Source organism: Clostridium puniceum (genome assembly GCF_002006345.1).
Taxonomy (GTDB): Bacteria; Bacillota; Clostridia; order Clostridiales; family Clostridiaceae; genus Clostridium; species Clostridium puniceum.
On the sequence record NZ_LZZM01000180.1, the window covers coordinates 1 to 50,489 of the forward strand.

Annotated in this window: 45 protein-coding genes and 2 pseudogenes; 46 read left to right on the forward strand and 1 reads right to left on the reverse strand. The window is 27.4% G+C overall.

Features of this window, described 5'->3' with window-relative positions:
• The 37 genes and pseudogenes from CLPUN_RS15180 to CLPUN_RS15360 all read left to right on the forward strand — a co-directional run.
• Positions 1–338, forward strand: a pseudogene (locus CLPUN_RS15180) (transposase); the annotation flags it as partial.
• A 434-nt stretch (positions 339–772) separates the two neighbouring features.
• Positions 773–2,161 carry a DEAD/DEAH box helicase gene (locus CLPUN_RS15185; RefSeq protein WP_077848097.1) on the forward strand — a complete coding sequence of 463 codons (1,389 nt, stop codon included), beginning with the start codon at positions 773–775 and terminating at the stop codon, positions 2,159–2,161.
• A 187-nt stretch (positions 2,162–2,348) separates the two neighbouring features.
• Positions 2,349–2,882, forward strand: a complete 534-nt coding sequence (locus CLPUN_RS15190; protein WP_077848098.1) for an RNA polymerase sigma factor — start codon at positions 2,349–2,351, stop codon at positions 2,880–2,882.
• Positions 2,879–4,243, forward strand: coding sequence for a DUF4179 domain-containing protein (locus tag CLPUN_RS15195; RefSeq protein ID WP_077848099.1), 1,365 nt, complete (start codon positions 2,879–2,881; stop codon positions 4,241–4,243). The genes CLPUN_RS15190 and CLPUN_RS15195 overlap by 4 nt, the downstream gene beginning before the upstream one ends.
• A gap of 164 nt (positions 4,244–4,407) precedes the next feature.
• Positions 4,408–5,214, forward strand: coding sequence for a RelA/SpoT domain-containing protein (locus CLPUN_RS15200; protein WP_077848100.1), 807 nt, complete (start codon positions 4,408–4,410; stop codon positions 5,212–5,214).
• A gap of 214 nt (positions 5,215–5,428) precedes the next feature.
• Positions 5,429–5,707: a preprotein translocase subunit YajC gene (gene yajC, locus CLPUN_RS15205; protein WP_077848101.1), complete on the forward strand. Its 279-nt coding sequence runs from the start codon at positions 5,429–5,431 to the stop codon at positions 5,705–5,707.
• 51 nt (positions 5,708–5,758) lie between these two features.
• Positions 5,759–6,127, forward strand: a complete 369-nt coding sequence (locus tag CLPUN_RS15210; protein ID WP_077848102.1) for a TIGR04086 family membrane protein — start codon at positions 5,759–5,761, stop codon at positions 6,125–6,127.
• Positions 6,128–6,482: 355 nt separating this feature from the next.
• Complete coding sequence (secD, locus tag CLPUN_RS15215) at positions 6,483–7,748, forward strand: protein translocase subunit SecD (protein WP_077848103.1); 1,266 nt, start codon at positions 6,483–6,485, stop codon at positions 7,746–7,748.
• Complete coding sequence (gene secF, locus CLPUN_RS15220) at positions 7,741–8,616, forward strand: protein translocase subunit SecF (protein WP_077848104.1); 876 nt, start codon at positions 7,741–7,743, stop codon at positions 8,614–8,616. Before secD ends, secF begins: the two co-directional genes overlap by 8 nt.
• A 128-nt stretch (positions 8,617–8,744) precedes the next feature.
• A complete protein-coding gene (locus CLPUN_RS15225; RefSeq protein WP_077848105.1) occupies positions 8,745–9,614 on the forward strand; it encodes a DHH family phosphoesterase in 870 nt (289 codons plus the stop codon).
• Between the two features lie 99 nt (positions 9,615–9,713).
• Positions 9,714–10,232, forward strand: a complete 519-nt coding sequence (locus tag CLPUN_RS15230) for an adenine phosphoribosyltransferase (protein ID WP_077848106.1) — start codon at positions 9,714–9,716, stop codon at positions 10,230–10,232.
• A gap of 313 nt (positions 10,233–10,545) precedes the next feature.
• Positions 10,546–12,756, forward strand: a complete 2,211-nt coding sequence (locus tag CLPUN_RS15235; RefSeq protein ID WP_077848107.1) for a RelA/SpoT family protein — start codon at positions 10,546–10,548, stop codon at positions 12,754–12,756.
• A gap of 19 nt (positions 12,757–12,775) precedes the next feature.
• Complete coding sequence (gene dtd / locus CLPUN_RS15240) at positions 12,776–13,225, forward strand: D-aminoacyl-tRNA deacylase (protein WP_077848108.1); 450 nt, start codon at positions 12,776–12,778, stop codon at positions 13,223–13,225.
• A gap of 139 nt (positions 13,226–13,364) precedes the next feature.
• On the forward strand, positions 13,365–13,961 hold the full coding sequence (locus CLPUN_RS15245; protein ID WP_077848109.1) for an MBL fold metallo-hydrolase: 597 nt from the start codon (positions 13,365–13,367) through the stop codon (positions 13,959–13,961).
• 150 nt (positions 13,962–14,111) lie between these two features.
• Positions 14,112–15,536, forward strand: coding sequence for a coproporphyrinogen III oxidase (locus CLPUN_RS15250; RefSeq protein ID WP_077848110.1), 1,425 nt, complete (start codon positions 14,112–14,114; stop codon positions 15,534–15,536).
• A 257-nt stretch (positions 15,537–15,793) separates the two neighbouring features.
• Entirely contained in the window at positions 15,794–17,047 is a 1,254-nt protein-coding gene (gene hisS, locus CLPUN_RS15255) for a histidine--tRNA ligase (protein ID WP_077848111.1), read from the forward strand.
• A 173-nt stretch (positions 17,048–17,220) separates the two neighbouring features.
• A complete protein-coding gene (gene aspS / locus CLPUN_RS15260; protein WP_077848112.1) occupies positions 17,221–19,020 on the forward strand; it encodes an aspartate--tRNA ligase in 1,800 nt (599 codons plus the stop codon).
• 296 nt (positions 19,021–19,316) lie between these two features.
• Complete coding sequence (locus tag CLPUN_RS15265; protein ID WP_077848113.1) at positions 19,317–20,009, forward strand: DUF554 domain-containing protein; 693 nt, start codon at positions 19,317–19,319, stop codon at positions 20,007–20,009.
• A 136-nt stretch (positions 20,010–20,145) separates the two neighbouring features.
• Positions 20,146–20,328 carry an alpha/beta fold hydrolase gene (locus tag CLPUN_RS15270; protein WP_077848114.1) on the forward strand — a complete coding sequence of 61 codons (183 nt, stop codon included), beginning with the start codon at positions 20,146–20,148 and terminating at the stop codon, positions 20,326–20,328.
• A complete protein-coding gene (locus CLPUN_RS15275) occupies positions 20,325–20,663 on the forward strand; it encodes a hypothetical protein (RefSeq protein WP_077848115.1) in 339 nt (112 codons plus the stop codon). The genes CLPUN_RS15270 and CLPUN_RS15275 overlap by 4 nt, the downstream gene beginning before the upstream one ends.
• A gap of 371 nt (positions 20,664–21,034) precedes the next feature.
• Positions 21,035–21,826 carry a tyrosine-protein phosphatase gene (locus CLPUN_RS15280; protein WP_077848116.1) on the forward strand — a complete coding sequence of 264 codons (792 nt, stop codon included), beginning with the start codon at positions 21,035–21,037 and terminating at the stop codon, positions 21,824–21,826.
• Between the two features lie 61 nt (positions 21,827–21,887).
• Entirely contained in the window at positions 21,888–22,529 is a 642-nt protein-coding gene (locus tag CLPUN_RS15285; protein WP_423237304.1) for a sugar transferase, read from the forward strand.
• 545 nt (positions 22,530–23,074) lie between these two features.
• Positions 23,075–23,599 (forward strand): antiterminator LoaP, encoded by a 525-nt coding sequence (gene loaP, locus CLPUN_RS15290; protein WP_077848118.1) that lies wholly within the window; start codon positions 23,075–23,077, stop codon positions 23,597–23,599.
• Between the two features lie 257 nt (positions 23,600–23,856).
• Positions 23,857–24,795: pseudogene (locus CLPUN_RS15295) on the forward strand (lipopolysaccharide biosynthesis protein); the annotation flags it as partial.
• Between the two features lie 507 nt (positions 24,796–25,302).
• Entirely contained in the window at positions 25,303–26,514 is a 1,212-nt protein-coding gene (cps2T, locus tag CLPUN_RS15300; RefSeq protein WP_077848138.1) for a beta 1-4 rhamnosyltransferase Cps2T, read from the forward strand.
• 270 nt (positions 26,515–26,784) lie between these two features.
• Entirely contained in the window at positions 26,785–27,786 is a 1,002-nt protein-coding gene (locus tag CLPUN_RS15305) for a glycosyltransferase family 2 protein (RefSeq protein WP_077848119.1), read from the forward strand.
• Between the two features lie 51 nt (positions 27,787–27,837).
• Entirely contained in the window at positions 27,838–28,974 is a 1,137-nt protein-coding gene (locus CLPUN_RS15310) for a glycosyltransferase WbsX family protein (protein WP_077848120.1), read from the forward strand.
• Between the two features lie 30 nt (positions 28,975–29,004).
• Positions 29,005–30,333, forward strand: a complete 1,329-nt coding sequence (locus CLPUN_RS15315) for an O-antigen ligase family protein (protein WP_077848121.1) — start codon at positions 29,005–29,007, stop codon at positions 30,331–30,333.
• Between the two features lie 75 nt (positions 30,334–30,408).
• A complete protein-coding gene (locus CLPUN_RS15320; RefSeq protein ID WP_077848122.1) occupies positions 30,409–31,614 on the forward strand; it encodes a polysaccharide pyruvyl transferase family protein in 1,206 nt (401 codons plus the stop codon).
• A gap of 60 nt (positions 31,615–31,674) precedes the next feature.
• On the forward strand, positions 31,675–32,877 hold the full coding sequence (locus tag CLPUN_RS15325) for a Coenzyme F420 hydrogenase/dehydrogenase, beta subunit C-terminal domain (RefSeq protein ID WP_077848123.1): 1,203 nt from the start codon (positions 31,675–31,677) through the stop codon (positions 32,875–32,877).
• A 129-nt stretch (positions 32,878–33,006) separates the two neighbouring features.
• Entirely contained in the window at positions 33,007–33,918 is a 912-nt protein-coding gene (rfbA, locus tag CLPUN_RS15330; RefSeq protein WP_077848124.1) for a glucose-1-phosphate thymidylyltransferase RfbA, read from the forward strand.
• 11 nt (positions 33,919–33,929) lie between these two features.
• A complete protein-coding gene (rfbC, locus tag CLPUN_RS15335) occupies positions 33,930–34,508 on the forward strand; it encodes a dTDP-4-dehydrorhamnose 3,5-epimerase (RefSeq protein ID WP_077848125.1) in 579 nt (192 codons plus the stop codon).
• Positions 34,509–34,578: 70 nt separating this feature from the next.
• Complete coding sequence (gene rfbD, locus CLPUN_RS15340; protein ID WP_077848126.1) at positions 34,579–35,475, forward strand: dTDP-4-dehydrorhamnose reductase; 897 nt, start codon at positions 34,579–34,581, stop codon at positions 35,473–35,475.
• Positions 35,476–35,622: 147 nt separating this feature from the next.
• Positions 35,623–36,675, forward strand: a complete 1,053-nt coding sequence (rfbB, locus tag CLPUN_RS15345; RefSeq protein ID WP_077848127.1) for a dTDP-glucose 4,6-dehydratase — start codon at positions 35,623–35,625, stop codon at positions 36,673–36,675.
• A gap of 107 nt (positions 36,676–36,782) precedes the next feature.
• Positions 36,783–37,040: a hypothetical protein gene (locus CLPUN_RS15350; protein ID WP_077848128.1), complete on the forward strand. Its 258-nt coding sequence runs from the start codon at positions 36,783–36,785 to the stop codon at positions 37,038–37,040.
• 374 nt (positions 37,041–37,414) lie between these two features.
• Complete coding sequence (locus tag CLPUN_RS15355; protein WP_077848129.1) at positions 37,415–38,092, forward strand: YveK family protein; 678 nt, start codon at positions 37,415–37,417, stop codon at positions 38,090–38,092.
• 15 nt (positions 38,093–38,107) lie between these two features.
• Positions 38,108–38,782: a CpsD/CapB family tyrosine-protein kinase gene (locus tag CLPUN_RS15360; protein WP_077848130.1), complete on the forward strand. Its 675-nt coding sequence runs from the start codon at positions 38,108–38,110 to the stop codon at positions 38,780–38,782.
• Between the two features lie 86 nt (positions 38,783–38,868).
• Here CLPUN_RS15360 and CLPUN_RS15365 read toward each other — a convergent pair whose 3' ends face one another.
• Positions 38,869–39,624 carry an SGNH/GDSL hydrolase family protein gene (locus tag CLPUN_RS15365; RefSeq protein WP_077848131.1) on the reverse strand — a complete coding sequence of 252 codons (756 nt, stop codon included), beginning with the start codon at positions 39,622–39,624 and terminating at the stop codon, positions 38,869–38,871.
• 163 nt (positions 39,625–39,787) lie between these two features.
• Here CLPUN_RS15365 and CLPUN_RS15370 point away from each other — a divergent pair, with 163 nt between their 5' ends.
• From CLPUN_RS15370 to CLPUN_RS15405, 9 genes are all read left to right on the forward strand, one after another.
• Entirely contained in the window at positions 39,788–41,086 is a 1,299-nt protein-coding gene (locus tag CLPUN_RS15370) for a tyrosine-protein kinase domain-containing protein (RefSeq protein WP_242954149.1), read from the forward strand.
• A gap of 231 nt (positions 41,087–41,317) precedes the next feature.
• Positions 41,318–42,778 carry an oligosaccharide flippase family protein gene (locus tag CLPUN_RS15375; protein WP_077848132.1) on the forward strand — a complete coding sequence of 487 codons (1,461 nt, stop codon included), beginning with the start codon at positions 41,318–41,320 and terminating at the stop codon, positions 42,776–42,778.
• Between the two features lie 986 nt (positions 42,779–43,764).
• A complete protein-coding gene (locus CLPUN_RS28790; protein ID WP_242954150.1) occupies positions 43,765–44,181 on the forward strand; it encodes a hypothetical protein in 417 nt (138 codons plus the stop codon).
• Between the two features lie 4 nt (positions 44,182–44,185).
• Positions 44,186–45,286 (forward strand): glycosyltransferase, encoded by a 1,101-nt coding sequence (locus CLPUN_RS15385; protein ID WP_077848134.1) that lies wholly within the window; start codon positions 44,186–44,188, stop codon positions 45,284–45,286.
• A gap of 17 nt (positions 45,287–45,303) precedes the next feature.
• Positions 45,304–46,209: a glycosyltransferase family 2 protein gene (locus CLPUN_RS15390; protein ID WP_077848135.1), complete on the forward strand. Its 906-nt coding sequence runs from the start codon at positions 45,304–45,306 to the stop codon at positions 46,207–46,209.
• A gap of 56 nt (positions 46,210–46,265) precedes the next feature.
• A complete protein-coding gene (locus tag CLPUN_RS15395; RefSeq protein ID WP_077848136.1) occupies positions 46,266–47,348 on the forward strand; it encodes an acyltransferase family protein in 1,083 nt (360 codons plus the stop codon).
• 20 nt (positions 47,349–47,368) lie between these two features.
• A complete protein-coding gene (locus tag CLPUN_RS29660; protein ID WP_423237305.1) occupies positions 47,369–47,422 on the forward strand; it encodes a hypothetical protein in 54 nt (17 codons plus the stop codon).
• 110 nt (positions 47,423–47,532) lie between these two features.
• Complete coding sequence (locus CLPUN_RS15400) at positions 47,533–48,606, forward strand: glycoside hydrolase family 99-like domain-containing protein (RefSeq protein ID WP_198944349.1); 1,074 nt, start codon at positions 47,533–47,535, stop codon at positions 48,604–48,606.
• Between the two features lie 454 nt (positions 48,607–49,060).
• Positions 49,061–50,356 (forward strand): homoserine dehydrogenase, encoded by a 1,296-nt coding sequence (locus CLPUN_RS15405; RefSeq protein WP_077848137.1) that lies wholly within the window; start codon positions 49,061–49,063, stop codon positions 50,354–50,356.
• Positions 50,357–50,489: the final 133 nt, after the last annotated feature.

The window sequence follows — 50,489 nt, forward strand, 5'->3', positions numbered from 1 at the left end:
AAACCATAGAGGCTTTCTTTAAAATGGCTAAAAATATATACCAAATAAAAAATTTAAGAACCAGAAAGTTTCTTGGAATATACGGATTCTTATGGCTTGTATTCATAACACATAATCTTATAAGTTGGTTTAAATCTACAATTCTTTATGGTGCTGAATTTGAAAATATGGGAGTTAGAGCACTAGTAAAAACTGTTGGAAACATAAAAGGTTTTGTTAAAAGAACTTCTCTTGGAATTAAAGTAAATATTCCGCCACTAACAAAGTTAGCGAAGTTAATTGCAGATGTACTTTGCAATCCTAGATATATCCAACTAACTTTCGATATTTCGAGTTAAAACAATTTTTACTAATGCAATATAATCCAAAATTGGAAGATTTGCTTTTTGCTCTTTTCAGTTCGGCCATTTTTAAAATTCACATATTATTCCATAGCATATTTATCTTAAATTGCATAGATAATAAAATATTATGGATAATAGTAACAGGTAATTATATGCAAGTATAATTTTTATATTTGTACGAAATCTAGGTAATTAGAATTCATATAAAAATGAGCAGTGAGAATTTGGAAAAGAATTTTAATAATAGGTGGGAATAAAGAGAGTGGTTTAGAAGTTACATGTTTATTTCTTAAAAATAATTATAAAGCTATCTATATTATATAAATCGTGTTATACTTATAAAAATAGATTTAGGTATTATTAAAAATGGCTATTAATCATAGCCATTTTTGTTTCGCTAAAAATAAAGAAGGAAGAAAATAAAATATATGAAATTTGAAGAATTAAACATAATAGAACCAATATTGAAAGCATTAAAAGATGAAAATTATAAAGAAGCTAGTAAAATACAAGAAGAAGCAATTCCATCAATTTTACTTGGTAAAGATCTACTGGGGTGTGCGCAGACAGGAACAGGCAAAACAGCTGCTTTTGCAATACCTACATTGCAGTTATTATATAATTCAAATAAAGTTGCAAAGAAGAATAGAATACAGTCACTAATTTTAACGCCTACTAGAGAATTAGCGATACAAATATATGAGAGTATTCAATCATATGGGAAAAACTTAAATTTAAAGCCAGCTGTAATATTTGGTGGTGTATCACAAAAACCCCAAGAGGAAGTGTTAAGAAAAGGTGTAGATATATTAATAGCAACACCAGGAAGATTAAATGATTTAGTTAATCAAAAACTTATAGATTTAAGTGAAATAGAAATATTCATATTAGATGAAGCTGATAGAATGTTAGATATGGGATTTATAAATGATGTAAAAAAGGTCATAAAATATATTCCCCAAAAAAGACAGACATTATTTTTCTCAGCAACTATGCCAAATGAAATTAAAAATTTAGTGAGTACACTTTTAGTAGAGCCTGTTGTAGTGGAAGTAACACCTGTATCATCAACAGTTGATAAGATAAAGCAATTGCTTTACTATGTAGATAAACCGAATAAGAAAAAATTACTGATAAGTCTATTAAAAACAGAGAAAATCCCATCAGTTTTAGTTTTCACAAGAACAAAAAGTGATGCTAATAGATTAGTAAAGTATTTAGAAGCAGTAGAAATAGGAGCAAAAGCAATTCATGGAAATAAATCTCAAAATGCGAGACAAGAAGCATTGCAAAGCTTTAAAGAAAAAAAAATACGAGTATTAATAGCTACAGATATAGCAGCAAGAGGAATTGACATTGATGAATTATCACATGTAATTAATTATGGCTTACCTAATATACCAGAAACTTATGTACATAGAATTGGAAGAACAGGAAGAGCAGGTCAATGTGGAATAGCCATATCGTTTAGTGATGTAGATGAAATACCTTATGTTAGAGATATAGAAAAATTAATTAAAAAGAAAATAGATATAGTTGAAGGACATAAATATCCAATGGTAAATCTAACACCAAGTCCTAAAATTAAAGCTATAGGAAACAGACCTAGATCAGGAGATGCTCCTAAAGCTAAGGGAACAGGAAGTAACAATGCATCTAAAACTAAAACAACAGCAGTAGGAAATAAAAGTACATCTAAAGCAGCAGCTATAGCAAACTCTACCACACGTAAAGCTATGGGAACAGCAAATCAAAATGTAGGTAAAACTATAATTGGAGCAAAGAAAAATGCAACTATAACAACAAGTTTTAAATAAATTTTTAAGCACTAATAGTATTAGAGATAATAGTATTGGTGCTTTTTTATTAAAGTTTATTGTCAGTTAGATTTTTGGTGAATATATCAAAGTACTAATTTTAATAAATTTATATGAGCATTTTATAGTACTGATACATCTAATATATGTAATACTTAGCTAGGTAGTATAAATTAAGGAGGAAAAGATGGAGTTGATATCATTTTTAGATTATAGAAAAAAGTCAATAGTATCTAAAGCAAAGAAAGGTGATAAAGAAGCTTTTTTAGGACTTATAGATGAAAATAGATTAAATCTATATAGGGTGGCTAGAGGGATTTTAAAAGATAAAGAAGATATTGAAGATGCACTTCAAAATACTGTTATACACTCATTACAAAAAATAAACTCTTTGAAAAAGGACCAATATTTCAGAACCTGGATAATAAGAATTTTAATTAATGAATGCAATGAAATATTAAGGAAAAGTAAGAGGATTACGCATTTAGATGATAAAAGTAATAATGAAATTTATAGTGATAGCTATGAAAATATGGATTTAACAAGAGCAATAAATTCATTAAGTAAAGAACTGAGAATAACTACAGTATTATTTTATTTTGAAGATATGAGTCTTAAGGATATTGCAAAAGTATTGAAAATTCCAGAGGGAACTGTTAGGTCAAGGCTTACAAGAGCAGGAGGGAAACTTAGAGAAGTAATGAGTGAGGTGGAAGTATGATGCAAGTAAATGATGATTTATTCGATGATGAAATAAGAAAAAAATTAAAAAGTGAAATAAGCTATGTACCCAAAGATATTAATCAAAAAATTGATGATGCAGTTAGCAGCGTAGAAAAAAGAAAATTTAATGTAAAAAAGGTCTCAAGCATATGTGCAATATGTATAATTGGTATACTATTACTAGGAATGGCTATGCCAACTTATGCAAGCAATATTCCTTTTATAGGAAGTATACTTGAAAAGTTGAACTATAAAAATTATAAGAAGTATGGTTCAGATTTAAATATAACTAAAGAAAGTAATGGCTTAAAGGTTACTATTAATAAAGTTGTTTATGATGGTCTTGAGATAGCTGTATTTTATAGTATTAAAAGTGAAGAGCCAATGGAGAATAAGCCTAATTTTATAGGAGCAAAGCTGAAGATAAATGGAAAGGAAGCAATTCTTGGAGGAGAGGAATCAGGAGAAATTTTAGATGATAAAAATATTTATGCTGGAGTTATAAAATATAGAGTTGGAATAGACCAAATGATATGGAAGAACACTAAAGAACAAGATAAAAATAATGAAGATATAGAAATGCCTAATGAGTTTGTATTAAATTTAAATATAGATAAAATTGGTGTAGGAAAGTGGACTTTTGATATTCCTGTAAGTATTGAGACGATTAATGATAAAATTAAAGAAAAGGAGTGTAATATAGAGTTAAGAAATGGATATAATATAAATAAAATTATTACAACACCGATAAATACAGAATTAGAAGGAATTATAGCAAGTGATAAAAGTGATAATAAGTACTTACAATTTTCTGTGTTTGATGATAAAGGAAGACACTTTTTAGACGAAGCAGGGGAAACTTATGTACATTCAGATAAAGATGGGAAATCTCATGAGCATCTTAGTTATATGTATAAACCAATCTACGATGATACGGAATCACTAACATTTATACCATATACAGATACTACTACTGTATCAGATGATACAAATAATAGTATTGCTGCAAAATTAAATTTAAAAGGAGAAACAAAGTTATATTCTGACAATGGAAAAGAATATGCTACTATTACTAGAATTGAAACATCAAATGAAAAAACAAAAATTTATTATAAATCACAATATGGAATTCATGTATCTCCGATTTATATAACAAATAATAAAACTGATGAGGAGATAATAGCATTTGAAGATTGGCAGAAAAATGCTGAAGAGATTGTTTATGTAAATAATAGTGATGAATATGTAGTTACTTGTGATAAAGTAATTACAGAAGGAGACTATTCAGTTAAAATGACAGATGAATCAAAATCTATTGAAGTTTATAATAATGATAAATTCACAATAAATATTAAATAGTAAATCTTCTATTATTGATTTGTACTTCAAGACTTTTAATATTCAATTTTAAACATTAGCATAAAGAATAACTTTAAGATAAAGATAAATAGTTGAAGTTATTCTTATTTTTAGATATAGTCATATTATAGGTGTAAAAATTATAAATAAAGGAGAATATCCTGATGAAAAAAAGCTTCAACATAGATGATTTTCTAATAAAATATCCATATTCTAAAGAAATAATTCACAAAAATAATATTAAAATTAATAATATTAAAGAAATTTATGAAGATTATGTTGAATATGAAAGTTCTTATGAAAATCAAGCACAGTTTATAGCAAACATATTGCGTTCTCAACCAATGGTACATTCAGTTAAGTCTCGAATTAAGGATCCAGATAGATTAGTGGAAAAGGTCATTAGAAAAACTGAAAATAGAAAAAGTAAATACGGAGATGAATTTGAATTTACAGTATATAACTATAAAAATGAAATAAATGACTTAATAGGAATAAGGGTTATACATATATTTAAGGACCAATGGCAAGAGATACATGAGTTTATTGTGAATACGTGGAAGGTTATAGAGATAACAGCAAATGTTAGGGACGGAGATAATATAAAAGTTTTTGATGATCCTAATATTGAAGTAAGGTCAAAAGCATCTGGATATCGTTCAGTACATTATTTAGTAGAATTCTATCCAACAAGTCAAAGAGTTATTGCTGAAATACAAGTTAGAACAATTTTTGAAGAAGGTTATGGTGAAATAGACCATAGACTTCGATATTCACATAGGAAAATTCCTGAAATTCTTCAATCTAATTTATTATTATTTAATAGAATAGTAGGTAGTGCAGATGAAATGGCATCTTTAATCAATAATTTAAGTAAGGAAGGGGGAGAAAAAGAATTTGACTATAAAAAGATAATAGAAAAACAAAAAGCAGAAATAAATATGTTAAAAAGCAAAATTAAAGATATTTAGGATTGGATTATATTACAGTTTTTGTAATAATTAATGGTAATGGCTCATATTATATTGACATTAAACATAAAGAAATGTAAACTACTTATCATGGAATAAGGATATATAAAGTTCTAATTAATTTACTACATTAAAGCAAGGTACAGTTATTAAATATATGTAGTTTATTTATTGGATAGTATATACACTTAAAATAATAATTTTGGAGGGAAACATGGATAGCATGACAGGAATATTAATTAATGTAGTGCCTTTTTTACTTGTATTTGTAGTATTTTATTTTCTACTTATATTACCAGAAAAGAAAAGAAAAAAGAAATACCAAGGTATGCTTGAAGAATTAAAAGTAAATGATGAGGTTGTAACAAGAGGTGGAATAATAGGAAAAATTTCACATATGGATGAGAAAACTATTACTCTTGAAACAAGTCCAGCTAAAACTAGAATTAAGTTTGAAAAGAGTGGGATAGCTTATAAAGTAAAAGAAGATTAATCATAATGCCCTTTAATACATCATAAAATGAGTATTGGGGGTGTTATTTTAATGGAAAATAGTAAATACTTTAAATCAGTATTAAAAGGAACTATAGGAACTATAATTTTTAGCTTTATAGGAATAACAGTTTTATCTATGCTTATGACTAAATTAGTATTTAGTAAAGGTGTCTTTAACATGGCATATGTAATAATATCGTTATGCAGCTTAAGCTTAGGTGCAATAATAGGTGCAAAGAAAAATGAAGCAAAAGGATGGCTTGTTGGTTTTGGAGTAGCTTTAGGTTACTATGTAGTATTATTTATATTATCAAGTAGTTTTAGTGGTGAAATAACCTTTAAATTATTTGATTTAACTAAACTGATTATAGCCTTAGTCGTAGGAACTTTAGCAGGAATGCTTGGGATAAATCTATAAGACAATTTTATTTTTAATTATATTCATATATGATTACAAAGAAGTTATCAATATAGAAAGAAAATTTTGATAAATTTACAAAGAATTTTTTAAGCACAATAATACATGAATAAAATTCTTTATTAAGAAATTATAGTATGCTATAATGAACAATGTGCCAACATAAGAGTATAATAACGTTTAAAATTAAGAAAAATAAGTTTTTCTGTATAAGAATTTATTTTCTTAATTTTAAATCTTTTAGTATTTTACATAACAATACAAAAAGTAGACTAAATTGTCATTGGAAGTTTTCTGATTGAGGAAGAGAGGAAATACTAATTAAGAAAAGACAGAAATGCAGAGGGGGATTAAGATGAAAAAGAAAGGCAAAAGTACGGTATTGTTTATATTAATTGTTGCCGTAATTGGATTGTTAGCTTTTTCAGGATTTAAAGGATTTATCATAGGAGGATATGAATTTAAATCATTTGATAAAGTAATAACTAGAGGATTGGATTTACAAGGTGGAGTTTCTGTACTTATGGAAATTCAAAAGGACAAAGTTACAAAGGAAGAATTAGACAGTGCTAAAGAACATATAGCACTTAGAGTAAATAAGCTTGGAGTTGCTGAAACTATTGTAACAACTGAAGGCGAAAAAAAAATAAGAGTAGATATTCCTGGAAAAAGTAATTCTAAAGACATTGTGGACAGCTTAAAACAATCAGGTAATTTAAGCTTTAAAGCACCAAATGGAGATGTAATTTTAACTGGTGATGATGTAAAAAAAGCAACAGCACAAATGGATCAACAAAATGGTGGATATGAAGTAGGTTTAGAGTTAAATGATGAAGGAGCACAAAAATTTGCAGAAGCAACAGGTAAATATATAGGTCAAAAGATTTCTATTTACCTTGATGATGAAATGGTATCAGATCCAACTGTAAATTCACAAATTACAGGTGGAAAAGCAAGCATTCAAACTCATGGTACATTAGAAGATAATAAAAAATTGGCTGGAATGATTAATTCTGGAGCACTTCCACTTCCTGTAAAAGCGGTTTCAGTTAGTAATGTTGGAGCAGAATTAGGAGCTACAGCATTCCCCAATTCCATTAAAGCAGGAATTATAGGTGTTGGATTAGTATTTTTATTTTTGCTATTCCATTATAGAGTTCAAGGGTTAATGGGATGTGTTGCTTTAACATTATATATTACACTTACACTTTTTGCTTTTGTAGAAGTAGGAGTTACATTAACGCTTCCAGGTATTGCAGCATTCCTGCTTACGATTGGTGTTGCAGTTGATGCCAATATATTAACCTTCGAAAGAACCAAAGAAGAATTAAGAAAAGGGTATTCTGTTAAAGCAGCTGCTAAGAAGGGTTCTGAAAATGCTATGTCTTCAATATTAGATTCAAATGTAACAACATTACTTGCAGCGTTGATTTTATATTTCATAGGTTCAGGTGCAGTTAAGGGATTTGCAATTACACTTATGATGGGTATCATAATAACTTTATTTACAGGCTTAGTAGTAACTAAAGTGCTTGTTAATTTAGCAATTGAATGTGGAATTATAAATAAACCATCGCATTTCGGAGTTAAGATTAAAAAGGAGGATGAAAAACATGATTAAGATAATGGAAAGAACAAAAATATGGTTTTCAATTTCCTTAATAATTATTGTAATTGGAATAGGATTCTTATGTTTTAGAGGATTAAACTTTGGAATAGATTTCAGAGGCGGTTCGGACATAATATTACAGCTAGATGAAAATATAAATAGAGAAGAAGTAGATATAATTGTTAAAGGTTATGCACCAGATGCAAATACAAATACTTTAGATAATAATCAATATGAAATAAAATCGGCAGATCTAGATAGTGCTAAATTAGATTCAATTATGACTGATTTAAAAAATAAGTATAAATTAGATGATACATTATTAGTTTCACAAGATGAAATTGGTTCATCAGTAGGAAAAGAATTAACTAAAAATTCAATTACAGCTTTATTAGCTGCCTTTGCGGCAATGCTTGTATATATAGCAATAAGATTTGAATTTAAATTTGGTGTAGCAGCTATAGCAGCTACAATACATGATATACTTATAACTATTTCTGTTTATTCAATATTCAATATACCAGTAAATACGCCTTTTATAGCAGCGGTTCTAACTATAGTAGGATATTCTATGTGCGATACAATAGTTATTTTTGATAGAATAAGAGAAAATACAAAAATCTTGAGAAGATCAAAGCCAATTGAAGTAGCTGATATTAGTATAACTGAAACAATAGCAAGATCGTTATATACATCACTTGCAACAGTAGTTACTATAATTGCAATGAATTTCTTAGTACCATCTGTTCAAGGGTTTACAATTCCGTTAATAGTTGGAATAATAAGTGGAGCATATTCTTCAATATGTATAGCATCACCAATATGGGTGTATTTAAAAGATAAAATTGGAAACAAAAAAGGAAAACTACAAAGAGCTTAATTACTGGAAAACATTTGAAAGCCTCCAGCACTAGATGGAGGTTTTTTCATTTCTAATTAAAGTAATTGTAAAAATAACTATAATCATATATAATATAGGTGTTTTCTAATTTTATGGAGGAAAAAGCCATGCGTAAATTCTGGGAAAGTATATATTGTCCAAATTATATTAGTGGATATAACCCATTTATACTTAAAGGTATGAACAAAGCAATAGAGAGATTAGCTTTAGCTGTCAATAACAGACAAAAAATTGTCGTTTATGGCACCTATAATGTTGATGGAATTTGTGCAGTTTCATCATTGATTCTTGTTTTAAGATACTTAAATGCTGATGTTGAATATTTAATATATGATAGACAAGAAAATGATGCAAGAATAAATTCAGTGGATATTAAAGATAATGTAGATTTCTTAGGTGCTGAGCTTTTAATAACTTTAGGGGTAGGATTAAAATCACAAGAAGAAGTAGATTTATGCAAAAAATTAGGCATTGATTTAATTGTTCTTGAAAATGAAAAAAGTAAGCTTGTGACTGATTACATTTACATTAATCCAAATCAAGAGGGTTGCCAATATAGATATAAAAATTTATCAACAAGTGGGTTAGCTTTTAAACTTATGCAAGCAGTTGCTATTTATTATAATATGAAAAGTATAAATAAGTATTTAGATTTAATACTTATTGGCATTAAGTGGGCAAAAGTTTCAGCTAAAGGAGAAAATGGAGTATTAATTAAAGAGGGAAATAAATTTTTAATGAATACTAATAATAATGGGTTAAGGTCGGTAATAGAATTTAATAATATAGAAGAATTTAGTGATGATGGTATAAATAAAATAATAGAATTTATAATTCCGCCTATAGGGGCAGTAGGAATTACAGATAATGCTCGAATAGTTTTAGAATTATTAACAACTAATGATAAAGATAGAGCAGATCAAATTATTAAATATTTATATAGTTTAAAGAGAAATAATCCTTTAGAACATATTTAATGAGTTCTATTTAATCATTACTAAGTATGTATTTTACAGCTAAAAATATCTAATTACAAATTATGGCCATATTAAAATAAATGCTGTGGAGGAATAAAAATGAATTTAAAAGAAAAAATTAGAGTGATTGAAAATTTTCCTAAAGAGGGGATTAGCTTTAAGGATATAACAACATTAATATCTGATGGGGAAGCTTTAAAAGAGGCTATTGATCAATTTGTAACGTATTTAAAAGATAAGAAAATTGATGCAATAGTTGGACCAGAAGCAAGAGGCTTTATTTTTGGTGTTCCTGTAGCATATGCTTTAGGAGTTGGATTTATTCCAGTAAGAAAGCCAGGAAAGTTACCAGGAGAAATTATTTCAGTTAATTATGGATTGGAGTATGGAGAAGACGTACTTCAAATTCATAAAGATGCTATTAAACCGGGTCAAAGAGTTGCTATTGTTGACGATTTATTAGCTACTGGAGGAACTGTAGAAGGAGTTACTAAATTAATAGAACAAGTTGGTGGAGAAGTTGCTTCATTAGGTTTTGTGATAGAATTAACAGACCTTAATGGGAAAGATAAGCTAAAAGGATATGACGTATTATCATTAGTTAAATATGATGCTTAAGATTTAGAGATGATTATACATTTTTTTATGGTTATTTTATTTCATGTGTCTTATTGAAAATAATTCTAAAATAATATATAATTATTAAAAAGTAAGGCTGGTTAGAAAACCAGCCTTTGAATTTAGGCAGATTCAAAAAATAACAGATTAGTATGCGTGTCTATTTAGTGTATACTGTGTCGATAAGTACTGCTAATAGACTGATATAAGCAAACTTTTCTACTTGTTCAACACTAAATATATGCAACATTTTTGGTTTGTTATTTCGCATGCTTTATATTTAACGAATTAATATAGAAGGAGAGCAATCCTTATGGTTGATAAATTATTGGAAAAAATCCGTAACAATTGTAATAATGTTGATGTTGATATGATCAAAAAAGCATATCATTTTGCTGAAAATGCTCATAAGGAACAAAAAAGAGAATCAGGTGAACCTTACATAATCCATCCAATAGCGGTAGCTGAAATTTTAGCAGAATTAGGAATGGATACAAATACTATTGTAGCTGGATTATTGCATGATGTAATAGAAGATACAGATATTTCTTATGATGAAACAGTTGAACTTTTTAATGCAGAAATAGCGAATCTTGTTGAAGGTGTAACTAAGCTTACTAAGCTTGGAGAAATGGAATATAAAACTAAAGAGGAACAACAAGCAGATAATGTTAGAAAAATGCTGCTTGCTATGGCAAAAGATATTAGGGTAATAATAATTAAATTAGCAGATAGATTACATAATATGAGAACACTAAAATATGTGCCAGCTAAAAAGCAAAAAAATAAAGCAAAAGAAACTTTAGATATTTATGCACCTTTAGCTCATAGGTTAGGTATGTCTAAAATTAAGTGGGAATTAGAAGACTTATGCTTTAGATATTTGCATGAACAGGAGTACTATGATTTAGTCCATAGTATTGCAGAAAAAAGAGTTGAAAGAGAAGAATATATCAAAGATATAGTTAATGATTTAAATAAAAATCTTTTAGCATCTGGGATAGAATCAGATATTGATGGAAGACCAAAGCATTTTTATAGCATTTATAAGAAAATGGTAAATAAAAACAAAAGTATAGAGGAAATTTTTGATTTAACCGCTATAAGAGTTTTAGTTAATTCTGTTAAGGACTGTTACGGAGTGCTTGGAATAGTACATACAATATACAGACCAATTCCAGGCAGATTTAAGGATTATATTGCGATGCCTAAGCCAAATATGTATCAATCATTACATACTACTGTAATTGGACCACAAGGTAAAACCTTCGAAATACAAATAAGAACTTTTGAAATGCATAAAACAGCTGAGTACGGAATTGCAGCACACTGGAAATATAAAGAAGGTGACACGGCGCATCCAGAACAAGATAAACAAAAGGATTTCGAAAAGAAGCTTGTATGGCTTAGAGATATGCTAGAATGGCAAAAGGAAACATCAGATGCTGAAGAATTTATAGAAGGTTTTAAAATAGATTTATTTTCTGATGAAGTTTTTGTATTTACACCTAAAGGAGTTGTAATAAATTTATGCAGCAAGGCTACTCCAATAGATTTTGCTTATAGAATACATACCGATGTAGGAAATAAATGTGTAGGAGCAAAGGTGAATGGTAAAATAGTACCACTTGATTATACCCTTAAAACTGGGGAAATTGTTGAAATATTAACTTCTCCTAATGCAAAAGGACCTAATATGGATTGGTTGAATATTGCTAAAAGTAATCAATCTAAAAGTAAAATAAAACTTTGGTTTAAAAAAGCAAAAAAAGAAGAAAACATAATAAAAGGTAAGGAGCTTCTTGAAAAGGAATTAAAAAAGCAAGGCGTAAATTATGCAGATATTGCTAAAGGTGAAATTTATGATAAATTAATGAAGAGGTATAATATTCATTCAATGGATGATTTATATGCATTAATTGGAGTCGGTGGTTTTTCTGTATCAACACTTATTTTAAGGCTTAAGGAAGATAATGGTCTTATAATTAGAGATAGAGAAAAAGAAAACAAGGAAATTTTAAGTAAAGCAATTGAAGACCAAATAGCAAAATCATCAAGACAGCCTGAGCCAAATAGTAATGGAATAACCGTTAAAGGTGAAAGTAATCTTATGGTTAGATTTGCAAAATGTTGTAGTCCAGTTCCAGGAGATGACATTTTAGGGTACATTACTAAAGGCAGAGGAGTATCAGTACATAGAAGAGATTGCAGTAATTTGCAGAATCTTATAGATACGGATGCAGAAAGAGTTGTTGAAGTTAATTGGGGTTTAGCAAAAGGTACTGCATATTTTGCTGAAATTCAAGTTCAAGCAGACGATAGAGAGGGATTGCTTGCTGATATAATGAGTGTTATAACAGAGCTTAAATTGCAATTAAGTGCAGTAAATGCAAATTTATCAAAACAAGAATCTGCATTAATTACTGTAAAACTTAAGATTACATCTATAGAAAGTTTAAAAGATTTAATGAAAAGACTTAAGAGATTAAAAGGTGTAGTAGATGTATATAGAGTTAATAGTTAAATAGGAGAGGCGAAGCAACATGAGAGCAGTGGTACAAAGAGTGACTTCATCTAGTGTTTTAGTTAATGAAAAGATAATTGGGGAAATTGGAATAGGATTTAATGTATTAATAGGAATATCTAAAGAAGACACTTTAGAGGATTTAAAATATATAAAAGATAAGATTATTAATTTAAGAGTATTTCATGATGAAAATGATAAGATGAACCTATCACTACTGGATATTCAAGGTGAAATATTGGTTATATCGCAATTTACTTTATATGGAGATTGTAGAAAAGGAAGACGACCAAACTTTATGGAAGCACAAGGTGGAATTGAGGCAGTAAAGCTTTATGAAGAATTTTTAGAACTTCTTAAAACATCTGATTTAAAAGTTGAAAGTGGAGAATTTGGTGCTGATATGAAGGTTGAAATTAATAATGATGGTCCTGTTACAATACTATTAGATAGTAAAAGAAACTTTTAGATATATAAGTTGTAATTTTAATCATCTAATTTTTTAGCAAAATTGAGATATAGTAAATAATTTTAATGAATTATTTTGGTAATTATACATATATATGAAAGATAATATTTTGAGATATATCTTTAAGGAGGAAATAAATTTGATTATAAAAACTATTATGGCGGGAACGTATGAAGAAAATTGTTATTTAGTGATGAATGAGGATACTAGAGAACTTGCAATTGTAGATCCAGGCGGAAAATCAGCCTTGATTGAAGAAGAAATTAAAAAATTAAATGGAGAACCTAAGTTTATTCTTCTAACGCATGGGCATATGGATCATGTTGATGGAGTAGTTGAATTAGTTAATAAATTAAATATTCCATTTTATATAAATGAAATAGAAGAAAAATATATGGAAAATGACGAGTATGTATTTGGAACATTACCTAAATCATCTGGATATTTAAAAGAAGGTGATACTTTAACTTTAGGTGAAGATATAATTAAGGTTATAGAAACACCAGGCCATACTGCAGGTGGAATTTGTTTCTTAATTTCAGATAAATTATTTACAGGAGATACACTTTTCCAAGGATCAATTGGAAGAAGCGACTTCCCGGGTGGAAATGGAAGACAGCTTATTCAAAATATAAAGGATAAATTACTTCCACTCGGCGATGATATAGAAGTTTATCCAGGTCATGGGAATCCATCTACTATAGGTTATGAGAAAAGGATGAATCCATACTTATAATTGACAATTTAAGATTGACAATTGACAGTTATATTGCAATGTCTGTGATATTTGTTTTAATTGTATTTTTAGGAAATCTTTTTAGAGGGTTTCATCATTAATTAAAAAAATTGTACATTGTCAATTGTCCATTGAAATTAAGGAGAAACAATGGAAATTAAGATTAATTTAAATAATTTAAAATTTAGATACGAAGTATATCAATTATTTAATGTGTATTTTCCAATGAAAGAAATCAAATTTATAGGAACAGAAGAAGCGGAGTATATTTTTTATATTGATGAGAAAATTTTAAGATTTGAATATAAAAATTATTACAAAGAAGAATCTTTAGGAGAAGATATTAAAAACTCTCTTAGAAGATTTCTTTTTCTGTGTTTAAAGGATATAACTAATGATATATATCCTTGGGGAATTCTAATTGGAATTAGGCCTTCTAAAATAGCATTGAAATTGATTAAAGATGGGAATACTGAAGAAGAAGTTATAGAAATATTTAAAGAAAAATATTTAGCACACGAAGATAAAGCAAGGCTATGCATAGACGTAGCAAAAGCTGAAGAAAGAATAGTTAATAAAGATAAAAATAATATTGCTATTTATATTGGAATGGCATTTTGTCCAACTAAATGTCTTTATTGTTCATTTACATCTAATCCTATAAGTGTTCATAAAAAAATGGTAATGCCATATTTAGAAGCCTTAGTAAAAGAAATACGTGGAATGAATGAATATATTAAAGAAAAAAATCTTAATATTGAATCTGTATATTTTGGAGGAGGTACTCCAACTTCAGTTAGTGATAAAGAATTTATGATGGTGATGAATGAAATTTACAATAATTTTATTATGAATAATAGTATTAAAGAATTTACTGTGGAGTGTGGAAGACCAGATACCTTAAGCTATAATAAATTAAAAGCTATGAAAGATTGTAAGGTAGATAGAATAAGTATTAATCCTCAAACAATGAATGATAAGACTTTAAAGCTCATAGGTAGAACTCATTCTTCACAGGATATAAAAGAAAAGTTTTATATGGCAAGAGAGTTTGGCTTTGATGATATTAATATGGATATAATAATAGGACTTCCAGGGGAAGGTCATGAAGATATGATGAATACAAAAAATGAATTAATAAAATTAAAACCAGATAGTATAACAGTTCATGGTTTAGCACTAAAAAGAGGATCTAGGATGTATGAAGAATTTATTCTTAAAAAAGGAATTCAAATTACATCTCAAGATGAAATTATAAAGATGTATGATGAAAGTAGAAAATTAGCAGAAAATTTAGGACTTTCTCCATATTATATGTATAGACAAAAAAATATGGTTGGAAATTTAGAGAATTTAGGTTATGCTAAAGAAGGTAAAGAATGTATTTATAACATTCAAATGATTGAAGAAAGACAAACAACAATTGCACTAGGTGCAGCTGCTGTGAGTAAAGTAATATTTTTAGAAGAAGATAGACTTGAGAGATTTCCTAATTTAAAGGATCTTCATGAGTATATAACAAGAATTGATGAAATGATTGAGAAAAAGAAAAAGCTGCTAGATACTTTATATTAGTAAATAGTGACTTTATATGTTTAGTTGTTATTAATAAACAATTGAAAATGTACATTTAATAATTTTTGTGATACTTATGGAAAAGCAATGAGCGAATTTTTTTGAAGTTACAAAATTATACTTGAAGAAATTTATTAAAAAGTGATGCTTTAAATCTTGTATTCGGTTATGAGAAATTTCTCTTTGAGCTTCATTATTAATTGTGCATTGTTAATTGTAAATTGTTTTAAATATGACTTTACATATAAAAAGGAGGAATTAAAATGGAAATGCAAGCACCAAAAGGAACAAAGGATATGTTACCAGAAGATGCTTATAAGTGGCAATATATAGAAAGTATATTTAGGAAGATTGCTAAAACATATGGAATTAGAGAAATTAGAACTCCAATGTTTGAACATACAGAATTATTTTTAAGAAGTGTTGGAGATACAACAGATATAGTTCAAAAGGAAATGTATACTTTTAATGACAAAGGTGGTAGAAGTATAACATTAAAACCAGAAGGAACTGCATCAACAGTAAGAGCTTTTGTAGAAAATAGATTATTTAATGAAGCTCAACCTACAAAATTATATTACATAACACCAGCTTTCAGATATGAAAATGTTCAAAAAGGAAGACTTAGACAATTCCATCAATGTGGATTAGAAGTATTTGGTTCAAATGCAGCTTCAATGGATGCAGAAGTTATAGCTGTGGCTATGGATACTTTAAGGGAACTTGGTTTAAAGAGTTTAAGTTTAAATATAAATAATTTAGGATGCCCAAGCTGCAGACCTAAATATAATGAAGCATTAAAGAAGTTTTTAGCTGAAAATTATGATGGGCTTTGTGATACCTGTAAAACCAGATTTGAAAAAAATCCTATGAGAATCTTAGATTGTAAAGAAAAGAAATGTCATGAAATCACAAAAAATGCACCAACAATTTTAGAGTATGTATGTGAAGAATGTGAAACACATTTTAATAAGGTTAAGGAATATTTAGATATTTTAGGACTTCCATATACGATAGATCCAGGTATAGTAAGAGGATTAGATTATTATACAAAAACTATATTTGAAATCTTAACTTCAGACTTTACAGTATGTGGGGGAGGAAGATATGATAAGCTTATTGAAGAACTTGGTGGTCCAGATATGCCAGCGGTAGGTTTTGGTATGGGAATTGAAAGATTAATCATGACTTTAGAAAAAGAAAATATAGAAATTCCTAAAGAAAACTTATTTGATTTATATATAGGAGCTAGAGGCGAAGCAGAAAGTAAATATGCATTTAAGTTAGCTAATAATTTAAGATCTTTAGGCACTAAATGTGAAATAAATCATATGGGAAGAAGCGTAAAAGCAGAAATGAAATATGCAAATAAAATAGGTGTAGCCTTTACTACAATATTAGGTGAAGATGAATTAGCAAATAGGAAGATTAATTTAAAAAGAATGAGTGATGGAGAAATCTTCGAAGTTTCATTAGAAGACTTAGAAGGAATTGCAAAAGTACTTAAATAACAATATTTATTTAAGATAAATTTATTTATAATATTTATATGTAAGTAACAATTAATAATTGATAGTTATAAAGAAAACTTATAGACAAAGTTTTTATTTTCAGAAAGGCCGTAGGCATTTCATCCTTAACTATTAACTATTAACTGTTAACTGAATTAACGGAGGGTTTAGTAATGGGTGAGTCTTTAAATGGATTAAAGCGTACAATGATGTGTGGAGAACCTAGAGAAGAACATGTAGGTAAAAAGATTACTTTAATGGGATGGGTTCAAAGAAATAGAAAGCTTGGAGGTCTTGATTTTATTGATTTAAGAGATAAAACAGGAATAATGCAGGTAGTTTTTGGTGAAGAAATAAATGCAGAAGCTTTTGAAAAAGCAAAAGCAGTTAGACCTGAATATTGTATAGCAGTAACAGGAGAAGTTGTAAAAAGAGAAAGTATAAATGAAAACATGCCAACTGGTTTCGTTGAATTAAAATGTGAAAATATAAATATTTTTTCAGAATCAGAAACTCCACCAATCTATATTAAAGAAGATTTAGATGCAGCAGAAAATATTAGATTAAAATATAGATATTTAGACTTAAGAAGACCTGATATGCAAAAAATATTTATAACTAGAAGCAAGACAACAAAAGCTATTCGTGATTATTTAGAAGCTAATGATTTCTTAGATGTAGAAACTCCAATATTAAATAAGAGTACACCAGAAGGAGCTAGAGATTATTTAGTACCTTCAAGAAATTATCCAGGAATGTTTTATGCTCTTCCACAATCACCACAAATATTTAAGCAATTATTAATGGTGTCTGGATTTGATAAATACTATCAAATAGCTAAATGTTTTAGAGATGAAGATTTAAGAGCAAACAGACAACCAGAATTTACTCAAGTTGATATGGAATTAAGCTTTGTAGAACAAGATGACATAATGGCAATAAATGAAGGATTAATTGCTCATGTATTTAAAGAAGTAGCAGGAGTAGATGTTAAGCTTCCAATTAAGAGAATGACATTTAAAGATGCTATGGAAAAATACGGTTCAGATAAACCAGATTTAAGATTTGGAATGGAAATAACTGATATAACAGAAAACGTAAAGGATTTAGATTTTATTGTATTTAAGTCTGCAATAGAAGCTGGTGGGTCAGTTAGAGCTTTATGTTTAAAAGGTGGAGCAGAACTAGGAAGAAAGCCTTTAGATAAATTAGGCGAATTTATTAAGACTTATAAGGCAAAAGGTCTTGCTTGGATGCAATTGAAAGAAGATGGAGTTAAATCATCAATAGCTAAATTCTTAACAGATGATGTTACAGATTCTATTGTAAAAACTATGAATGCGGAAAATGGCGATGCAATACTTATAGTAGCAGATAAAAATTCAGTAGTATTTCAAAGTTTAGGTGCTCTAAGATTAGAATTAGCTAAACAATTTGAATTAATAAAAGATAAAAATGAATTTAATTTCACATGGATTACTGAATTTCCATTATTCGAATACAGTGAAGAAGAAGATAGATATACAGCTTGCCATCACCCATTTACAGCACCAATGGATGAAGATTTAGACTTTATTGAATCTAACCCAGGAGCAGTTAGATCTAAGGCATATGATTTAGTATTAAATGGTGAAGAATTAGGCGGAGGTTCTATAAGAATCCATGATAGAGAACTTCAAGAAAGAATGTTTAAGGCTTTAGGTCTTACAGAAGAAGTGGCTTTGGAGAAATTTGGATACTTATTACAAGCATTTAAATTTGGACCACCACCACATGGCGGTTTAGCATTTGGATTAGATAGAATGATAATGTTCTTAGCTAGAACAGATAATATAAAAGATGTTATTGCATTCCCTAAAAATCAAAATGCATATTGCTATTTAAGTGAAGCTCCAAATATAGTTGATGAAAAACAATTAACTGAGCTTGGAATTGAAATACTTCCAAAAGCAGAGAAAAAAGACGAAGAATAATATAGATTGAGATTGAAAAAGACTTGCTTACAAATAATTAATAATTATGAGCAAGTCTTTTTTATATGATTAAATTATAAAAAAATGTGAACGTATTTTGGATTTATCTAGATTTCTAATTTCAAAAAAATATATATGAATTAAATACAGGCTTTAGAATGGGAATGAATCCCAATAAATGCAAATTCAGAATTAAACTTAAACTCGAGTTGAAGAAATTATTGCGTATCAGCTTTTAACGCTTTTTTCTATATGATATAATTAACAAGATTTATAACAGATGGGGGAAATGAATAATGTTAGGAACAATAGTTAATGCATTAGCAATAATAGGCGGATGTTTAATAGGATTAATAGTAAAAGGCAGATTAACTGAAAAAATTAGTTCAACTATAATGAATGGCTTGGCTCTATGCGTACTATACATAGGAATATCAGGAGCTCTTAAAGGTCAATATACGCTACAAATAATAATTTGCATAGCAGTAGGAGCATTAATTGGTGAGATAATTAATATTGATAAAAAATTAAATGATTTAGGACATATGATAGAGAAAAAAATTAATAGCAAAAGAAATAGCTGTGCACATGAAAAAATTTCTATAGCAGAAGGTTTTGTAACAGCAAGTTTATTATTTTGTGTTGGGGCAATGGCAGTAGTTGGATCTCTTGAAAGCGGGCTTAAAGGAAACCATTCAACTCTTTTTGCCAAGTCAATATTAGATGGGGTGTCATCAATAATATTTACATCTTCTCTTGGAATAGGTGTAATGTTATCTTCAATTGCTGTATTACTTTATCAAGGATTTATAACACTTCTTGCAGGTGGGCTATCAACAATACTTACAGAAACAATTATTGGTAATATGTCTGCTGTTGGAAGCCTTTTAATTGTAGGACTTGGATTTAATATGCTTGGAGTAAGCAAAATTAAGGTGGCTAATTTATTGCCAGCTATATTTATCCCTATTATATTTGGATTATTTTAGCTAAGAAGCAGAGATTATTAGAAGGCAAATTGATTAAGTAAATGATTTCTAGGATAAATATTAAAAGATTGGGGTATATGATGTTAGGAAAAAAGATTACATAATTTCAGAGGATAAAGCTAAAATTGTATATAATGTGGTTGGTACAGGATCAGCAATTATATTAGCTCATTCATTAAGTGAAACAAAGGAAATATGGATACAAAATGGATGGATAGAAATTTTAAAAGAACATTTTACTGTTATTGCAATAGATTTAAGAGGAAATGGAGAAAGTGATGTATCAATGATGCAGACTTTTATTCATAAGATAAAGTGATTTTAGATATAGAAACAATTGTTAAAAAATGTGGATTTAATACATATGGCTATTTTGGTCATTCATATGGAGCAACTATAGGATTGAAACTTTCTAAAGATAATAAAAATGTTAAAAAAATTGTCTGTGCAGGAACTAATTTGGGAGATAAATTTTTTAAAATAATAGTTCCAGATATAATTGCAGAATTTGAAAAATTTAAACGTATAAAAGAACGAAATATATTTGATGAAGATGGATTAACAGACGAAAATATTAATTGGCTTAAAAATACTAACTTAAATGCCAGAATAGCAAAACTAAAAGCAATGAAAAATGGACAGAAATTGAAATAAGTGAAATTAAATCAAAATTAGCCATTTATTCAGGTGAGAAAGATATTTCTTTAGTAAAAGAAGACATAATAAATAATCAAGAACAATTAATTAAAAATAAAATGTCATCAAAAGTATTTGAAAAGTTAAATCATGGTGAATTAGTTATCAAATCAGAGATAGTATCTCCATGGATTCTAGACTTTTTGTTAAAGTAAATTTAGTTCAATATAGCTAGGGACTATTTAAATAAGTAATAAAAATAAGGTAATCATTATTGAAAAATTTTAGTAAGGATTACCTTATTTTTATTTATTCCATGATATTTATCATAAGATTATTAAAAATTTAATAGAAATATTAAAAATAGAATAAGGAGAATGATTAAATATATGATAGATATTCACTCTCATATATTGCCCCAAATAGATGATGGGGCAGAAAATACAGATATGACATTGGAAATGTTAAGAAATGCAGTTAAAAATGGAACCGAAAAGATAGTGGCGACGCCCCATTATAGTTTCAGATATGGATCTACTCCTATTATAGAAGTAAAAGATTATGTTAACAAATTAAATTGTCTTATGAAAGAAAAGAATATAAGGATAGAAATTTATAGTGGCCAAGAAGTATATTTAAGTGAATCTACACTAGAATATTATTTAGAAGGTAATATTGGTACTATAAACGATTCAAAGTATATGCTCACTGAATGTTCTATAAATAAATTTAATGAGCATATATTTGATGTAATATATGAACTAAAAATTAGAGGAGTTATACCTATAATTGCACATCCAGAAAGATACAATCCTGTTATAGAAAATATTTTGTATATTAATAAATTTATTGAAAATGGATGTTTATTTCAAATGAATAGTGGAAGTGTGCTAGGTTTATTTGGGCAAAGAGTAAAATTAGTAGCGGAAATATTCTTAAAGAATGGAATATATAATTTTATCGGTTCAGATGCGCATAATAATATAAATAGAACTACAGGATTAGCAAAAGCAATTAATTTATCAAATAACATAAATGCTGAAAGTGAAAAAAATTTTATGAATAATGCAAGTAAATTAATTGAAAATAAAGATATAAAATTTAGTGGACAAAAAATTAAAGAAAAGAAATCTATATTTCATTTTTTGAATAAAACTAAAAAAAAAGCATATTATAATTAAGATGGATGTTGAATTCGAAATATCAAGTAAATTTTGAGTAATGTTAATAAGGGGGATTAGTGTGCAAAACTCAATCTTAAAAGGACAAATAAAATATAAAAAATTATATGAATTTCTAAAAAGAATTATAGATATAATTTGTTCTTCAATAGGATTAATAGTTTTGATGCCTATACTATTAGTCGTAGCAATTATTATAAAAATTGAATCCAAAGGTCCTATAATTTTTGAACAAGATAGAGTAGGTAAATACGGTAAAGTATTTAAGATGTACAAATTCAGATCAATGGTAAGTAACGCAGAAGAGCTTAAAGAAAAATTAGCTGATGAAAATGAGAGAACTGGTCCCATGTTTAAAATGAAAAATGACCCTAGGGTAACACATATAGGAAAATTTATTAGAAAAACAAGCATAGATGAGCTGCCACAGTTAGTTAATATTTTAAAAGGTGAAATGAGTATAGTTGGACCAAGACCATCTCTTTTAAAAGAAGTTAAACAATTTGAAGATTGGATGCTGAAAAGATTAAATGTTAAGCCAGGGCTAACATGTTATTGGCAAGTAGCAGGAAGAAACGATATTGAATTTGAAGAATGGATGAAATTAGATGTCAAATACGTAAATGAGAGAAACATTTTAATTGATTCTATATTAATATTAAAAACTTTCTTTGTATTATTTGGAGACAAGCATGCAAGCTAAATTAAAGTGATAAATTAATATTAGAAACTTAACTAGCTTGTAAATTGATTATGAGCGGTTAAGTTTTTTTGTATAAATATTTGTTGTATTCAAAAAACGAATTTAGATTTGGTTAAAGATTAATGCCTTCAACAGGATTAAGTTAGAAAGATCAATTAATTGTGAAACATGGTTAATGGAATAATGTGTTTTATAAATGCATAGTCTATATTATAAGCACTTAATTAAAGTCTATATAATTATGGTAGAGAATAATCTCATTAAAGAAATTTCATAATTAGGATTTAGTTGAGCACTTAGACTTTAATAATGAAGAAGTTCTATTAAAAGTATAAAAAATAGAAAGCTACCATATTAAAAATGTACTAATTTGGATTTATAGTGTTTAATTCAGAAGAATTAAAGAACAAGTTATGCGATAAAAATGAAATGGGTGGTTAATGTTCAAAATAAGGAATATTTAAGTAAAATTAGGATTGGAAAATTAAGAAAACAAGCATGAATATTAAGATACATTTAAACTAAATAAGCAAGGGGGAATGTATTTGTATTTGCAACAAGATGAAGCTTGGTATGTATTATTTGTAAATACAAATCAAGAAGGAAAAGTAAAAAAGATACTTGAAAAAGAAATGGGAGATAAATATCAATTTATTGTTCCAACAAGAGAGCTTATAGAAAGAAAAAATGGGAAATGGAGTAAGATAAAAAGAACATTATTTCCAGGATATGTTTTTATAAAGGCTATTATGAATATAGAAGTTTATTACAAATTAAAAAGAGTTCCTAGAATAATAAAATTACTTAGAAATGAAGATGAAGTTTTAGTGGTAGCAGAAAAAGAAGTGAAAGTGTTAAAAATACTTTTGGATAATAATGATAATAATATAGGAATTTCTACATTATATAAAAAAAATGATAATATAAGAATAATTTCAGGACCCTTATTAGGATTAGAGGGTCAAATAATAAAGATAGATACTAGAAAGGGTAGAGCAAAGGTAAATCTTAGCTTTATGAATGAAGAAATAATAGTAGAACTAGGTATTGAATTAGTGGACAAAATCTGAAGTTGACTTTGGGTGTTTCGGCCCCATAGAAAGATTAAGAGGTCATAGTGAGCTGCTTGGTAGCATAATTGTATTATGTGAATGGGCGAAGCTATGTCGTTTGAAGATTTGAATTATTGATTGGCGAAAGGATATCAATATGTAAGGATGAACATAAGAAGCAATATCACTGATTAATTCAAGAGAGTTCTCTGAAATAAAAAGAAATATGGTGATAGTGTCAAATTCGATTTTACTAAAAGAAGAAGGGGGTTTTGATGGAAGTTATTAATTACAAAAAGGCGAGTACCTATTATCTAGTTGGGAATTTATTTAATAAAGGCATATCTTTTCTGACAGTACCGATTTTTACAAGAATTCTATCAACTTATGATTATGGTATAGTAACGACGTATACATCTTGGATAGGCATTTTATCAATGATATTAGGCTTTGCATTACATATGGGAATTAGAGCATCGTTCATAGATAACAAAGAAAAAGTTGATGATTTTATTTCCGTGACTAGCTTTTTCACAATTGTTAGTTCTGCAAGTATAGGTCTTATTGTTGTTCTTGGAATAATTTTACTTAGAGTTAATATAAGTTTGACACTAATTATTTTGTGCTTATTTGAAAGCTTTTCGTCTGCTATTATTCAGGATTACTCCTATTATTTGATGATGAAATACTGCTATAAATTTAGAACTTTTTTAATGATTTTACCTAATTTAATTGGTACTATTGCTTCGATTTTAGCAATTTTATTTGTTGTAAAAACAAATCTATACATGGGTAAAATTATACCTAATTCTATTATTAACATTATTTTTTGTATTTCACTTTTAATCCTTATTTTTAGGAAAAGTCACATGTTGACTAATTGGAATTATCTTAAATATGGCTTGACTATTTCGGTACCATTAATTATTCATGGAATCTCACTTAACATTTTATCCCAATCAGATAGAATAATGATTACTTGGCTTGCAGATGCTTCTCAAACAGGTATTTATAGTATTGTGTACAATTTTGGAATGATAGCAACAGTTATCACTACATCATTGGAAGGAGGATGGATACCTTGGTTTACGGAAAAATTAAAAGTTAGGGATATAAAATCAATAAATAATTTGGTTATAGACTATGTAAATTTAATGACATATGCAATGGTTTTTCTGCTCCTAGTTGGACCTGAAATTTTGAAAATACTTGCTTCAAAAACATATTGGGAGGGTATTAGTATTATACCTCCTGTAATTTTAGCAAACTATTTAATTTTTATGTATACGCTGTATGTTAATGTTGAACATTTTTATAAAAGGACGATTTATATAACAGTCAATACGTTAATATCAGCTGCTACAAATTTAATGTTCAATTACATTTTTATACCCCAATATGGATATGTAGCAGCAGCATATACAACGTTAGCTTCTTACTTGCTTTCTTTTATACTGCATGCAAAATATGCTAAAAAACTTGAAGCAGATTTATATCCTTTGAAAACTTTTATTCGACCAGTAGCTCATATTTTAGTAGTTACCATATTGTTCTATGCATTAATTAATATGCCAGTTATCAGATGGATTCTAATGATCATTTATTTGATAGCTATGCTAATTAGAGAACATACTAGAATATTAGAGCTGTTTCCTGAATTAGGAAATAAGTTGCATATAAAACATAAGTTCTTAAGTTCAAGTAATTGGAGGATTCATGAAATGGATAGTGAAGTAAAGAAAAAAGATAAACAGAATGTTTTTATTATTGGTTCTAAGGGTATTCCGGCTAAATATGGTGGTTTTGAATCATTTGTTGAGAAATTAACTTTTTATAAAAAATCACAAGATATACAGTACTATGTATATTGTGTTATCTATGGTAAGAAGGAATTTAAGGAAATTGAAAAAACTTATACTCATAATGGGGCTAAGTGTTTCAATATAAAAGCTTTAAATATAGGTCCAGCTAAAGCTGTATTTTATGATTTGGACGCATTAAAAGGTTGTATTAGTTATATAAAGGAAAATAATATACAAAATCCTATTATTTATATTCTAGCTTGTCGTATTGGTCCTTTTATTGGTCATTATAAAAATGTAATTAAAAAATTAGGAGGATATCTCTATGTAAATCCTGATGGGCATGAATGGAAGCGTGCTAAGTGGAGCGCTATTGTACGTAAATACTGGAAGCTTTCAGAAAAATTGATGGTGAAACATGCGGATCTTCTCATTTGTGATAGTAAAAATATTGAGAAATACGTCCAAGAAGATTATAAAAAATACAAACCCAACACCACATTCATTGCCTATGGCGCTGAAACAAGTAAGTCAAATTTGACCGATGATGATCCGCAAGTGATTGGTTGGTATGATAAAAAAGGTGTCCGCCCAAAAGAGTACTATTTAGTGGTGGGTCGCTTTGTACCTGAAAACAACTTTGAAATCATGATCAGAGAATTTATGAAGTCAAAGACAAAGAAAGATTTTGTGCTTGTCACTGATTATGAAGGGATTTCTTTTTATGATAAACTGAAAGTCAAAACGGGTTTTGATAAGGATTCGAGAATAAAATTTGTTGGTACAGTTTATGATCAAGAGTTGCTTAAGAAGATTCGAGAAAATGCTTATGGATATTTTCATGGACATGAAGTTGGGGGGACTAATCCGAGTCTTTTAGAAGCTCTTGGAAGCACTGATTTTAATCTTTTATTGGATGTTGGTTTTAATCGTGAGGTTGGTGAAGATGGAGCCCTTTATTGGACGAAAGAGGATGGAAGTCTAGCAAATTTGATTTATGAGGGAGATAAGATGATGGAGGAAAAAATTGCAGATTTGAGTAATAGAGCAAAGAAGCGAATTAATGATTACTATAGCTGGGATTATATTGTTAGCAGATATGAAGAGGTATTTAAAAAAATGAATGGTTAAGTATGTATTGCATAAATTATATGTCATATAGAAGTGCTGTATATAAGCAGTTGTATTTATAAAAAATTGTGAAGCTGAAACGGGAAGAGATAATTAGTAAATTGATAGTGAGATTGTTAAATTTGTTTAACGAAAGATTCATTATTTCATGTGTGCTTGAAGTCATAGTTATGTTAAATTTATCGTTTTTAGTTGTAATAATGATAAAAAGAATGCCTATTATAAAATAATTATTCTATAAGTGAAATGTGGTAGAAAGGTTGGTCTGTAATGAATGGAAGTTTGATTTCAATTATAATACCAGTTTATAATGTAGAACAATATTTATCAGTATGTATAGAGAGTGTTACTAACCAAACCTATAAAAATATTGAGATAATTTTAATAGATGATGGTTCGCTAGATGAAGGTGGGAAACTTTGTGATGAATATTCTAAAGAAGATCCTAGGATTAAAGTGATTCATAAAACTAATGGTGGTTTGTCATCAGCTAGAAATGCGGGAATTGATGTTGCTAAAGGAGAATATTTGGTATTCGTAGATAGCGATGATTTAGTAGCATCTGGTTATATTGAAACATTGTTTAATTTAGTTAATAAATATGGATGCGAGTGCGCTTTTTGTGGTTATAAAAGATTCCGAAATGAAAATGATTTAAAATTTGACTCGAATTGTACGGATTCGGAAGAATTTGTTATAAATAATTCTGTAGCCCTAGAAAATATTTTGTATCAGAAATCTCAAAACATATTTTCAGTTGCTGCATGGAATAAAATTTATAAATCAAGTTTATTTGAAAAAATTAGGTATCCAGAAGGCAAACTAAATGAAGATGTAGCAATTATATGTAGACTTATGCATGCATGTCATGAAATTGCATATACATCTGAAGTTAAATACTTTTATCGAATTACAGATAATAGTATTACACAGCAGGGATTTAATCATCGTAGAATGGATATAATTACTTTCTGTGAAAATAATATTATTTTTGTGAAAAAATATTTTTCATTAATTGAAAATGCTGCAATAAATATGTTGTTTAGAAGAAGTGTTGAATTGTATTTTATGCTTCAAAAAAGTGGTGACGCCATAGAGTACAAAAAAGAGGAGTCAGTTTTGTGGCATAATATCTTAAAATATCGAAAAGAAGTTCTATTTGATAAAAAAGCTCCTGTGTTTAACAAAGTTGCAACTATTTGCTCTTTGACAGGAAGACGAAGTTTAAATTTGGCATACAACTATTTTAAAAAACATTTTAAAAAAGTATAATCAAAAAAATATAATTTTAAATAATTTAATTGGGTAAGAAGGGAGATAGAAATGAAAACAATAGCTTTTTATTTACCTCAATTTCACAATATACCAGAAAATAATGAATGGTGGAGTGAAGGATTTACTGAATGGACTAACGTAAAGAATGCCAAATCTTTATTTGAAGGGCATAGTCAACCCAGAGTACCGTTAAAGGATAATTATTATAATTTGCTTGATGATAGTGTAAAAAAGTGGCAAATTGAATTAGCAAAAAAATATGGTATTTATGGATTTTGTTATTATCATTATTGGTTTAATGGAAAAATGCTTCTTGAAAAGCCAATGGAACAAATGTTAATTAATAAAGAGTTAGACATGCCATTTTGCATTTGTTGGGCAAATGAACCTTGGACAAAGGCATGGGTTGGAGATGCAAAAAAAGTATTAATTGCTCAATCTTACGGGGAAGAAAAGGAATGGAAAGAACACTTTAATTATTTAATCCCATTTTTAAAAGATGATAGATATATAAAAATCGGGAAAAAACCTCTCATTGTAATATATAGGGCTGAGATTGTGGGATGTTTAAACCCAATGCTAGATTATTGGAATGAATTAGCTAAAGAAAATGGATTTGACGATGGAGTAAGTTTTGCTTATCAAAATATTGATTTTGATTTAGTAAAAGGCAAAGATGATAGTCGTTTTGAATTTGATATTGAGTTTGAGCCATTATATGCATATTATGATATGTTCAAGGATCAGCATAAATATTTGAAAGCTATAAGAAGAAGTCTTTCAAATTGGATGGGTAAGCATTTTGGAATTGATTTACTTGCTTATGGTGAAAATTTCTTTTTAAAATCTAATCAGGTAAGTTTTGATAAAGCATGGGATGCAATTTTAAAACGTAAACCATTAAGTAACAAAAGTATGCCGGGAGCATTTGTTGGTTTTGATAATTCGCCTCGACGTGGAAGTGAAGGAAAAATCTATGTAGGAGATACTCCAGAAAAATTCCATAAATATTTCTCAAAGCAAATAAAAAGAGCGAGGGAAGTGTATAAAAAAGATTATATATTTATTTATGCATGGAATGAATGGGCAGAAGGTGGATATATAGAGCCAGATGAACGTTATGGCTTTGGATATTTAGAAGCTATTAGAGATGCATTGAAAGAAAATAATGAATTTCCTTGGTAATCTATAGAACAAATATGAGGATGATTGAGTATGAAATTTAAAATTAATTTAAAAAGTGTTTTTGGAAGTTTCATTTTTCTGTATCCACTAACTCCTTGGTATTTAAATATAGGTCCTTTAAATTATGTAAATATAGTTTCAATATGTTTTATCATAATGTGGATAAGTTGTTATAATAAAAATTTTAGTCCACTTATGCATACCAATGTCTTCTTTTGGATTTATTTGTTAGTATATTCTTTACAAGCATTATTTGATACTACTCTTGTGAAAGCTTTTGCATATATAAGTGCTCAATTAGTAGTATGTATAATTGTAGCCTCTGAGATAAAGACTAAAAAATTATTTCAATATACCTTAGATACTCTTATTGCTGCGGGAGGAATACTTTCTATTTTAGGTATCATCGAAGGCATTACAAAAGTTAATATTTTTCAAATGATTTCTAATGGTAATGCAGAATTTTATAATGAAATAAGGCTAGGAATTTTGAGAATTGCCACTTCATTTTCGCATCCAATTGTTTATTGCAATTATTTATGTTTTTTATCCGCTATAATCGCATATAGACTTAATAATGTGATTTCAGATAAAAGAAGAAAAATATTACGATTAATTTATGTGGCCGTAATTATTAATGCAATATTAACTTTATCAAGATCAACATTGCTTATTTTAGCTATTGAACAGATTATTATTGCATACAAATTGGGAATTGTTAAACTATGGAAAAAGGTTTTTAGTATTGGAATAACATTGTTACTAATTGTATTTGTACTTAACTTGTGTGAAAGCTCAATTTTGAATAAGCTGCAAAATATACTTTATATGTTTTTATCAATTTTAAATGAAAAGTATTCATCGTTATATAGTGTGGATTTTGGTATGAATACAAATGCGGTAGGAAATCGTTTGGATTTATACAATTGGGTAATATCAACTCTTAAAGGCCATGAATTATTTGGTATGGGAACTTCTGCTAAATTTTCCTATTTAGTATATGGATTTGAATCAACTTTGAATTATAGCTATACATGGATTAAAACATCCATAGAGAATGAGTATCTCTATAATTATTTTATACATGGTATCTTTGGATTAGCGGTACTAGTGTTATCATATGTGGGAAATTTATATTATTTATTAAAAAGAAATATTTTTCAAAAGAAATCTAAGATAAGAAAATTTGATGAGAAACAATTAAATTTTAATTTTATTGCGCTTGTAGTGTTGGTTGGATATTATGTATCATTATTTTCTGTTTCACAATCAGATACAGTCAGAATATATAATATATTTGTATGCTTGATTTTTGCATATAATTATATACAAAGAACAGAATTTAGAAAAACTTTGTAACTATTTATATATAAAGAATAAATTGAAAAGTAGTGTGATAAATTTTATATTAATGTAGAGAAGGGTGGATAAAACATGAAAAATGAAAGCAACATTATAAATATAGGGCTATATGATATGGATTTTTTTGATTTGAACTTGGGTGTAAATGCATTAGGAATTTGCCATATTTTAATGCTTGAAAAAATAAGTCAACAAATGAATATTAATATTAAGTACACGATTTTCACTGTTGAAAATGAACAAAAAGTTGTAGACTTGTTTGAATCATTAGTTAGTAAAAAACTTTATGTTAGGACAGTACACCCGATAAGTATAAGACATGTGGGTATATTATTTAATTTTTACAATGAGGTTAAAAAGTGCGATTTAGTTATAGATGCAACAGGAGGAGATAGTTTCTCAGATATATACGGTAATACAAGATTTATTAGAGGTACAATTTGCAAGATTATTACGTCTAATCGTAGCCAATTGTTATTAGCACCACAAACCATAGGACCGTTCACTTATAAATTTAATGAGCGTTTTGCCGCTTATGCTATGAAGAGAGCAAAAAAAATATATGTAAGAGATGAACTAACTTATGAATATGTTCATAAGATTGCTCCAAAATGTATATGTGAATTGGCAAGTGATGTTGCTATGGGATTACCTTTTGATAAATCAAAATATGATACTGCAAAAGTAGAAGGTTACATAAATGTAGGGATTAACGTATCAGGATTATTATGGAATGGCGGATATACAGGGAGTAACCAATTCGATTTAACATTGGATTATCAAAAGTTTATGAAGACAATTTTAAAACAATTGTTAAAAGCTAATAAGTATAAAATTCATTTGATAGCACATGTTATCGAAGAAGGAGCTTACGAAGACGATTATAAAGTATGCAAAGATTTAGCAAATCAGTATACAGATATTATTTTGGCACCTAAATTTACAAACCCGATTGATGCTAAGAATTATATTTGCCATATGGATGTCTTCGCAGGTGCCAGAATGCACTCCACTATAGGTGCTTTTTCAAGTGGGGTTGCAACAATACCAATTGCTTATAGCAGAAAATTTGCAGGAGTATTTGGAAGCTTAGGATATAATGTAGGTATTGATTGTAAAAAAATGAATACAGATGAAGCAATTCTAGAATTTTTAAGATTAGTTGAAGAGTATTTGAAAATTCAATCTAATGTGATTGTATCACTAAAAATAGCAAAAGAAAGAATAGAAAATTATGAAATAGGTTTGAAAAAACTTATTTCTAAACTTGCGTTATAAATTTAAATATATTACAGTACGTACAAAATATAATGGTACTTACTATATAAATTATAGATAATGAAAGGAAACATTATGGTTAAAAATCAAGTAAAAATGTATGAACATTATTGTACTGGTTGTGGCCTATGTCATTCAAGTAATGGGGTAAAACTAAAAGCTAATGAAAAAGGTTTTTTTGTGCCAAAATTAAATTCAAACATTATTTCTAATTTTTGTCAAAAAGTATGCCCGGCAAACGGTATTAGCACAAATGAGGAAAGGAGTAATATTTGGGGAAACTATGTTCATACGTATTCAGGATATTCTAATGATGAAACATTAAGATATAAATCCTCGAGTGGTGGTGCTTTATCAGAAATTGCAAGTTATTTATTAGAAACAAAAAAAGTTGATGGTGTTATTCATATTTTTGTAACTGATAAAGATCCAATTTCAACCAAAACATTTTGTAGTATTACTAGGTCTGAAATTATTGAACGTTGTGGATCACGATATATTACCTCATCCCCATTATATGATATATATTCAAAAGTTGAAAAGGGAAAAAAGTATGCTTTTATTGGAAGACCTTGTGATATTGTTGCACTAAAAAATTATATGCATGAGTTTAAAACTTTTGAAAATGAGATTATCTACACTTTATCATTTTTCTGTGCTGGTACACCAAGTAGGGCTGCTAATGTTAATTTGATTAAAGATATGGGGTGCTCTGTTCAAAATTGTATGAGTTTTAAATACAGGGGAGATGGTTGGCCGGGGTATGCTACTGCTGTTGATAAGGAAGGGAACAAATATAAGGCTGAATACAATATCGCATGGGGAAAATATCTAGGAAGAGATATTATGCCGATTTGCAGATTATGTACGGACGGAATTGGAAAAGTGGCTGATATTACTTGTGCTGATTTATGGTATTTAAATTCGGAAGGAAAGCCAGATTTTTCTGAACATAATGGAAGAAATGTTATTTTTACTAGAACAAGTAAAGGAGATAGTCTATTGCAGGAAATTGCGTCTTCAAATCGGATGACATTAGATTATTATGATGAAAAAATGAAGGATTTTTATTTAATTCAAACACATCAGTTTGATAGAACTATAACGCTTTATAGTCAGATATTAGCGATGAAATTGCTTGGAAGAAAATATCCCAATTATAATGTTAGAACACTTAAAAATTTTTCTGAACTTGCAACGTTGAAAAGAAAATGTAAAATATTTTTTGGAACCATTAAAAGAATAGTTCAAAGGAAAATATAAAAAGGTAGTAAGGAGTTATAAGTTAATCACTAAGACACAGGAATGCAGTAAATTAGAAGAATTTAATTTAAATAAAAATATTTCAATTGATGTAACATAGTTTGTGTCATAAATTAAAGGAGTGAGAATGTGAAAGGAATTGTTTTAGCAGGTGGTTCAGGAACACGCCTATACCCAGTAACAAAAGCAATGTCAAAGCAAATGGTTCCCATATATGATAAACCAATGATTTATTATCCAATGTCAGTTTTAATGCTTGCGGGAATAAGAAATATTTTAATTATATCTACTCCAAGAGACATAGTTAATTTTAAAGAGTTGTTTAAAAATGGACAAGAATTAGGATTAAATATTGAATATGCAATTCAAGAAAAGCCTAATGGGCTTGCAGATGCATTTATTATTGGAGACGAATTTATTGGTGATGATAACGTAGCAATGGTACTTGGAGATAACATTTTTTATGGCCAAAGCTTTTCAGAACATTTAAGAAAGGCTGCTAGCTTAGAAAGTGGTGCATATATATTTGGTTATTATGTTCAAAATCCAAAATCATTTGGTGTAGTTGAGTTTGATGATAATGGTAAAGTTATTTCTTTGGAGGAAAAACCAGAAAAACCTAAATCTAAATATGCAGTTCCAGGTCTTTATTTTTATGATAATTCAGTAGTTAAAAGGGTTAAAAAATTAAAACCTTCATTAAGAGGAGAATTAGAAATCACAGATTTAAACAAATCTTATATGGAAGATGGAACGTTAAAGGTTCAATTATTAGGTAGAGGAATGGCATGGCTTGACACGGGAACTCATGCATCTATGCTTCAAGCATCTAATTTTGTTGAAACAGTTGAAAATACACAGGGTACTTATATAGCTTGTCTTGAAGAAATTGCTTATAGACAAGGGTGGATAAACGCAAAGATGGTTGCTGAACTCGCTAAACCACTAATGAAAACTGGATATGGAAGATATCTAATGGATGTAGTAGAGGAAATTCAAATTGATAAAATAAAATCAGAAATTGAAGTAATAAAAAAATAAGAGGTGCAATAATGGGGAATTTTGAGTTTAATAAAAGAAAAATAGATGGAGTGTATATAATTGAACCTAAGTTTTTTGGAGATAACAGAGGTTATTTCATGGAAGTATATAATAAAGAGCAGTTTGCAGAAGCTGGACTTAAAATGACTTTTGTTCAAGATAATGAATCAAAATCAAGTAAAGGTGTTTTAAGAGGATTACATTTTCAAAGAAAGCATAGTCAGGGAAAACTTGTTAGAGTAACTAGAGGTGAAGTATTTGATGTTGCTGTTGATTTAAGGAGTGGTTCTCAAACCTATGGACAATGGGAAGGTGTTATTTTAAGCGAGGAAAATAAAAAACAATTTTATATTCCCAAAGGCTTTGCACATGGATTTTTAGTACTTTCAGATGAGGCAGTATTTAATTATAAATGCACAGATTTCTATTCACCAGAATATGATGGTGGAATTATGTGGAATGATTCAGATATTAATATAGAATGGCCTTTAGAAAGATTAGAAAATGTAATTTTATCTGAAAAGGACAAGTTACATCCTAATTTAAAGAACTTGAATTTAAATGAATATGAAGACTTTATATACAAGTAATTTGGTATAAAAATTATAAATAAAGGTTGGTAAATTTATTCATGTATCAAGTTTCAAGGAGTAAGTAGGTATGAAAATATTAATAACAGGATGTAAAGGTCAATTGGGTAATGAGCTTCAGGAGATAATAAAAAATGGAAAAGCTGAAATAGGAGAAGTTTCAGATGTTATAAAAGAATCTGAGATTATAGCATTAGATGTAGATGAATTAGATATAACAAATTTAATATGTGTTAAAAGAAAAATAAATAATTTAAATCCAGATGTAGTAATTAATTGTGCAGCAGCAACAAATGTTGATGGATGTGAAAGTAACGGAGATTTTGCATTTAAAGTTAATTCAATTGGACCTAGAAATTTAGCTATAGCATGTGGTGAAGTAGCGGCTAAATTAGTACAAGTATCAACTGATTATGTATTTAGTGGAGATTCTGATAAACCTTTAACTGAATATGATTTAACTACTCCATATAGTGTTTATGGAAAAACTAAGCTTTTGGGAGAAAATTATGTAAGAGAATTTTCTTCAAAACATTTTATAGTAAGAACAGCTTGGTTATATGGATATGTGGGTAATAATTTTGTTTATACAATGAGAAAGCTTAGAAAAGAAAAGGATATTATAAATGTTGTAAATGATCAAAGGGGTAATCCTACTAACGCTAATGACTTAGCTTATCATATATTAAAGCTAATACAAACAGAAGAATATGGAGTATACCATTGCACAGGTAAGGGAGAATGCAGTTGGTATGATTTTGCTAAAATGATAATTGAATTATCAGGAGATAAATGTGAAGTTAATCCATGTGCATCATATGAATACAAGACTCTAGCGAAAAGACCAAAATATTCATCACTTGATAATATGATGCTTAGAAATACTGTTGGTGATGAAATGAGAGACTGGCAAGATGCAATAAGAGCATTTATATATAGATTAGACAAGGTGAACGAAGTAAAATAACATACCAAATAAGTGCTGTATATTTTGTATTGGACAAGAATAAAAACTATTAGTAGAACTTGCACATGTAGTATGGCAAAATAGACAAGTTGTGTGATGGCTTATTACTTTTTGAATGTGTCCAAGTAAGAAAAAGGAGTTGTAATAATGAGAATATATTTAGTGACCGGTGGAGCTGGATTTATAGGATCAAATTTTGTTTTATACATGTTAAATAAATATAGTGATATTAAGATAATTAATTTAGATAAATTAACTTATGCAGGAAATTTAGAAAATGTTAAATCCATTGAAAATGATGAAAGATATATATTTGTTCAAGGTGATATTTGTGATAAAAAATTAGTTTCAAATATTTTTGAAAAGTATAATATAAACTATGTTGTTCATTTTGCAGCAGAATCACATGTTGATAGAAGCATAAGGGAACCAGAAATATTTGTTAAAACAAATGTGCTTGGTACAGTTAATATGCTTAACTGTGCAAAAGATGCCTGGGAAACAGAAGATGGATTTAAAGAAGGCGTTAAATTTCTTCACGTATCTACAGATGAAGTTTATGGGTCCTTAGATTCAGAAGGATTCTTTAGAGAAACGACACCACTTGATCCTCATAGTCCATATTCGGCAAGTAAGACTGGATCAGATTTGATGGTTAAAGCTTATTATGATACTTATAAGATGCCAATGAACATAACAAGATGTTCCAATAACTATGGGAGATTTCAATTTCCTGAAAAACTGATACCATTATTAATTAATAACTGTTTACAGCATAAGAATTTACCTCTATATGGTGATGGAATGAATATAAGAGACTGGTTGTTCGTTGAAGATCATGCAAAAGCAATTGATATGGTTGTAAATGATGGAAAATTTGGAGAAGTATACAATATTGGAGGACATAATGAAAGAAGTAATATACAAATAGTAAAAACTGTAATATCTTATATAAATAAAAATGTAGATAAACAAGTAACTGAAAATTTAATTAAATATGTTGAAGATAGAAAAGGGCATGATAGAAGATATGGAATATCACCAGATAAGATAAAAGAAGAGCTAGGCTGGTATCCAGAAACTACTTTTGAAGTGGGAATTGAGAAAACTATAAAGTGGTATTTAGATAATGAAGAATGGATGAAGAATGTAACCTCTGGTGAGTACCAAAAGTATTACGAAAAAATTTATAAGCAATAAAAATATAAGATGAATCTATAATAGATCTATCTTCCACTTCCTCTTATTAATTTTATACAAAATCTCTGATGGGCTCATATAATATTAAACAAATAGGAGGTAGAACCATGAAATTAAATAACTCAAAAATCAAACTTATTATATTAATTTTAGTTTGTATTATCATCTTGGTTATGCCTATTCTGGCAATAAATATCAATTTTATAAAAAATATAGTATTAAGTCTATTAAAAAATAAGGCGAATTCATATCAATATCTACAATTTAGTGGAATATTCTTAGGAATAATAGTGGCTGCTATTGGTGTATTTATAGCAATAGAAGATAAAGAAGGTAAAGAAAAAAATTACAGGATGAAAATATAAAATTATTGAAATAATAGATATAAGCTAAATGTAACAAAATATATCAATTAAAAACAAGCTTTTTTGATAAACAAAAGGCTTGTTTTTTTATAGTTAAAGTCATGTTGCAATAAAAACTTTGCATTAAATCAAGTGTTTCATATTCAAATATACTTCTAAAATATAAAATATATAAGTATATATATAATATCAATCTTAGCGGGGAATATATTTATATATTCATCGTAATGAAAAATATAAAGGTACAAGATGGTAATGATGTAAAATTAGCAGTTATAGAAACATGATATGCAGTATTTGTTATGAGAGTGTATTTTTTAGAACATTATAACTATGAAATATAGTAAAATATTAAGTAGAAAGGAAATACAAATATGGAAGAAATGGACTTGGAAATTCAAAATGTGTTTACAATACTAAAAAATCGTTGGAAAACTATAGCTGGAATTACAGCTATTATAACAGTATTTGTAGCAATAATAAGTTTTTTTATCATTAAGCCTGTTTATGAGGTCAATACAAAAGTTTTTATAGGTAAAGAAGAAAATAAAAATGTAGAATATAATAATAATGATGTTCAGATGTATCAAAAATTATTAAAGACATATTCAGAGTTAATAAAAACTAAAGATCTGATTGAAAATGCAACAAACGAAAACAATTTAAATATAACATCTTCAGAAATTATGAACGTTTTGAAAATTAATCCTATGACAGATACACAAATATTGGAAATAAGTTATCAAAATAAAGATAAGGTACTAGCTAAAAACGTGTTAGTAGCAGTTACAGATGAGTTTATAAAAGAATCTAAAGAGCTTATACCAAATGGAACAGTAAAAGTTATCGAAAGCGCTCAACTGCCACAGGAACCTGTGAGCCCTAATAAAAAAACAAATATAGCAATAGCTTGTTTGGTAGGATTTATAATCGGAATTGCAACAGCTCTTTTTATGGAATACATGGATGATACACTTAAGACAAAAGAACAAACTGAAAAAATAATGGAACTTCCTGTAATAGGCATTATACCTTGTGTAGAAAAGAATTAAGAGGAGAGAAATAAAATGTTAGTAGTTGAGGACAAACCAAGATCAATGGAAGCAGAATCATACAGAACATTAAGAACCAATATTCAATATTCTTCTATTGATAAAGAAATTAAAAGCATTGTTGTTGTAAGTGCATGCCCTAAAGAAGGAAAATCAACAATATCAGGCAATTTAGCATTATCATTTGAGCAAAATGGAAAAAAAGTAATAATAATAGATTGTGATTTAAGAAAGCCTACAATTCATAGATATTTTAACATATCAAATTTATGTGGTCTTTCAGAAGTCCTGATAGGAAAAAAAACATTAGACAGTGCTATTCAAGAATATAGACCTAATCTTTATATACTGCCAAGTGGGAAAATACCTCCTAATCCAGCAGAAATGATTAGTTCAACGATGATGAGCAATTTATTAGAAGAACTTAAAGAAGAATATGATATTGTAATAATAGATAGCCCTCCGTTACAAGTTGTTACCGATGGACAAATTTTATCAACTAAAGCAGATGGTACTCTTCTTGTATTAAAAGCTGGCGAAAGTAAAATAGAATCTGTAAAAGAAGCAAAAAATATTTTAAATAGAGTTGGAGCAAACATATTGGGAGTAGTTATAAATAGGGTAAGTAATAATAAAAACAAATATTATTACTATTATGGAACAGAAGAAAAAGATGCTTTAGAAACTTAAAAATAATTTTTATTAAATGTGAGAATATAGAATAACTTGTGTAAAATCAGTATTATAAGGCTCCAGCATATTATGCTGGAGTCTTTTTATTTTAGCTTAGAAACTTCATTTTGAATAATATCATTTAAAGTTACAGCATATAGATTATAACCATTATCATTTGGAATGTCATTATTAACTAAATTGGATAATTCTACTTTTGAATTTTTAAATTGAGTTAACATATCAATACATTTTAAATTATTATTATTAGCTATATTTTGAATTTCATCTCTATAAATATTATTTTCACTCAAAGTATTTGGTAACATGAAAAGTATTATACAATTTGGGTTTTTATATTTTAATGTTTGAATTAGTTCAGTATAGTTTTGAGTAAATGAAGCTAAAGGGAGTTTATTTATTGAGTCATTTTTTCCAAAACAAGTGATTATTAAATCAAAATTTTCTAAATTAGGATTAGATGAAACTATGTTTTTACCTTCAACTATAGTATCGCCATTTTGGGCTAAGGACTGGAGATAAGTTTTATTTCCAAAAGACGATTCTACATAATAAACAAGTAGATTTAACCATCCAGGATGAGTTTCAGATTTGCCCTTACTAAGAGCTAAATCATCCCCTAAAACCAAGATGTTAACATTTTGTTTATTCTTTAATTTTTTATAAAAGATTAAATTATCGTTAGGATCAGGGGAAGTTTTTGACTGCATCCAAATATCATAATCTTTCTTATTTTCTAATTTTAATTTATTACGTCTTAAAATGCCCAAAGTTAAAGTCATTATCAAAGTTATTGTTAATAGAACAATAAAACACATATAAGTTATTCTTCGTTTCAAAATTATCACCACCTTAAAAATATATATGTTTTTCATTAGCATATATATAACAATATTTTAATAAATATATAATAAAATATTACAAATTTTAAAGATTATATAAATAATTAGAGTTGAAACAAAGAATAAAGTTCAATTTGTAAAGATTGTGAGGAAGACTGAGATGATTGAAGAGAATTTAAGCATGAGAGATATAATAATAATATTAAAAAAAAGATGGGAGGTTATAGTTGGATTAGAGTTATCGTTTACAATACTAGCAATAGTTCTAAGTTTTTTTATTATTGTTCCTACATATGAAGCGAGAAGTAAAATATTTATGGGGAAAGGAGATATGATTAATAGTAATTATAATGATAGTGATGTTCAAATGAATAAAAATTTGATAAAAACATATGCTGAATTAGTACAAACGAATGACTTCATAGAAAAAACAATTAAAGAATATGATATAAATATAACATCAGAAGAAGTGTTAAAAAGATTAACGGTCATCCCTGATATAGACACGCAAATCTTAGAAATTAAAGCTATAGGTAAAGATAAATATTTAGTTGAAAAAATTACAGAGAGCATAAGTAGTGAATTCGTTAAAGAGTCAAAAAAACTTATACCATATAATAATTCAATAATTATAGAAAACGTAAAATTACCTAAAGATAAAAAGAATCCAAATGAAGTAACAAATATCTCTATAGGATTTATATTAGGATTAATGTTTGGAGTTTTAGTAGTCATTTTTCTAGAGAATTTTAATAATAGAATAAATACTAAAGAGAAATTAGAAAAAGTAATTGATATACCTGTTATTGGAAGTATTCCACAAGAAAAAATTAAGAGAAGGAATAGAGGACGAAGGCTTGCTATAGAGAATAATTGCAATTCCATACAGTCAGAAGCTTATAGGCAATTAAGAAATAATATTAGTTATTCTTTTAGTGAGGAAGGATTTAGTATAATAGCAATAATAAGTCCAGAAATGGCAACAGGAAAATCTATTATATCAAGTAATATTGCTTTAGCTTTCTCAGAAATTAATAAGAATGTTGTAATTGTTGACTGTAACTTAAGAAATCCATCATTACACAAAATATTTAATATATCGAATATGCAAGGACTTTCAGATGTATTTATAGGAAAAGAAAAAGTAGAAAATGTAATTAAGGAATACAGCAAAAATATGTCTATACTAACATGTGGAAAAGTGCTATCAAATTCATCAGAAATGCTTGGGTCTAATATAATGAGTGAAGTGTTAGAATGTTTAAAAAACAGATATGATTTAATTATTTTAGATACTGCATCAATTCAAAATTTTACGGATACACATCTTTTATCAACTAAGGCAGATGGAAATGTTTTTGTGGTAAAAGCAGAAAAAACAAAAATTGAAGCCTTAGTAGAATCAAAAAAGATTTTAGATAAAATTGGAGCTAAGATAATTGGAACTGTATTGAATTAAATTTTAATTGGGTGTTTTTGGAATAATGCTAAATAACTCAACATAAAATAATATATATTACATTTTAAATAATATTATATATGCGAAGTATATTTTGCGTTAGATAAAAAGATATGTTTGCTTCATATTAGACTGTTAGTTAATTGTACTGACGTCGTCTGATATTAGCATACTAATTCCTTATTTTTAAATATGTCTTATTGCTAACACCAATTAACAAGGAGCAATAATATGACAATTGTAAAAAATTATATATACAATACATTTTATCAAATTTTAATTTTAATAATTCCTCTCATTACTATGCCTTATTTAACAAGAATATTTACACCAAGTGATTTGGGAATAACCTCCTATACATTCTCAATAGTTAATTATTTTATGATCTTTGGGACACTTGGGATGGGGTTATATGGTAATAGAGAAATAGCTTATATTAGAGATAATAAAAAAAATCTTTCGGAAACCTTTTGGGCACTACTTTTAATTCAATTAATAGGTAGCTTTGTTTCATTAATTTTATATTATTTGTTTATTATTTTTTGTGTGACTGAAAATAAAATTATATATTTAGTTCAAGGGCTAAATATAATATCTTTTATGTTTGATATATCATGGCTTTTTATGGGGTTAGAAGATTTAAAAAAAATTTCTGTACGAAATAGTATAGTTAAATTAATAGGAATGATTAGCTTATTTGCATTGGTAAAAAGTTCTAAGGATTTAGTGTTATATATTTCTTTAACAGTTGGAATAAATATTCTAGGAGTCATAATAATATGGATTAATGTACCACAAGAAATTAAAAAAATAGAAATTAATATGGAAATTATAAAAAACAATCTGAAGCAATTAGTGTTTCTTTTTTTACCACAGATATTTATACAAGTATATGCATTACTAGATAGAATACTAATAGGAGTATTTTCAACTATAGAACAAGTTGCTTTTTATGATTATTCACAAAAAATAATTCGTATAGTTTTGGCTTTAATAACATCTTTAGGTATAGTTTTAATGTCACGAATATCCAATATGATTGGAAACGGCAGAAAAGAACATGTAAAGTTTGTAATAGAAAAGGAATTTGAAATTGTTTCATATATAGCTATGCCTATATCAATAGGATTAATGGCAGTATCTAATAATTTAATTTCTTGGATACTTGGGAGTAAATATTTAGAAATCAGCAAATTAACTTCTGTTAGCGCAGTAATAATAATAGCTGTAAGTTTAGCGAATATTATTGGAGTACAATATTTAATTGGCACTAAGCAAGAAAATAAGTATACTTTTTCAATAATTGTTTCAGCAGCAACAAATTTTACTATGAATATGGTGTTATTAAGAAAATTCGGATCATATGGGGCAGCAACATCAATAGTAGCAACAGAGTTTATTGGTGTAATAATTCAAATGATATTAGTAAGAAAACAGCTTCCAATTAAAAAAATGTTAAAGAAGATAAGCAAATATTTAATATGTTCTGTTATTATGGCAATTATTATTATTCCTATAGGTATTTTTCTTAATAATAATATGTTAGCTAGTATAATTCAAATTAGCATAGGCATAATTTTTTATATTACTATTATGTTTATAACTAAAGATGAAATTCAGATAGAAATTATAAATATATGTAAAACAAGAAATATAATAAGCAAACTAAGTAATATAAAACAAAACAATTAAATTTGAAGGAGGTAAAATGAAGGATTTTATTTTTAATCAGATAAGAATTAATGATGCGGATATAAGCGCAAAATGGTCACTTAGCGAAATACACAATATTATTTTATTTTTAATAATAAAATATATCCCCAATTTTATATGCTGAAATGAAAAAAATAGTAACTTATATACTATTATTAATATTATTATTGGAAATAAAATTTTTTTATATAATTTCATTACCACAAGAATTGAGTGGTTTTAATACTTATAATAATAAAGTTCTAATTTTAATACTTATGCTAATAGGATTAATAATCTTTTTTATTGATGGACTGAAATTTGGACTAAAAAAAAGATTATTTAATAAAGAGGTTATTGGGTTATTGATTATATATTTAATTCAAGTTTGTAGTAGTTGTTTTGTATATAATCAAGGATTTATTGAAGTTATTAAAGCAAGTTATTATTTTTTTATACCTTTATTATATTATTTGCTTATAAGTTTTTTAGACGATGAAAAAAAGTATAGGAAGCTGTTTAGGATTATAATTCTATTTTCAAGCATACTCTCGTTCTTATTTATAATTCAATCTATAGCATATGAGGAGTTTGGAATTATATTCTTAAAGCTAGAAAAACTTTCTGGAAGTATATTTTTTATTAGAAATAATAGAATTAGGTTAATACAACCAGCTCTTATAATCAGCTTTTCTCTCATATTATCTTGGGCTGAACTAATAAAATTAGAAAAAAAAAATGACAAGTTATTATATGTATATAATATAATATTCGGGTTAATTTACTTGATTTTAGTATGCCAGACCAGAATGTTAACACTTAGTGTAATAACTTCTATGCTAGCAATATTATTATTAAAAAGAAAAAGCAACATTAAGCAATTAACCCTAATAATCTTTATTATAAATCTGTTTTTATTTATCTATAATATAAATTTTACTAAAAATTTCATACAATCATTTGATGCAACTGATTTTGCTTGGAGTATGCATGCAAGGACAGAAGCATTAAATTATTATATAGAGAAAATCATAAATAATCCCATTATCCCTATAGGCTTATTAAATGAAGCTAATAATTTGGAAAGATTTTATATAATACATGGAAAGCAAGGATATTTATATGAGTCTGATGTAGGTATAGTAGGTCTAGCAGTTACTTTAGGTGTAGTGGGACTTGTATGGTTTATATTACTAATAATAAAACTATTTAGAATAATAATATACGTTTATCGTAAAAAAAAGCTAAATGAGTATATTGAATTAGTAGGAATTATTACGTTTGTAATAATTAATGTGATTACTTTAATTATTACAGATATTGAGAGAATAATATGTTTACCGGTAATCTTAGCTATTTTTGAACATGTATATATAAGAAGTTATGATGGATCAAAGGAGTAAATTAATGAAAAGTATACTTTATATATCTTTAGCAGATTGGTGTTGGATAAAACAACGTCCACAACATTTTTGTGAAATAATGAGTGAATTAAATTATGAAATAGAATATTTTTGCAAAAGACCTTGGAGAAAAATAGGAAAATGCTTAGAAGGCTTTAGAAATAACTCATCTGTAAAAATAATTAGACAAAGGATTTTACCATATGAATCAAGGTATAGAATAATAGAGAAAATTAACAACTTAATAATTAGAAGAAAAATCAAACATATGGTTAAAAAAAAATATGAATACATTATTTTAACACATCCAAATCAAATAAACTTTTTAACACATAATATTATTGAGGAAAACAAGATTATATATGATTGTATGGATAATTATAAGGAGCTTTTCAAGAATAATATATATAGAAGTAATTTGGTACCTAGAGAAAAAGCTTTGATTAATTGTACCACTAAAATTGTTGCATCTAGTGAAACGATTAAAGAAAACTTGATTAAAGCATATGGAGCGAAGGAACAATATATTAAAGTAATTAATAATGGTGTTGATTTAAAGAATTTTAATATTGATTTACATGGGAAAAATGCTGTTTTGAATAATATGAATAAAAAGGTTGGATATATAGGAACTGTAAGTAATTGGTTTGATGTAGATATATTAAAATTTGCTGCATTAAAAAAGCCTAATATTGATTTTTATGTTATTGGTCCTATAATGCAAGACTGTAAAATAAAATTGCAAGTTAAAAATATTAGTAATATATATTTAGCTGGTGCAGAAGATTATAGAAATTTGCCTATAGTGTTAAATAATTTAGATGTAGCAATTATGCCTTTTAAATTAAATAAGCTTATAGAATGTGTGAATCCAGTTAAGATTTATGAATATTTAGCTATGAATAAACCTGTTGTAGCCGTTAGATATAAAGAAACAGAGAAATTTAAAGATTTAATTTATTTATATTCTAACAAAGAAGAATTTATAGAAAAACTAAATAAAGCATTATCAGAGAGGGTCATATATACATCAAGAAGAGATTATGCTTTAAAAAATTCATGGGAGTACAGAGTAAAAGAATTTATAAAGTTTATTGAAGAATAATGATTGGATAGATGTAAATGGAAAAATTAGTATATATAATTGTATTAAATTATAATAATTTTGAAGATACAGTAGAATGTATAGATAGTTTAGAAGAAATAAAATATGACAATTATAAAATTGTCATAATTGATAATAAATCTACAGATAGCTCAAATCAAATATTAAGGGAAAAGTATTCTAAGAAATATGTATATATTGAAAATGATAAAAACTTAGGATATGCAGGTGGAAATAATAAAGGTGTTAAATATGCTTTGGTTAATAATGCTCAATATATATGCATATTAAATAATGACACAGTTGTAAAGGAAAATTTTTTGAAAAAATTAGTTAATTGTATGGAACTAAATTTGAATTGTGGAATAGTAGGGCCAGTTATATTAGAATATTACAATCCTAAAATAGTACAATCTTCTGGGGCTGTTATCAAATTGATAAAAGGAGATATGTCTCCTATAAACAGTCATAAAAATATAGAAGAACTAAATGAAGAAATAATTAAATGTGATTATATAGGAGGAGCATGTATTTTAATAAGAAGAGAAGTTATTGAAAAAATAGGATTAATTCCTGAAGACTATTTTTTGTTTTATGAAGAAACTGATTGGTGCTATAAGGCTAAACAATATGGATATGATATAGTATGTTTTACTCCAGCACAGATTTTTCATAAAGGATCATCTACAATAGATGTAATAAATGAACTAGGCGAATATCTTATGAATAGAAATAAAATAGTGTTTATTAAGAAAAATGCATCATTACCACAGTTAATATTTTTTTTTATATACTTAATAGCAAAAACTTTATATGATATTTTAATAAAAAATAAGAATAGTAAAATCATAAAATATTATTTTCATGGTGTATTTAATATTATAGATAAAAGATACCCATTTATATATATAAATGGAGAATGAATAGTAATTAAAATTCTAATTAATCAAAAAGTTAGAAATTGAAAGGAAAGTATAATATGAATGATGATTTTACTATAAAAAATACGAATTATTGCAAAGGAATTGCAATAATTTTAATGATAATACATCATCTATTTTGGAATGTTCCAGGATATGGAGTAACTATAGGGCATATTGCACTATCACAAAGAATAGCAGTTATAGGAAAGGTTTGTGTAAGTATATTCTTATTTTTGAGTGGATTTGGATTATACAAAAGTATAAAAACAGAATTTAGTATAAAAAAGTTTTATTGTGAGAAATTATATAAATTATATATAAATTATATATTTATAGTAATTACATCAATTATTATATCAATAGTCTTTTTTAAAGAAAAATATATGAATTTAATTGGAAAAGGATTCAAAGAGATAATATTAATTATTCTAAATTTAACAGGATTTCAATATTTAATAGGTTATCCAGGTCTTAATGGTGCATGGTGGTTTGTTTCGGTAATATTAGTGCTTTATATATTATTTCCTTTTCTAAAAACATTAGTTGAAAAATATAAGATTAAATTTGTTATAATTTTTTTTTTAATTTCTTGCTTTGACATAATTCAATTAGAGAACATTAAAATATTAACAATTATATCGTGGGGATTTCCTTTTATTTTGGGAGTGTATACTGCGTTTAGCAACATATTTATAAAAATAAATCAGTATATAAATAAGGATAAAAAATATGTTAAGAAATCAATTCTATTAATTCTATTGATTTTTTCTTTAATCATTAAGCAGATATTAGATTCGCAAAGCTTTATAGGAATTAAATTTGATTATTATTTATCATTTGTTATTATTTTATCCGTATATATTTTTTTTGAAAATATATTAATAAGTAAAAAAACAATTAGTTTTTTAGGTAAAAAATCTAGTGATATATATTATATTCATATGTTTATTTCAACTTATTATTTAGCAAATTCAATTTATAACATTAACAATGTATTTTTTATGATAGTAAGTGTTATTATTTTAAGTTTGCTTTGGAGTTTTAGCTTAGACACAATAAGAAAAATTATTGGATGGAATAATTTAATATATAGAGGAAGTAATAGATTATTAAGTTATTTTTGTGGTGATAAAATATAGTCAAATATAATGATTTACTAATATGTGATTCAAAATGTATTGAGAAATATATGAAAGATAAGTATAAAGAATAAAATATTAAAAGCAGCTAAGTTAAACATAAAAATAGAATAATAAATAGTGGAAATACAGTATGCTACACTTATGGAAAGCGTAATAAAAAAGAAGATGAGGAGTGTATATTATGAAGCCTAAAATAATAGCTTTTTATTTACCACAATTTCATGCTATACCAGAAAATGATTTATGGTGGGGAAATGGTTTTACTGAATGGACAAACACTAAGAAAGCTAAAGCTTTGTTTCAAGGTCATTATCAACCCAAAGAACCATTAGATAGCAATTATTATTGTTTGTTAGATAGTAATAAGCAAGAATGGCAATGTAATATGGCAGAGAAATATGGAATTTATGGATTTTGTTATTACCATTATTGGTTTTGTGGGAAAATGTTATTAGAAAAACCTATGGAAAATATGCTTGAAAATTCAAATATTAAATTACCATTTTGCATATCATGGGCCAATGAACCTTGGACGAGAAATTGGGATGGTAGAGAAAAAGATGTATTAATGTCTCAAGAATATGGAGAGTTAGATGATTGGGAAAAACATTTTCAGTATTTGTTACCTTTTTTTAAGGATAAAAGATATATTAAAAAGGATAATAAGCCAATTATGGTATTGTACAGAGCTTCACATATTAAAAACTGTGAAGAAATGATAGATTATTGGGGGAAGAGAATTAAAAAGTATGGTTTTAGTGGGATTTATATTATAGAAACTTTAACAGGACATCAAAAAGCATCATCATTAAAGAATTCTAGTGCACAATTAGAAATGGAACCTATGCATACAATAAGGCATTATTTACCATTGTGGAAACAAGGAATAAGACTAATAAAAAAGAATTTAAACAAAAAGGGATTTAAGGTGTATGATAAAATTCCATATAATCTAATTTGGAATAATATAATTAATAAAAAGAGAAAAAAGCACAAGTTAACTTATTTAGGTAGTTTTGTAGACTGGGACAATAGTGCAAGGTGGGGAAGCAGAGCTATGATAATAACAGGAGCAGACCCTAGTCAATTTAAAAAATATTTTAATATTCAGTATGAGAAGAGTAGAAAATCCGAGAAAGAATATATTTTTCTTAATGCTTGGAATGAATGGGCTGAAGGAGCTTATTTAGAGCCAGATAAAAAATGCAAATATAAATATTTAGAGAGCATTGAAGAGATTATAAAAGTAAAATAATAGAATATAAAGAAGAGAGATTTAGTATTAACTAAACCTATGTATTTGTAATATTTACATAAGTAGGCGAATAAAATATAAAGTAAAGTAAAAAAATATAATATTTGTGTATAGAAATTTTAATCTGATAATTCAAACAAGTTACAATAAAAGAAAGTTGGGATAAAGGATGATAAAAATAATTGGAATTTATTGTTTATTGGTAGTTGTTATATTATTGTTCTTTTATAGTGCACATAAGAAATGGTGATAATTTAAACACACTAAAACATAATAGATATAATTAAGAAATCAATATGAAGAAAAAGGAAAAAGAATGGTTTAGGCAAAAGAATTTAAAATTGAGTTTTTTATGTATTGCATAATAAAAAGATATAGCCAAAAATTAATATAACATTTATAATTAGGAGGTATACTATTATTTATAATAGTTGTAATTTAAGGGGGGCATAAGATGAAAAAGGTAAAAATAGCACTACTAGGATTGGGGAATGTTGGTCGTGGTGTTTGGATGATTTTAAATTCTAATAAAGAAGAAATCATGAAAAGATGCGGATATGAAGTAGAGGTGGCAAAGGTTCTTGTAAGAGATAAGAATAAGCCAAGAGGAGTAGACATTCCAAATGAACTTGTTACTACAGATTTTAATGAAATATTAGAAGATGATACTATTAAAATCGTTGTTGAAGTTATGGGAGGAATGGAACCAGCTAGAGATTATATGCTTAGATGCATGAATAAGAAAAAGCATATAGTGACTGCAAATAAAATGTTACTTGCAACTGGCGGAGACGAACTTTTTGAAAAAGCTGATGAACAAGGAATAATGTTCCAATATGAAGCAAGTGTAGCTGGAGGAATTCCAATTATAAAGGGAATAGATGAAAGCTTAACTGCTAATAAAATAGAAACTCTTTATGGTATTGTAAATGGTACAACAAATTATATTTTGAGTAAAATGGAACTTGAAGATGTTGATTTTGATGATGTTTTAAAAGAAGCTCAAGAAAAAGGTTATGCAGAAGCAGATCCTACATCAGATATTGAAGCATATGATGCGCAATATAAATTAGCAATACTTGCATCTTTAGCTTTTGGATCAAAAATTGACGTAAAAAATGTATATAGAGAAGGTATTACTAAAATTGAAGCTGTTGATATGAAATATGCTAAAGAATTTAAAATGGCTATTAAATTACTTGCAATTGCAAAAGAAGTAAATGGAAAGGTAGAGCTTAGAGTTCATCCTACAATGATTCCTAAAAAGCATCCACTTGCAAATGTTTATGATTCATATAATGCAGTATTTATTAAAGGAAATGCAGTTGGAGATTTAATGTTTTATGGAAGAGGAGCAGGAGATTTACCAACAGGTAGTGCTGTAGTAAGTGATATTGTTTCTATAGTAAGAAGTAATGTTGATACAGAAAACCCTAACCCAGTAGTAAAAAATAACCTATGGGAAAGAAAAATTTTAGAGATGGGCGCTGTTCAAAGTAAATTCTACATAAGAGCAACTGTTTTAGATGAATCAGGAGTTCTAGGAGAAATAACAGCAATACTTGGCAGACATAATGTAAGTATACGTTCAGTAATACAAAAGGGTGATGAAGAAGACGGTCAAGTAACCATTGTATTAGTTACTCATAAAACTAATGAAGCTCAAATAGATGATGCAGTTAAAGAAATTAAAGAATTAAAATCAGTCAATAAAATAGATAATATAATAAGAATAGAAGATTTTAAATAAATTATTAATATTAAATATATAAGTTCTAATTAAGAAAGTTCATAATTTAGTTGGTTGTCTTATCCAATCACTCTAATATAGAAATTAAATCTTAATGAACAAAATTTTTTAAAATATATATATATATATATAT

Bases quoted from the DNA above. Each gene is read 5' to 3' on its own strand.
- CLPUN_RS15185 (WP_077848097.1), top strand. From the start codon at position 773: ATGAAATTTGAAGAATTAAACATAATAGAACCAATATTGAAAGCATTA.
- CLPUN_RS15190 (WP_077848098.1), top strand. From the start codon at position 2,349: ATGGAGTTGATATCATTTTTAGATTATAGAAAAAAGTCAATAGTATCT.
- CLPUN_RS15195 (WP_077848099.1), top strand. From the start codon at position 2,879: ATGATGCAAGTAAATGATGATTTATTCGATGATGAAATAAGAAAAAAA.
- CLPUN_RS15200 (WP_077848100.1), top strand. From the start codon at position 4,408: ATGAAAAAAAGCTTCAACATAGATGATTTTCTAATAAAATATCCATAT.
- yajC (WP_077848101.1), top strand. From the start codon at position 5,429: ATGGATAGCATGACAGGAATATTAATTAATGTAGTGCCTTTTTTACTT.
- CLPUN_RS15210 (WP_077848102.1), top strand. From the start codon at position 5,759: ATGGAAAATAGTAAATACTTTAAATCAGTATTAAAAGGAACTATAGGA.
- secD (WP_077848103.1), top strand. From the start codon at position 6,483: ATGAAAAAGAAAGGCAAAAGTACGGTATTGTTTATATTAATTGTTGCC.
- secF (WP_077848104.1), top strand. From the start codon at position 7,741: ATGATTAAGATAATGGAAAGAACAAAAATATGGTTTTCAATTTCCTTA.
- CLPUN_RS15225 (WP_077848105.1), top strand. From the start codon at position 8,745: ATGCGTAAATTCTGGGAAAGTATATATTGTCCAAATTATATTAGTGGA.
- CLPUN_RS15230 (WP_077848106.1), top strand. From the start codon at position 9,714: ATGAATTTAAAAGAAAAAATTAGAGTGATTGAAAATTTTCCTAAAGAG.
- CLPUN_RS15235 (WP_077848107.1), top strand. From the start codon at position 10,546: ATGGTTGATAAATTATTGGAAAAAATCCGTAACAATTGTAATAATGTT.
- dtd (WP_077848108.1), top strand. From the start codon at position 12,776: ATGAGAGCAGTGGTACAAAGAGTGACTTCATCTAGTGTTTTAGTTAAT.
- CLPUN_RS15250 (WP_077848110.1), top strand. From the start codon at position 14,112: ATGGAAATTAAGATTAATTTAAATAATTTAAAATTTAGATACGAAGTA.
- aspS (WP_077848112.1), top strand. From the start codon at position 17,221: ATGGGTGAGTCTTTAAATGGATTAAAGCGTACAATGATGTGTGGAGAA.
- CLPUN_RS15265 (WP_077848113.1), top strand. From the start codon at position 19,317: ATGTTAGGAACAATAGTTAATGCATTAGCAATAATAGGCGGATGTTTA.
- CLPUN_RS15280 (WP_077848116.1), top strand. From the start codon at position 21,035: ATGATAGATATTCACTCTCATATATTGCCCCAAATAGATGATGGGGCA.
- cps2T (WP_077848138.1), top strand. From the start codon at position 25,303: ATGGATAGTGAAGTAAAGAAAAAAGATAAACAGAATGTTTTTATTATT.
- CLPUN_RS15305 (WP_077848119.1), top strand. From the start codon at position 26,785: ATGAATGGAAGTTTGATTTCAATTATAATACCAGTTTATAATGTAGAA.
- CLPUN_RS15310 (WP_077848120.1), top strand. From the start codon at position 27,838: ATGAAAACAATAGCTTTTTATTTACCTCAATTTCACAATATACCAGAA.
- CLPUN_RS15315 (WP_077848121.1), top strand. From the start codon at position 29,005: ATGAAATTTAAAATTAATTTAAAAAGTGTTTTTGGAAGTTTCATTTTT.
- CLPUN_RS15320 (WP_077848122.1), top strand. From the start codon at position 30,409: ATGAAAAATGAAAGCAACATTATAAATATAGGGCTATATGATATGGAT.
- CLPUN_RS15325 (WP_077848123.1), top strand. From the start codon at position 31,675: ATGAAAGGAAACATTATGGTTAAAAATCAAGTAAAAATGTATGAACAT.
- rfbC (WP_077848125.1), top strand. From the start codon at position 33,930: ATGGGGAATTTTGAGTTTAATAAAAGAAAAATAGATGGAGTGTATATA.
- rfbD (WP_077848126.1), top strand. From the start codon at position 34,579: ATGAAAATATTAATAACAGGATGTAAAGGTCAATTGGGTAATGAGCTT.
- rfbB (WP_077848127.1), top strand. From the start codon at position 35,623: ATGAGAATATATTTAGTGACCGGTGGAGCTGGATTTATAGGATCAAAT.
- CLPUN_RS15350 (WP_077848128.1), top strand. From the start codon at position 36,783: ATGAAATTAAATAACTCAAAAATCAAACTTATTATATTAATTTTAGTT.
- CLPUN_RS15355 (WP_077848129.1), top strand. From the start codon at position 37,415: ATGGAAGAAATGGACTTGGAAATTCAAAATGTGTTTACAATACTAAAA.
- CLPUN_RS15360 (WP_077848130.1), top strand. From the start codon at position 38,108: ATGTTAGTAGTTGAGGACAAACCAAGATCAATGGAAGCAGAATCATAC.
- CLPUN_RS15370 (WP_242954149.1), top strand. From the start codon at position 39,788: ATGATTGAAGAGAATTTAAGCATGAGAGATATAATAATAATATTAAAA.
- CLPUN_RS15375 (WP_077848132.1), top strand. From the start codon at position 41,318: ATGACAATTGTAAAAAATTATATATACAATACATTTTATCAAATTTTA.
- CLPUN_RS28790 (WP_242954150.1), top strand. From the start codon at position 43,765: ATGCATGCAAGGACAGAAGCATTAAATTATTATATAGAGAAAATCATA.
- CLPUN_RS15385 (WP_077848134.1), top strand. From the start codon at position 44,186: ATGAAAAGTATACTTTATATATCTTTAGCAGATTGGTGTTGGATAAAA.
- CLPUN_RS15390 (WP_077848135.1), top strand. From the start codon at position 45,304: ATGGAAAAATTAGTATATATAATTGTATTAAATTATAATAATTTTGAA.
- CLPUN_RS15395 (WP_077848136.1), top strand. From the start codon at position 46,266: ATGAATGATGATTTTACTATAAAAAATACGAATTATTGCAAAGGAATT.
- CLPUN_RS15400 (WP_198944349.1), top strand. From the start codon at position 47,533: ATGAAGCCTAAAATAATAGCTTTTTATTTACCACAATTTCATGCTATA.
- CLPUN_RS15405 (WP_077848137.1), top strand. From the start codon at position 49,061: ATGAAAAAGGTAAAAATAGCACTACTAGGATTGGGGAATGTTGGTCGT.